50 protein-coding genes and 2 pseudogenes (2 of these 52 cut by a window edge) are annotated in these 56501 nt (G+C 70.6%); 25 read left to right on the plus strand and 27 right to left on the minus strand.

What is annotated here, in order from left to right:
* The 3 genes from M2271_RS19505 to M2271_RS19515 form a co-directional block, all read right to left on the minus strand.
* A protein-coding gene (locus tag M2271_RS19505) for an Orn/Lys/Arg decarboxylase N-terminal domain-containing protein (protein ID WP_280888532.1) crosses the window boundary here: on the minus strand, positions 1 to 2178 show its 5' portion. The gene continues 225 nt to the left of window position 1, outside the view; only the first 2178 of its 2403 coding nucleotides appear in the window; its start codon is at positions 2176 to 2178; its stop codon lies beyond the left edge, outside the window.
* 283 nt (positions 2179 to 2461) lie between these two features.
* Entirely contained in the window at positions 2462 to 3607 is a 1146-nt protein-coding gene (locus tag M2271_RS19510; RefSeq protein ID WP_280888533.1) for a DUF6596 domain-containing protein, read from the minus strand.
* Positions 3608 to 3614: 7 nt separating this feature from the next.
* Positions 3615 to 4022 carry a YciI family protein gene (locus M2271_RS19515; protein ID WP_280888534.1) on the minus strand — a complete coding sequence of 136 codons (408 nt, stop codon included), beginning with the start codon at positions 4020 to 4022 and terminating at the stop codon, positions 3615 to 3617.
* 411 nt (positions 4023 to 4433) lie between these two features.
* On the opposite strand from M2271_RS19515, the gene M2271_RS19520 reads away from it, so the two are divergent.
* Positions 4434 to 4910: a hypothetical protein gene (locus M2271_RS19520; protein ID WP_280888535.1), complete on the plus strand. Its 477-nt coding sequence runs from the start codon at positions 4434 to 4436 to the stop codon at positions 4908 to 4910.
* Positions 4911 to 5132: 222 nt separating this feature from the next.
* Here the strand turns inward: M2271_RS19520 and M2271_RS19525 are convergent, their stop codons facing one another.
* The 6 genes from M2271_RS19525 to M2271_RS19550 form a co-directional block, all read right to left on the minus strand.
* Positions 5133 to 5894: a polysaccharide lyase gene (locus M2271_RS19525; protein ID WP_280888536.1), complete on the minus strand. Its 762-nt coding sequence runs from the start codon at positions 5892 to 5894 to the stop codon at positions 5133 to 5135.
* Between the two features lie 6 nt (positions 5895 to 5900).
* Positions 5901 to 6590 (minus strand): polysaccharide lyase family 7 protein, encoded by a 690-nt coding sequence (locus M2271_RS19530; protein WP_280888537.1) that lies wholly within the window; start codon positions 6588 to 6590, stop codon positions 5901 to 5903.
* 496 nt (positions 6591 to 7086) lie between these two features.
* Positions 7087 to 9765 (minus strand): discoidin domain-containing protein, encoded by a 2679-nt coding sequence (locus M2271_RS19535; RefSeq protein ID WP_280888538.1) that lies wholly within the window; start codon positions 9763 to 9765, stop codon positions 7087 to 7089.
* Positions 9762 to 11588: a DUF2264 domain-containing protein gene (locus tag M2271_RS19540; RefSeq protein ID WP_280888539.1), complete on the minus strand. Its 1827-nt coding sequence runs from the start codon at positions 11586 to 11588 to the stop codon at positions 9762 to 9764. Before M2271_RS19540 ends, M2271_RS19535 begins: the two co-directional genes overlap by 4 nt.
* A gap of 88 nt (positions 11589 to 11676) precedes the next feature.
* Entirely contained in the window at positions 11677 to 11856 is a 180-nt protein-coding gene (locus tag M2271_RS19545; RefSeq protein WP_280888540.1) for a hypothetical protein, read from the minus strand.
* Entirely contained in the window at positions 11856 to 12848 is a 993-nt protein-coding gene (locus M2271_RS19550; RefSeq protein WP_280888541.1) for an extracellular solute-binding protein, read from the minus strand. Before M2271_RS19550 ends, M2271_RS19545 begins: the two co-directional genes overlap by 1 nt.
* A 98-nt stretch (positions 12849 to 12946) precedes the next feature.
* Here M2271_RS19550 and M2271_RS19555 point away from each other — a divergent pair, with 98 nt between their 5' ends.
* Positions 12947 to 13996 (plus strand): LacI family DNA-binding transcriptional regulator, encoded by a 1050-nt coding sequence (locus M2271_RS19555; RefSeq protein WP_280888542.1) that lies wholly within the window; start codon positions 12947 to 12949, stop codon positions 13994 to 13996.
* A gap of 96 nt (positions 13997 to 14092) precedes the next feature.
* Here the strand turns inward: M2271_RS19555 and M2271_RS19560 are convergent, their stop codons facing one another.
* Both M2271_RS19560 and M2271_RS19565 read right to left on the minus strand, forming a co-directional pair.
* Positions 14093 to 14539, minus strand: a complete 447-nt coding sequence (locus tag M2271_RS19560) for an SRPBCC family protein (protein ID WP_280888543.1) — start codon at positions 14537 to 14539, stop codon at positions 14093 to 14095.
* 237 nt (positions 14540 to 14776) lie between these two features.
* Positions 14777 to 14923 (minus strand): annotated as a pseudogene (locus tag M2271_RS19565) (ABC transporter); the annotation flags it as partial.
* 162 nt (positions 14924 to 15085) lie between these two features.
* Here M2271_RS19565 and M2271_RS19570 point away from each other — a divergent pair.
* The 3 genes from M2271_RS19570 (at position 15086) to nhaA (ending at position 18850) form a co-directional block, all read left to right on the plus strand.
* Entirely contained in the window at positions 15086 to 16087 is a 1002-nt protein-coding gene (locus M2271_RS19570; RefSeq protein WP_280888544.1) for an aldo/keto reductase family protein, read from the plus strand.
* A gap of 462 nt (positions 16088 to 16549) precedes the next feature.
* On the plus strand, positions 16550 to 16795 hold the full coding sequence (locus M2271_RS19575; protein ID WP_280888545.1) for a DUF2630 family protein: 246 nt from the start codon (positions 16550 to 16552) through the stop codon (positions 16793 to 16795).
* A 210-nt stretch (positions 16796 to 17005) separates the two neighbouring features.
* A complete protein-coding gene (gene nhaA / locus M2271_RS19580) occupies positions 17006 to 18850 on the plus strand; it encodes a Na+/H+ antiporter NhaA (RefSeq protein WP_280888546.1) in 1845 nt (614 codons plus the stop codon).
* 55 nt (positions 18851 to 18905) lie between these two features.
* On the opposite strand, the gene M2271_RS19585 is transcribed toward nhaA, so the two are convergent.
* Complete coding sequence (locus tag M2271_RS19585) at positions 18906 to 20279, minus strand: ROK family protein (RefSeq protein ID WP_280888547.1); 1374 nt, start codon at positions 20277 to 20279, stop codon at positions 18906 to 18908.
* Between the two features lie 335 nt (positions 20280 to 20614).
* On the opposite strand from M2271_RS19585, the gene M2271_RS19590 reads away from it, so the two are divergent.
* The 6 genes and pseudogenes from M2271_RS19590 to M2271_RS19615 form a co-directional block, all read left to right on the plus strand.
* Positions 20615 to 21955 carry an extracellular solute-binding protein gene (locus M2271_RS19590; protein ID WP_280888548.1) on the plus strand — a complete coding sequence of 447 codons (1341 nt, stop codon included), beginning with the start codon at positions 20615 to 20617 and terminating at the stop codon, positions 21953 to 21955.
* Entirely contained in the window at positions 21952 to 22938 is a 987-nt protein-coding gene (locus M2271_RS19595; RefSeq protein WP_280888549.1) for a sugar ABC transporter permease, read from the plus strand. The genes M2271_RS19590 and M2271_RS19595 overlap by 4 nt, the downstream gene beginning before the upstream one ends.
* Positions 22935 to 23795 carry a carbohydrate ABC transporter permease gene (locus M2271_RS19600; RefSeq protein WP_280888550.1) on the plus strand — a complete coding sequence of 287 codons (861 nt, stop codon included), beginning with the start codon at positions 22935 to 22937 and terminating at the stop codon, positions 23793 to 23795. The genes M2271_RS19595 and M2271_RS19600 overlap by 4 nt, the downstream gene beginning before the upstream one ends.
* Positions 23796 to 23865: 70 nt before the next feature.
* Positions 23866 to 24891, plus strand: a complete 1026-nt coding sequence (locus M2271_RS19605) for a Gfo/Idh/MocA family oxidoreductase (protein ID WP_280888551.1) — start codon at positions 23866 to 23868, stop codon at positions 24889 to 24891.
* Positions 24888 to 25952: a Gfo/Idh/MocA family oxidoreductase gene (locus tag M2271_RS19610; protein ID WP_280888552.1), complete on the plus strand. Its 1065-nt coding sequence runs from the start codon at positions 24888 to 24890 to the stop codon at positions 25950 to 25952. The genes M2271_RS19605 and M2271_RS19610 overlap by 4 nt, the downstream gene beginning before the upstream one ends.
* A 106-nt stretch (positions 25953 to 26058) precedes the next feature.
* Positions 26059 to 26568: pseudogene (locus M2271_RS19615) on the plus strand (ANTAR domain-containing protein); the annotation flags it as partial.
* On the opposite strand, the gene M2271_RS19620 reads toward M2271_RS19615, so the two are convergent.
* Positions 26532 to 27017, minus strand: a complete 486-nt coding sequence (locus tag M2271_RS19620) for a carboxymuconolactone decarboxylase family protein (protein WP_280888553.1) — start codon at positions 27015 to 27017, stop codon at positions 26532 to 26534. The pseudogene M2271_RS19615 and the gene M2271_RS19620 overlap by 37 nt on opposite strands.
* Positions 27018 to 27186: 169 nt before the next feature.
* Between M2271_RS19620 and M2271_RS19625 the strand changes: the two genes are divergently transcribed.
* Entirely contained in the window at positions 27187 to 28128 is a 942-nt protein-coding gene (locus M2271_RS19625) for an RNA polymerase sigma-70 factor (protein ID WP_280888554.1), read from the plus strand.
* Between the two features lie 225 nt (positions 28129 to 28353).
* On the opposite strand, the gene M2271_RS19630 is transcribed toward M2271_RS19625, so the two are convergent.
* From M2271_RS19630 to M2271_RS19650, 5 genes are all read right to left on the minus strand, one after another.
* Complete coding sequence (locus M2271_RS19630) at positions 28354 to 29121, minus strand: SDR family oxidoreductase (protein ID WP_280888555.1); 768 nt, start codon at positions 29119 to 29121, stop codon at positions 28354 to 28356.
* On the minus strand, positions 29102 to 30700 hold the full coding sequence (locus tag M2271_RS19635; RefSeq protein ID WP_280888655.1) for an SMP-30/gluconolactonase/LRE family protein: 1599 nt from the start codon (positions 30698 to 30700) through the stop codon (positions 29102 to 29104). Before M2271_RS19635 ends, M2271_RS19630 begins: the two co-directional genes overlap by 20 nt.
* Positions 30701 to 30747: 47 nt before the next feature.
* Positions 30748 to 32574, minus strand: coding sequence for an NAD(P)/FAD-dependent oxidoreductase (locus M2271_RS19640; RefSeq protein ID WP_280888556.1), 1827 nt, complete (start codon positions 32572 to 32574; stop codon positions 30748 to 30750).
* A gap of 567 nt (positions 32575 to 33141) precedes the next feature.
* Positions 33142 to 33753, minus strand: a complete 612-nt coding sequence (locus M2271_RS19645; RefSeq protein ID WP_280888557.1) for a TetR/AcrR family transcriptional regulator — start codon at positions 33751 to 33753, stop codon at positions 33142 to 33144.
* A 417-nt stretch (positions 33754 to 34170) separates the two neighbouring features.
* On the minus strand, positions 34171 to 34422 hold the full coding sequence (locus tag M2271_RS19650; protein ID WP_280888558.1) for a hypothetical protein: 252 nt from the start codon (positions 34420 to 34422) through the stop codon (positions 34171 to 34173).
* Between M2271_RS19650 and M2271_RS19655 the strand changes: the two genes are divergently transcribed.
* The 3 genes from M2271_RS19655 to M2271_RS19665 are packed head-to-tail and all read left to right on the plus strand — an operon-like array spanning position 34406 to position 35898.
* Positions 34406 to 34765: a hypothetical protein gene (locus tag M2271_RS19655; RefSeq protein ID WP_280888559.1), complete on the plus strand. Its 360-nt coding sequence runs from the start codon at positions 34406 to 34408 to the stop codon at positions 34763 to 34765. The two genes, M2271_RS19650 and M2271_RS19655, sit on opposite strands and share 17 nt — an antisense overlap.
* Positions 34766 to 34800: 35 nt before the next feature.
* On the plus strand, positions 34801 to 35373 hold the full coding sequence (locus tag M2271_RS19660) for a DUF6529 family protein (protein WP_280888560.1): 573 nt from the start codon (positions 34801 to 34803) through the stop codon (positions 35371 to 35373).
* A 39-nt stretch (positions 35374 to 35412) separates the two neighbouring features.
* Positions 35413 to 35898: a GNAT family N-acetyltransferase gene (locus tag M2271_RS19665; protein WP_280888561.1), complete on the plus strand. Its 486-nt coding sequence runs from the start codon at positions 35413 to 35415 to the stop codon at positions 35896 to 35898.
* A 150-nt stretch (positions 35899 to 36048) separates the two neighbouring features.
* Here the strand turns inward: M2271_RS19665 and M2271_RS19670 are convergent, their stop codons facing one another.
* From M2271_RS19670 to M2271_RS19685, 4 genes are all read right to left on the minus strand, one after another.
* Positions 36049 to 36465, minus strand: coding sequence for an ATP-binding protein (locus M2271_RS19670; RefSeq protein ID WP_280888656.1), 417 nt, complete (start codon positions 36463 to 36465; stop codon positions 36049 to 36051).
* Positions 36466 to 36774: 309 nt separating this feature from the next.
* Positions 36775 to 37644 carry a 3-hydroxybutyryl-CoA dehydrogenase gene (locus M2271_RS19675; RefSeq protein ID WP_280888562.1) on the minus strand — a complete coding sequence of 290 codons (870 nt, stop codon included), beginning with the start codon at positions 37642 to 37644 and terminating at the stop codon, positions 36775 to 36777.
* A 79-nt stretch (positions 37645 to 37723) separates the two neighbouring features.
* Positions 37724 to 37879, minus strand: coding sequence for a hypothetical protein (locus M2271_RS19680; RefSeq protein ID WP_280888563.1), 156 nt, complete (start codon positions 37877 to 37879; stop codon positions 37724 to 37726).
* A 93-nt stretch (positions 37880 to 37972) separates the two neighbouring features.
* On the minus strand, positions 37973 to 39193 hold the full coding sequence (locus M2271_RS19685; RefSeq protein WP_280888564.1) for an acyl-CoA dehydrogenase family protein: 1221 nt from the start codon (positions 39191 to 39193) through the stop codon (positions 37973 to 37975).
* Positions 39194 to 39424: 231 nt separating this feature from the next.
* On the opposite strand from M2271_RS19685, the gene M2271_RS19690 reads away from it, so the two are divergent.
* The 6 genes from M2271_RS19690 to M2271_RS19715 all read left to right on the plus strand — a co-directional run bounded on the left by M2271_RS19690 (position 39425) and on the right by M2271_RS19715 (position 46612).
* Positions 39425 to 40249, plus strand: a complete 825-nt coding sequence (locus tag M2271_RS19690) for an enoyl-CoA hydratase-related protein (RefSeq protein WP_280888565.1) — start codon at positions 39425 to 39427, stop codon at positions 40247 to 40249.
* Positions 40250 to 40449: 200 nt separating this feature from the next.
* Complete coding sequence (locus M2271_RS19695; protein WP_280888566.1) at positions 40450 to 41082, plus strand: hypothetical protein; 633 nt, start codon at positions 40450 to 40452, stop codon at positions 41080 to 41082.
* Positions 41079 to 43721 (plus strand): putative PEP-binding protein, encoded by a 2643-nt coding sequence (locus M2271_RS19700; RefSeq protein WP_280888567.1) that lies wholly within the window; start codon positions 41079 to 41081, stop codon positions 43719 to 43721. The genes M2271_RS19695 and M2271_RS19700 overlap by 4 nt, the downstream gene beginning before the upstream one ends.
* A complete protein-coding gene (locus M2271_RS19705; RefSeq protein WP_280888568.1) occupies positions 43709 to 44932 on the plus strand; it encodes an acyl-CoA dehydrogenase family protein in 1224 nt (407 codons plus the stop codon). The genes M2271_RS19700 and M2271_RS19705 overlap by 13 nt, the downstream gene beginning before the upstream one ends.
* Before the next feature lie 109 nt (positions 44933 to 45041).
* Positions 45042 to 45461: an OB-fold domain-containing protein gene (locus tag M2271_RS19710; protein ID WP_280888569.1), complete on the plus strand. Its 420-nt coding sequence runs from the start codon at positions 45042 to 45044 to the stop codon at positions 45459 to 45461.
* Complete coding sequence (locus M2271_RS19715) at positions 45458 to 46612, plus strand: thiolase family protein (RefSeq protein ID WP_280888570.1); 1155 nt, start codon at positions 45458 to 45460, stop codon at positions 46610 to 46612. Before M2271_RS19710 ends, M2271_RS19715 begins: the two co-directional genes overlap by 4 nt.
* A 127-nt stretch (positions 46613 to 46739) precedes the next feature.
* On the opposite strand, the gene M2271_RS19720 is transcribed toward M2271_RS19715, so the two are convergent.
* Positions 46740 to 47447 (minus strand): TetR/AcrR family transcriptional regulator, encoded by a 708-nt coding sequence (locus tag M2271_RS19720; RefSeq protein WP_280888571.1) that lies wholly within the window; start codon positions 47445 to 47447, stop codon positions 46740 to 46742.
* 139 nt (positions 47448 to 47586) lie between these two features.
* Between M2271_RS19720 and M2271_RS19725 the strand changes: the two genes are divergently transcribed.
* Complete coding sequence (locus tag M2271_RS19725; RefSeq protein WP_280888572.1) at positions 47587 to 48195, plus strand: helix-turn-helix domain-containing protein; 609 nt, start codon at positions 47587 to 47589, stop codon at positions 48193 to 48195.
* Between the two features lie 101 nt (positions 48196 to 48296).
* Here M2271_RS19725 and M2271_RS19730 read toward each other — a convergent pair whose 3' ends face one another.
* The 4 genes from M2271_RS19730 to M2271_RS19745 all read right to left on the minus strand — a co-directional run bounded on the left by M2271_RS19730 (position 48297) and on the right by M2271_RS19745 (position 52544).
* A complete protein-coding gene (locus M2271_RS19730) occupies positions 48297 to 49787 on the minus strand; it encodes a 2-oxo acid dehydrogenase subunit E2 (protein WP_280888573.1) in 1491 nt (496 codons plus the stop codon).
* Positions 49784 to 50809: an alpha-ketoacid dehydrogenase subunit beta gene (locus tag M2271_RS19735; RefSeq protein ID WP_280888574.1), complete on the minus strand. Its 1026-nt coding sequence runs from the start codon at positions 50807 to 50809 to the stop codon at positions 49784 to 49786. The genes M2271_RS19730 and M2271_RS19735 overlap by 4 nt, the downstream gene beginning before the upstream one ends.
* Before the next feature lie 5 nt (positions 50810 to 50814).
* Positions 50815 to 51825, minus strand: coding sequence for a thiamine pyrophosphate-dependent dehydrogenase E1 component subunit alpha (locus M2271_RS19740; RefSeq protein ID WP_280888575.1), 1011 nt, complete (start codon positions 51823 to 51825; stop codon positions 50815 to 50817).
* Positions 51826 to 51989: 164 nt separating this feature from the next.
* Positions 51990 to 52544: a VOC family protein gene (locus tag M2271_RS19745; RefSeq protein ID WP_280888576.1), complete on the minus strand. Its 555-nt coding sequence runs from the start codon at positions 52542 to 52544 to the stop codon at positions 51990 to 51992.
* A 249-nt stretch (positions 52545 to 52793) separates the two neighbouring features.
* On the opposite strand from M2271_RS19745, the gene M2271_RS19750 reads away from it, so the two are divergent.
* The 3 genes from M2271_RS19750 to M2271_RS19760 form a co-directional block, all read left to right on the plus strand.
* Positions 52794 to 54059 carry an aromatic ring-hydroxylating dioxygenase subunit alpha gene (locus M2271_RS19750; protein ID WP_280888577.1) on the plus strand — a complete coding sequence of 422 codons (1266 nt, stop codon included), beginning with the start codon at positions 52794 to 52796 and terminating at the stop codon, positions 54057 to 54059.
* Positions 54056 to 54880, plus strand: a complete 825-nt coding sequence (locus M2271_RS19755) for an SDR family NAD(P)-dependent oxidoreductase (protein WP_280888578.1) — start codon at positions 54056 to 54058, stop codon at positions 54878 to 54880. The genes M2271_RS19750 and M2271_RS19755 overlap by 4 nt, the downstream gene beginning before the upstream one ends.
* Positions 54881 to 54941: 61 nt before the next feature.
* On the plus strand, positions 54942 to 56501 hold the 5' portion of the coding sequence (locus M2271_RS19760; protein WP_280888579.1) for a PEP-utilizing enzyme. The gene runs 177 nt beyond the window's last position; only the first 1560 of its 1737 coding nucleotides appear in the window; its start codon is at positions 54942 to 54944; its stop codon lies beyond the right edge, outside the window.

The raw sequence follows: 56501 nt of genomic DNA on the forward strand, positions 1-56501 counted from the left end.
GTCGGGGGCGCCGACGCTCTCCCCGGGCATGAGGACGGGCATGCCGGGCGGAGTGATGGTGATCATGGCGGCGGCCACCTGGCCCGCCGCCTCGGTCAACCGTACGCGCTGGGTGCCGCCGCGGATCAGGCGCTGATAGCACAGCTGCGGTGGAGCGACCGGTTCCGGCAGCTGTCGGAAGGCAGCGTCCAACAGGCCGGCGAGGTCGGCAGAGCGCAGGTGGTCGTGCATGTCCTGGCACAGCTCGCGCAGAGTGTGGCCGGCGTATCGCCTGGGGTGCTCGGCGACCAGAGCGGGCAGGACCCGGTCGAGGGGGGCGTCCTCGTCGTAGAGGGCCTTGAAGTCCATCAGGGCGTCGAGGAGGGTGCCCCATTTGCCCTTGGTGATGCCCATGGAGAACAGGACGAGCGTCGTATAGCTGTCGGTCTTTTCCACGACGATGTGGCGGGTGACCAGGTACGCGGTGAGTACGCGTGCCGGGATGCCCCATTCACCGGTCTCGCCGGTCGCGTCGATGCCCGGGCAGGTCAGGGTGACTTTGATCGGGTCGAGCATGCAGTAGCCGTCGGTCAGCCCCGAGAAGCCGTGCCAGGCAGCGTCGGGTTCCAGGTGCCAGCAGCTCGGTTCGGTGCGCAGCAGCTCGGCCGGCGTCTCGTCGAACGGCAGTCGGGTTCCGGTGCTCGGGTCGGTAACCGTCTCGGGTTGCCACACGCCGAAGAACCACGACGGTCGGTCGCCGGCCTCCTCGATACGACGCCGGATGCGGACCATCTCCTGGCGGAAGCGGACCGCCTCGGTCACGGCCTCGTCGATCAGCCAGCGACCCTGCGGCCCGTCCATCATCGCTGTCGCCACGTCCAGCGAGGCGATCATCGGATAGAGCGGGGAGGTGGTGCCGTGCATCAGCAGCGCCTCGTTGAACCGGTCGTGTTCGACGGGCGCCCTCGGGGCGGGCTTGACGTGGACCATGGCGCTCTGCGAGAGCGCGGCCAGCAGTTTGTGGGTGGACTGGGTGGCGAAAACCGTCGGTCGGTCCGGGCCCGGGAAGGTGTCCTCGTCCACCGACATGCCGTACCGGCCCGCGTAGAGCGGGTGGAAGCGGGCGTAGGCGAACCATGCCTCGTCGAAGTGCAGCCGGGGCGCACTCGTGGCGAACGCTCGTGCCGCCGCCGGGGCGTCGTAACACAGGCCGTCGTACGTGGAGTTGGTGAAGACGGCGTACTGAGGGTGCGGCGACACGGCGTCCCTGGTCAGCGGGTTCGCGGCGATCCGGGCCGCGACGGAGTCCGCCGCGAGCTCCGCCGGGGGCAGCGGCCCCGCCAGGCCGTAACCGTTGCGGGTGGGGATCAGGTAGACCGGGCGGGCGCCGGAGACGACCAGTCCGTGCAGCACCGACTTGTGACAGTTGCGGTCCACCAGGGCGATCTCGTCCTGGGTGACGCTGAAGTGGCCGACCACGCGGTTGCAGGTGGAATCCCCGTGCAGCACGAAGTACGTGAGGTCGGCGCCGAAGACCCGGGCGGCGTTGCGCTCCGCGTCGCCGATCGGGCCGGTGTGCTCGAACAGCGAGCCGAGCTCCCCCACGGAGATCGACAGGTCGCTGCGCAACAGCCGTTCCCCGAAATAGTCGTGGAAGGCGCGACCCGCGGGCGACTTCAGCAAGGCGACGCCGCCGGAGTGGGCCGGGGTGTGCCAGGAGTACTCGTGCGCGTCGTCGAAGCGGCGCAGTGCCCGGAAGAAGGGCGGCAGGACGGCCTCTTGGTAGGTGCGCGCGGCGGTGGTGATCCGGCCCGCGATGAACCCGGGAGTGTCCTCCAACGGCCACACATAGCCCACGATCGACTCCGACACCCACAACGGCAGGTCCCGCACGCCGTCGTCGGACATGACCAGGAAGACCGGAAGGTTCTGGAACCGCCGGCCGATGAAGCGCAGCACCGCGGCGCCCCCGGGCTCGCCGGCCGCGTCCTCTTGGCCCGGTAGGTCCCAGGCGACCAGTGCCGCGGTCAGTCCCGCCTCCGTCCGCAGCACCGCCTCGGCGTCCGCGACGCCTGCCGCCCATCGGACGTCGAATCCCCGCTCCTCGATCGCCTCACCGATGCGGGCCAGCTGTTCGGCGCCGGCCCCCTCATCCTGTGGACGTTCCCGTACCGCGATCAAAATCCTGCTGTCCGCCATGAGACTCCTCCCAGCGGCCCACGCCGCGTCCGGCTCAGTTTCCGAGTGGAAAGGCTGAGCTCACGGCCTCACAGCGGTAAACCACCCGCAGGACGGAACAAGCAAGCTTGAGCTTTACCGTCCGGCCCTGGACCGTTCCGGCGCGCGCGTTGCCATGACAGTGCCGCTTCGAGGCGGCATGCCGAGGCGGGTGGCTCACAACGGGCCGTACAGCCCATTGCCGCGGACGTCGACGCGGGTGGGTGGTGTGCAGTGGGAGGACGAGGAGAGGTGGGTTTCCCCGTCAGCGGCACCGGCGGGCGTTGAGCCGGGCGGCCTGGCGTGTCAGGTGGTCACGTTCGGCGAGGTTGGGTGCTTTCTCGGCCGCCTCGGCGTACAGGCGTGCCGCGGTCGCCAGGTTACCGTCGCGCTCGTGGAGGTACGCCGTCACCGCGGCGTAGCGGGGCAGTGAGTCGTCCAGCTCAGCGAGCGCCGCCAGACCGGCGCGCGGTCCGTCGGCCTGGCCGACGGCCACCGCGCGGTTGAGCCGGACGACCGGGCTGTCGGTCAGGTGCGTGAGCTCGTCGTACCACTCGACGATCTGCACCCAGTCCGTCTCCTCGGCCGTGGGTGCGTCGGCGTGGAGTGCCGCGATGGCGGCTTGGGCCTGGAACTCGCCCAGTCGGTCGCGGGCGAGGGCCGCCTGCAGGATCTCGACGCCCTCGGCGATCGACTCGGTGTCCCACCGGCCGCGGTCCTGCTCGGCGAGGGGCACCAGGCTGCCGTCGGGTGCGGTCCGGGCGGCGCGCCGGGCGTGGTGGAGCACCATGAGGGCGAGCAGCCCGGCCACCTCGGGGTGGTCGATCGCAGCCGCGAGTTGCCGGGTGAGCCGGATGGCCTCGGCGGCGAGGTCGACGTCGCCGGAATAGCCCTCGTTGAAGACCAGGTAGAGAACGCGCAGCACGGTGGCGACGTCGCCGGGCTGGTCGAACCGCACGCCGGAGACGGTGCGCTTGGCCCGGCTGATGCGCTGCGCCATGGTCGCCTCGGGCACCAGGTAGGCCTGGGCGATCTGGCGGGTGGTCAGCCCGCCGACTGCGCGCAGCGTGAGCGCGACCGCGGACGACGGCGTCAGCGACGGCTGGGCGCACAGGAAGTAGAGCTGGAGCGTGTCGTCCACCGCGGGCGCGGGCCCGGGCGTCGGCTCCTCGTCGACGAGGTCCTCGCGTCGGCGGCGGGCGGCTTCTGACCGGGTCGCGTCGAGGAACCGACGCCAGGCCACGGTGACCAGCCAGCCCTTCGGGTCCCGCGGCGGGTCGGCCGGCCAGACGCGGATCGCTTCGACCAGCGCGTCCTGCACGGCGTCCTCGGCCGCCGCGAAGTCGGCTCCGCGGCGGACGAGGATCCCGAGCACGCTCGGTGTGAGGCTCCTCAGCAGGACCTCGTTCATCGATGAGTCACTCCGTGATGGTGGGCGGCGCGGCCAGGAACGGGCGCAGCTCCAGCCACTCGTGGATCGGCTTCCCGCCCGCCCCGGGGGCGGCCGACAGTTCCCCGGCCAGCTCGAGGGCACGCTCGTAGCTGTCGACGTCGATCACCATCCAGCCGGCGATGAGGTCCTTGGTCTCGGCGAACGGGCCGTCGGTGACCGGGGGGCGGCCCTCGCCGTCGTACCGGACGAACGTTCCCTCGGGGGCGAGCGCCTGACCGTCGACGAACTCGCCGGTTCCCTCGAGCCGGTCCGCGAAATCCTGCATGTACTGCATGTGGGCCGAGATCTCCTCCTGCGTCCACCGGTCCATGGGAATGTCGTTGACCGCAGCCGGGGCGCCGCGGTAGTGCTTGAGCAGCAGGTACTTGGCCATCGTGGTTCTCCTCGGTGCTGATGCGACCCATTGTGGTCGCGTTCACTGCGGGGACGGAGCCGGCCACGAGTTCTCGACATCGCCGTCAGAGTTATTTTTGGCTCTCGTGAACGACCCCGGGTGAACCGACTCGCGGTGTCCGGGTCCACGGTGTGGCGCGAGCGCGGCGGAGCGAGATTTTTCCGAGATCAGCAGCGGCCGCGCAACTGAGCGGGTGCCCGCGTGTCCGTGCCGAGGCGGCGGTTCGTGCGAGGGCCTCGCGGGCGAGGGCCGGGTGCTGGTCGAAGCGGTCCGCCGATGAAATCTGGGGGGATTTCGTGAAGCGCCGGTGGACGGCCCCGCGAGAGGCAGATCATACCGATACGGACCGTCATGTACGTCCTTGACGGCATCGCACCGCAGGAGTCGCGAATGAAGCTTTTACGGAGAACACAGCTGTGGGGCCTGGGCGTCTTGACGCTGTTGTTCGGTCTGGTCGCCGCCCCCACCGCGCAGGCGGCACCGGCCGAGGTCGCTGCCGCCGCCCCCAGGGCCGTCGAGTGCAGCGGCAGTTGGGACGGCATCACCTACTGGGCCAAGAGCCCCTCGGGACGGAACGGGGGCGGCTACGCGCGCACCTACTGGAACGGCTCGACCAAGCGGAACTGCGTGAAGTTCTGGTCCAGCCCCTACGACGGCCTGGCGTCGCACATCACCCTGTACCTCTTCGACGAGAGCGGCGACTACTCCGCCGACCCACCGCAGGAACATCCGGCCAACTACCACTACTACGCCGGTCCGCTCTACACCTGGTTCGACGCGACCGGCGAGTGCATCCATCTGAGCGGTTCACTGGTCCGGGGCGGGGTGACCTACCGCCTCGACACCGGAAACATCCGGTGCGGTTGATCCGTCGTCGCTGAACCCGGCCGGGCGGGACATCGGGCCGGCGCGCGACTGCGTACTCGGAGCGGGCGGCGGCGTGGTCGCGGATCCCTGGAACGAGGGCCGGCGGCCGTTTCGTCCTCGCCGGCAGGTTGGCGCCGTGGCCTTGGTCCGATGGGCGTTGGTCCGATCGGCCTTCATCGCGGCCGGGGCCCGGTGGGTTCCGGCCGCGATGAAGGGGTGTACTCAGGACCAGTTGGCCGGTTCGGCCAGCGCGTAGGACGACGCGATCCGGTGGTTTTCGTGATGGATCGTCAGCACCTTCGGGCCGCTGGGCGTGCCGTTCCGCCACGCCGTGCAGTAGATCCCGTTCGACCAGCGGATGGTCTGCGAGGTCGAGGGAAGGGCCGCGATGCCGGTCATGCTGACGGTCTTCTTGCCGTTGAGCCAGACTTCGAAGACGCCCGCGCCGGCGCCGGCCAGCTTGAGGCGGGCGACCACGCGTATCCACGTACCGCGCAGGGCCGCGATGGAGCCGACCGTGCCCTTGATGCCGCCGGAGCCGCCGAAGCGGATCTCGTCGCCGATGACGAACATCAGGAGCCAGGGGCCCTCAGGGTCCTCGGGGGACCACTGCTGGAAGGTGACGTTCTGGTCATGGAACTCCCAGTCGGGGGCGAGGCGGATGGCCTGGCCGTAGTACTTGTCCTCGCCGACGCTCTGCGCGCCGCGCTGGATGACCTCCGAGTGGTAGCCGCCGGTCTCGCCGATGTATGTCTGGGTGGCCTCCAGGGAGTGGTCGCCCTTGTACACCGGGGAGTCGACGGTCGCGATCACGCCGTCCTTCTGCGTGTAGGCGTAGTCCCAGCCCTCGACGCTGCCACGGTTCTGGAAATACACCACGTCGGCGGCCCCCGCCCGCCCGGTCGCGCCGACCGCGCCGGTCGTGCCGACCGTGCCCGCCAGGACGGTGCCGCCGAGCATGGCGAGAGCTTGTCGTCTGCGCACGGCAGGTCACCTCGTCCAGTAGCGGATGTTGCGGAAGCGGGCCTCGGCGCGGCCGGAACCGTGGTTGTACACACCGTTCTTGAAGTAGCGGGTGGCCGGGCCCCGGTCGTCGACCGTCAGGACGAGGGAGTCGTCGAAGTAGACCTTGATGGTCCCGGTCCCACTGGTCGCCTGGTGGGCGATCTTCACGTTGAACCAAGTGTCGAACGCGCCCGTCTTGAGCACCGTGCCGTCGTAGCGCCGCACGGTGCCGCCGCCCGTGTTGTAGACGTTGAGCATGATGTCGGTGGCGGGGGTGCCGGAGGGGTGGACCCCCCGCAGGATCTGGACGAAGGAGGCGCCGTCGGTGCCGGACGGCAGGTAGACGTCGGCGTCCCACATGCGGTTGCCCGTCTTGTAGTCGACCTTCCAGCGCATCTCGGTGCGCGGGTCGGTGGAGCTGCCCTCCTCGAACGGCTCGTCGGTGGCGTACACCCACATGCGGTGGACGCCGCCGCTTTCGCTGTGCCGGTCGGAGAGGTCGAGGTTCCAGGGCTTCTGCCAACTGTACGAGAACGAGGTCTGCGTCCAGCCGTCGGTCGGGGCGGCGGCCGGCGCGGCCGGCGCCGCACCGGCGAGCGGGGCCTGCGGCAGGGCGAGTGCGGCGCCGCCGGCCAGCAGGCCTGTACCGGCCCGTAAGAGGGTTCTCCTGTTCATCGGGTGTCCTTTCCTGTGCGGGAGTGGGGGGCCGAACGTGTCGGCCGTCGCCTGGATCCCGGAGTCGTCGATGTACAGACGGTCACCGGGGTCGAAGGCTGGCAGGAGCCGGGTGGGCGGCACCCACATCCGGCCGAGAAATCCGGGGTGAGGAACGCGAAGGCAGACAATCCCAATACATCGGAGGAGTCAATAAGTTCGACCGAGGTTGCCGATGTGGGCATGCCGTCTAGATCTGCCCCTCAGCAACCCTTATATGAACCGATGCAGGGGCTGCTGCGGCCATCGACAGAACCACGAAGTGCCCCAAGTCCGCCAATACACCCGATGTATAAACACCTGTCGGGACTGAAACACGATGACGACCTCACGTCCGGGCAAGCGCACGTCGGCGCCCGCGCGGAGCCGGCGACCCGGCCCGTGTCCTTCGCCACGACAGGCGGGGGCCGGGCAGCGGGGTTCCGTGTCCCGCCGCCCGGCCCGTCGTCGCGCGTCGTCAGGGCCTGATCGTCAGCCAGTCGAGCGCGGCGACCCCGCTCGCTCCCTTCGCCACGAGGTAGAGGTCGTGCACACCGGTGACCTCGCGCGTCAGGGTCACGGACTGCTCCTGCCAGTCGCCGGTACCCGCGACGGGCACCACGGCGGCCAGCGGACCGTCCGGCGCGTCCAGACGCAGCTGGAGCGAGCAACCCCGTGTACCCCGTGCGCAGGCGGAGTCCAGGCGTGCGGTGAGGTGCTTTCCGCTGATGTTCGCCTTACGGAAGGCCACCCAGTCGCCGGAGCCGAGGACTCCGGTGGCCGCCGTGCCGCGCTCCACGCCTCGTACGGTCGTGGCCTTTTCGGCCTGGAGCGTCGAGGCGGCATCGGGCCCGTCGCCGTACAGCCGGAGGTCGTTGACGACCCAGGGCGTGGGCCCGCTCGCGGTGAGCGTGATCCGTAGGTAGCGGGCGGTGGTCTGCCGGGAGAACACCGCGTCCTGGGTGAAGGAGCGGCCGGAGACCCGGGCCAGCGGCTCGCCCCACTGCGTACCGTCGCGGCTGACCGAGACGGAGAAGCCGTACGGCTGGCCGTTGGTGTCGCGGCCCGCGTCGAGGGAGAGCCGGCCGAAGGTCTTGCTCTCGCCGAGGTCGACGGTCAGGGACTGGCCGGCGGCCTGCGGGGCTGCGCCCGTCCAGCGGGTGTTGATGTCGCCGTCGACGGTGGCTGCGGCGTCGGTGCCGTCGCTCGCGGTGGCACTCCAGTTGCCGTGCCGCACCCGTTGCCGGCAGCCGGGCAGATCGCAGCCGGTCGACCAGATGGGTGCACCGTACTCGTAGGCGCCCTGGTCGGGAGCCGCGCCCAGGACGTCGGTGGTGACGCCGTCGACCACCTCACCGGCGTCGATGGCGGGCGAACCCGGCGTCAGCCACAGCTCACCGTTGACGGGGTCCGTGTAGCCGGGCTTGTCGCTGATGAGGTTGGAGCGGACGACCGGCAGCGGGTCACCGGTCTGCGTCGCGGTGACCGGCTTGGGTCCGACGATGTTGCTGAGGTACGAGCCGGACGCGTCCGTCGCGCCGCCGAGGGCGACCGAGGCGACGTTGATGCCCACGCCGTAGCTGGAGTTGTGGTCCTCGTTGGCGATACTGGGGCCGGTGTGGCCGTTGAAGAAGACGCCCCGTGCTCCGGTGTTCCAGGCGACGTTGTGATGCAGCCGGAAGTGGCCGGAGTAGTTGTCGACGTAGTAGCCGTTCTGGCCGTCGGCGTCGTGCGCGGTGTTGTGGTCGATGGAGGTGCCGGAACCGTTCAGGCTGCAGCAGACGTAGAAGGGTGAGCCGTCGCGGGAGGTGCGCATCGCCTCGGAGATGTCGTTGTAGGCGATGCGGTTGTCGTGGAACTCGGTGCCGTTGAGCTGCCAGGCGGTGTCGATGGCCGCCCGTCCGGTACGCCGGATCGTGTTGTGGGTGACGGTTTGACCGTTGCCGTTGATCTCGATGCCGGGGGTGTAGCTGCCCATCCAGCCGACGTCGTGGATGTAGTTGTTGGTGACGGTGTTGCCGGTGCCGCGGACCAGCACGCCGTCACCGGCCGACTGTGCGATCTCGCTGTTCTTCAGGGTGTTGCCGGTGCCGAGGATCTGCACACCGGAGTCGAGGATGCGGGAGGCGACGATGTTTCCCTCGAACGGGTCGACCGCGAGATCGCTGTCCGGTGGCATGGGCAGCGTGGAGAACTCGGAGATGTACGTGGCGTGCAGTCGGTCGACCACAACTCCCGTACTCGACTTACCCGTTCGCAGGGAGGTTCCCCACAGGTCCAGTCCGCGCAGGGTGACGTACGAGCTGTCGCTCAGGTCGACACCCCACAGCCGGTGCTTGGCGGTCACCGTGTGTCCGGCGATGCCGCCCTTCGGGGGGACCATGTAGAGCCGGTGGGCGCTCTTGTCGTAGTACCACTCCCCCGGCTGGTCGAGGGCGGCCTTCGACCCGACGAGGTAGTAGTTGCGGTAGGTCTGGTTGCCCATGCACAGCGGTGGGCAGCGGTAGTTGCCGCCCTTGAAGTCCAGCTTGCCGGGTGCCGTGGCGGTGACCGTGCCGGTCTGCTGGGCCCAGGGGTTGGAGCCCGCCCACAGGTGCACGGTGGCGCCGGTCCAGTCGGCGGCGGGCAGGTCGGTGTCGTCGATGTGCTGGTCGGTGGAGGTGGTGTCGGCCTCGGCCCAGGTGGTGTTCAGCGGATCGGCGCCGGAGTTCGGCCAACGTCCCTCCGCAGCACGGGTGTTGTCGAGGAACACCGCGTTGAACTCGGGGTCGGGCGGCAGGTCGGTGTCGGCGGCGATCAGTCCGCCGCCGACGTCCTTCCAGCCGGTCACCTTCTCGGTCCCGTCGACGGTCACCGGGCCGTCACCGTAGGCGGCGATCGTGATCGGGGCGCCCTCGGTGCCGGAGGGAGGGGTGAGCTGTTCGCGGTAGGTGCCCTGGTGGACCAGGCAGGTGTCGCCGGGGCGGACGCGGTCGAGGCAGGCGCCGATGGTGCGCAGGGGGCTTGCCTGCGTGCCATGTGCGCGGTCGCTGCCCCGGGGGGCGACGTGGTACGTGTGGCCGGACTGCGCCGCGTGCGCCTGGACCGGGGAGGTCAGCAGGGCGGTCACGGCTGCCAGTACGGACAGATGCTTGAGTCTGACGTCCCGTCGTCTCATGTCCCGTCTCCAGTCGTCGGATGTGCGGTGGTTGGGGGGTGTGCGGCGGTCGAGGGGTGTGCGGCGGTCGGGGGCTCTCGCCAGGCCGTCTCGGCTTCTTCGTTTCCGCCCGGGGAACCGAGCACGGCGCACCTCAACCAGTGCTCGCCGGGCGGGAGTCGGCCGACGAGTACGGGCAGCGCGGTGCGCCGTGCGAGGACGTTCGTGCCGGGCAGGCAGTCGACGACCTCGCCCTCGCGTCGGCCGTCGAGGTCCCGCAGTCCCGTGAGCCCCGCGGGGGCCGACACCCGTGCGTGTCCCGGCCCGGTCTCGCGGTCCGTGCCCGCGTCCCGGTCGACGGCGAAGCCGCCCTCGGCGGTGTGCAGGGCGCGAGCGGTGCGGATGCGGTGGGTACGCACATGCCAGGGTGCGGCGGCCGTCAGCCAGGTGGTGATCTCCACGTCGGGCCAGGGGCGCCAGGTGCAACGGACCGTGTCCGCGGTGACCTGGGGATCGGCCGGTTCCTCGCGCACCCGGTAGTGCGCCCCGCCGTCGTCGCTCAGTGCCAGCATCGAGTCGTACGCGCCCTGTTCGAGCCCGAGCGTGCCGTTCGGCAGACTGAAGCCGAAGCGGGTCGAGTAGGCGAACTTGGCGTATTTCTCGGCTCCGTGGCGCACCCACGGGTGGTGCTGGCGCCCGGCGAGCAGGGTGACGTCACCGGACTCCCGCATGAGTACCGCCCCGGCGTGCGGCTGGGCGCTGACGGCGGGCAGTGCGGGAGCCGGCTCCTCCTTCGCGGTCCAGAACGCGTGCTGGGCGGACAGCGCGAGCGGCAGATACGCCTTGAGTGACCAGTAGGGCGAGCCGAACGCGTTGTACTGCTCGGCCAGCGCCGGCTGCGGATAGCCGTACCCGATGGACAGCAGCCCGTCGGGCCCCGTCACCGGCCGCCCGCGCCACCAGCGCAGATGTCGCAGCAGATACCCCTTGACCTGGCCCCACGGAAGTACGTCCACGCCCGCGAACGGCAGCGCGCCCCAGAAAGCGGCCTGCGCCCAGCGGTAGGTGAGGCTGCGGCCGTACGGGACGGCGGCGCCGTCGTCGGCGAACCAGTGCCGGAAGTCGCCGGCGAACCGGGCCGCCCGTTCCTTGAAGCGGTCGCCGCCCGTGAGCGTGTCGTGCAGCAGTCCGTAGAAGTGCATGGCCCACGGGACGTAGTAGTCGCGCCGTTCGGTGGGTCCGTCCGCGTACCAGCCGTCGCCGAGCCAGAAGGTCTCCAGGCGGTCGAGGCGCGCGGTGACCAGCGAGCGGTCGTAGGGCACCCCCACCCGGTCGAGGCCGAGGCCGATCAGCACCGGGAAGAAGAGCCAGTTGTTGTCGGTGGTGTTTCGGGGCAGCGCACTGAGCAGCCAGCGTGCGAGCCGGTCGCGTTCGGGGCCGCTCAGCGGGTCCCACCACTGCTCGGGGGCGAGGGCGAGCGCGAAGCCGATGGCGGCCATCTCGACGATGCGCTGGTCGTGGTCGACCGGCTCGCCCCAGTACTCGGGGTGCGCGGGATCGCTGCCGTGGGCGAGCCCCTCGGTCCACAACTCGGCGTGCGGAACGGTCTGTCCACCCGCCGCGAGGGGCGCGAGCCCCCACAGCGGCCGGGCGAACGCCTCCAGTTCGGCGGCCGTGTCGTCGTGGATCGCGGTGTTCACGCCGAGCCGTACGCGCGCCCGGCCCGCACTGAAGCGGGACGCTACGGGCTCGACCCATGTCCTTACCTCGGATGCGAGCTCGGTACGTGCGTCGTCTAGCAGCCCCGCGTCGTCCATCAGCCCTGTTCCGTCTGTTCCGTCCATCAGCCCTGTTCCGTCCAAAACTTCGCTCCGTTCAACCGCTTCACTCCGCCCACCAGCCGTTCTCCGCCCGCCCGCCCTTCTCCGTCCATCAGCCCTTCTCCGCTCCGGCCAGCAGCCCGGTGCGCAGGAAGCGCTGGGCGAGGACGAAACCGATCAGCAGCGGTGCGCAGGCCACGAGCCCGGCCAGGGCCGCCTCCGGTTGGTGGATGTCGAGGTCGGCGAAGCCGCTGGAGTTGTTGACCGCTCCGGTGGACTGCAGCAGGGACATCAGGCCCGCACCAGGTCCGCGGCCTCCTTCGTACGCCCGTCGGCGTGCGAGGAGACGAGGAAGGCGCCGCCGCCGACCTGCCCGGCGTACGGCGTGCTCTCGCCGGGCCAGGTGGGCATGGGGGCGGCGGCGATCCGGCCCCCCGGCACCTTGAAGGCGGGGGCGAACATGAAGTCGCCGAACCAGGCGGGGGCCGGCAGCATCAGGATCTTGTCGTCCTTGCCGAACTTGGAGAAGCCCGGGTCGATGGGCACGACGGTGGTGACGGCCTTCTTGCGGGCGAGCGGCTGGAGCAGGTCGGCGACCCGGGTGCAGTCCGGCCGGCTCAGGTCTACGTGGACCTCGGTGAGGCTGAGGGTGTCGCGGGTGGGACAACCGCTGCTGCCGAAGTAGATGCCGGCGCCGTACTTGCCGTTGACGGCTCCGACGATGGTGCCGGGGTGCTCCTCGGCCGCCTTCAGACCGGTCTGCTGGTACTCGGCCCAGGTCTTGGGGACCTGGTAGCCGTAGCGCTTCATCAGCGTGGCGTCGTACCAGAGGACCGTGGGGGCGATGTCGTTGCGCAGGCAGTAGGTCTTGCCGTCGAAGGTGCAGGTGTCGAGGGAGCCGGGGGTGAAACCGTCGCGGACGGACTTCGGGACGAGGCCGTCGAGCGGGGCCGCGTAGCCGAACTTCTCGCTCGCGAGCGTCGCCGCCTCGGCCGGGTTGGCCAGGAAGACGACGTCGGGCCAGCCGCTCCTGGTGCGGTTGGCGAGCGAGATCTTGGTGGGCACGTAGCCCGCGTCGGGCGGGATGGTGACGATACGCATCTTCAGGTCGGGGTGGGCCTTCTTGTACTGCTGGGCCGCGGGCATACGGGTGTTGTCCACCCAGACCAGCAACTCGCCCTTCCCGTCGCCCGAACGGCCACCGCCACCGGTGCCTCCGCAGCCGGAGAGCACCAGAGCCGCGGCCGCGGACGCGGCCAGGGAAGCCGCGCGCCATCTCTTCATGGGGGACCACCTTTTCACCGAGGAGCCTTACTCCGGGAACGGGGATTGCGATAGTTTTCGCAAAACTCGACCGCCCGGCAACGTAGGAGATTCATCCGATGACGTCAACGGTTCGGACAGGATCCGGTGAGGCAAGGCGGCGCACCCTGGCCGAAATCGCCGATCAGGCAGGCGTATCGGTATCCACCGTCTCCAAGGTGCTCCACAACAGGTCCGATGTATCGGCGGAGACGCGGGCCAAGGTGCAGCGGCTGCTGGAACACCACGGCTACCTGGCGAAACACCGAGCGGCGTCCACCGCGGCCCCACCCGGCGGACTGATCGACTTCGTCATCAACGAACTGGACAGCCCCTGGGCGGTCGAGCTGATCCGGGGCGCGGAGGACGTTCTGCACGACGCGGGCATGGGGCTGGTGGTCTCCTCCACCCACGGCCGGACCAGACGTGCCCGCCAGTGGCTGGACTCGCTCGCCACCCGCTCCACGCGCGGAGCGATTCTCGTGGTGCCCGAACTGACGCCCCAGCAGCACGAGGAGCTGAGCCGGCTCGGCATTCCCTACGCGCTGGTGGCGCCGATCGACGAGCCCGCGCCGGGCACGCCGTGGGTGGGCGCGACCAACTGGCCCGGCGGACTGGCCGCGACCCGCCACCTCATCGAGCTGGGCCATCGGCGCATCGCGATCATCAGCGGCCCGGAACGCCGGCTCACCTCTCGGGCGCGGGTCGACGGCTACCGTTCGGCACTGGCGGAGGCCGATCTGCCCTTCGACCCCCAGCTGGTGCGCTACGGCGACTTCACCCACGGCCTCGCGCACCGACACGCCCTGGAACTCCTGGCGTTGCCGGACCGTCCGACGGCGGTGTTCGCCGGCAGCGACCATCAGGCGCTGGGCACCTACCGGGCCGCCGCCGAACTGGGCCTGCGCATCCCGGCCGACGTCAGCGTGGTCGGCTTCGACGACCTGCCTTTCGCGGACTGGGTCACCCCACGCCTGACAACGATCCGCACCCCCCTCGCCGACATGACCGCGCTCGCGGCCCGGATGGTGCTGCGGCTGCTGTCCGGGGAACAGCCGGAGACGACGCGGGTGGAGGTGGCGACGGAACTGGTGGTGAGGGAGAGCACCGGCCGCCGTCCCACACCGTGAACCCGGGCTTCGCGGCGTGCGGACCAGATGCGGCGCTCATGGGTGAAGCCGTCGTCGGGGACCAGCAGGCGGTCAGGGGCGGTCCCGGGCCAGTGCCTAGGCCCCCTCCACTGCCGCCTTGATCCGCTGCCCGAACGCGGGCGCGTCCTTGCGTGCCGCACCCAGGGCGAAGCCCACCAGCAGCTTGCCGATGCCGTGGCCTTCCAGGACATTGAAGATCCTCACCCTGGTCGTGGCCGGACCGGTGGACTCCAGGTCATAGCCGCCTTCGTCCGCCGTCACGACGTTCTTCGAGATCTCTGTCCAACGGATCCGGTGGGGCGCCTCGAATGCGGTGATCCGGAACTTCCGGCCCGTCTTCATGCCGGCGTCCTTGACCGTACTCGTGAAGACCGTGCCCACTGCCGTCGGTCCCTGCGGACTCTTCGTGATTTTCTGCACCCTGGGGCTGAACTCGGGGTCGTTCGTGCCTTCGGCGAGGAAGGCGAAGACTTCCTCGACAGGACGGTTGATCTCGGTCCTCGCCTCAAACTGACCAGCCACGGTTCCTCCTGTGCTGCGGTCGCTGGAGCTCCGGCTGAGTGCACGCTGGTCTGCCGGCCATCCTCAGCCTATCTGCCGGGCTCCCTCCGTGCTCCTCATGGGCGGCCACAGGCAGCCGCGACCTGCACGACGAGCAACAGCAGCACGCCGCGGGAGTTCCGGCGGCCGCCGCCTTGGCCAATGTTGCCGGGGCTCGGTCTCGACACCTCGGTCGAGCTGTTCACGCAGCGGGCCCGGGCCGCCGCCGGTCAGGGCGAAGAACACGTCGTCGAGGTCGGGGGTGTGCACGGTCGGTTCGTCCACCCCGACGCCGGCCGAGTGCAGCCAGTCGAGGATGGCGCGCAGTTCGCGCTGGCTGCCGTCGCTTGCGATCTGCGGCGACAGCGGGGAGGACCGTCCGGATCGGGGAACTCGATCCGGAACTTCTGAGATGCACACCACTCTCGCGTCCGGCTTGCGCTCGGTGGATGATCTCCCTGGGCCGGTCGCATCAGTGACCGGGCCCAGGGAGATCATGAGCACACCTACGCAATGAGGGGTTCAACGATGGAATACCGGCATCTCGGCAACAGCGGCATGATCATCAGTGAGATCGCCTACGGCAACTGGCTGACCCACGGCTCGCAGGTCGAGGAGGAGGCCGCCGTCGCCTGTGTACGAGCCGCTCTCGACGCAGGCATCACCACGTTCGACACCGCTGACGTCTACGCCGAGACACGCGCCGAGTCGGTGCTCGGGCGGGCGCTGAAGGGCGAGCGGCGTGAGGGGCTGGAGCTCTTCACCAAGGTGTACTGGCCCACCGGCCCCGGGAAGAACGACCGCGGGCTGTCACGCAAGCACATCATGGAGTCGATCGACAACTCCCTGCGCAGGCTTGAGACTTCCTACGTGGACCTCTACCAGGCGCACCGGTTCGACCGGTTCACGCCGCTGGAGGAGACCATGGAGGCGTTCGCCGACGTGGTCCACTCCGGCAAGGCTCTGTACATCGGTGTCTCCGAGTGGACGGCCGATCAGATACGGCGGGCGCACACGCTGGCGCGGGAGCTGCGGATCCCGCTGGTGTCGAGTCAGCCCCAGTACTCGATGCTGTGGCGGGTGATCGAGGGCGAGGTCGTGCCGGCCAGCGAGGAGTTGGGCATCGGGCAGATCGTGTGGTCGCCGATCGCCCAGGGTGTGCTGACCGGCAAGTACCTTCCCGGCCAGCAGCCGCCGGACGGGTCGCGGGCGACGGACGACAAGGGTTCGGCGATGATCAGCCGCTTCCTGCGCGACGAGGTGCTCGAAGCGGTGCAGCGGCTGAAGCCGCTGGCCGACGAGGCCGGCCTGACCCTGGCTCAGCTCGCGGTCGCCTGGGTACTGCAGAACAGCAACGTGTCCGCCGCGATCGTCGGCGCCTCCCGGCCGGAGCAGGTGGCGGAGAACGCGAAGGCCGCCGGTGTGACGCTGGAGGCGGATCTGCTGGCCCGCATCGATGAGATCGTGCTGCCGGTGGCGGTCACGGATCCGCACCTCGTGCATCAGAGCGTACCGGCTCAGCGTCCCTGAACCGGCTTTCGCACAGCGGGCTTCGGAAGCGCGGAATGCTGTGCTGAGTGCTGTGCGGATTGCTGTGCTGATTGCTGTGCAGCCCCGGTTCGCGGTTCTGGTCACGGGGCCGGTCGGAGGCTTCTGAGGCCCGTAAGGAGTATCAGCGCGCCCAGTGGGCGGGCCGCCCGTGGCTCGGCGCGGGTCTTGTCGAAGACTCGGCCCGCACCAGGCCTGGATCACGCCGAGGTCGCCCCGGCCGACGCCACGGATCCGTCGTACGGCGGCGGCCCGGGCTGGGGCGGCCGCAGCGCCGTCCGCCCCAGCCACAACCACAACCACAACCAGCGCCATCGCCGTCGCCGTCGCCGTCGCCGTCGGCAGCCGGACGCAGGTCCGCCGGGTGTACGGCCGTCGGGCGGCGTCCGCTGTCGCCGCGCCCCTGCACGTACAGTGGGCTCGACGCCGAGGAGGAATTCAGACATGGACCAAGAGCACATTCTGGCCAGGATCACGGCGATGGTCGACGACGAACGCAGGCTTCGCGACGCCGTCGCCTCCGGGCAGATCGACAGCACGACCGAACACGCACGGCTCGGGCAACTGGAACGCGACCTCGACCAGTGCTGGGACCTGCTGCGTCAGCGGCGCGCGAAGACGGAGTTCGGCGAGAACCCGGACGAGGCACGCGTCCGCCCGTCGTCACAGGTCGAGGACTACCAGAACTGACTGCGGTCCACGGCGACCGTAGGCCGTCCGCAACCCGCCACGCAGGCCGTCCACAGGTCAGCCTCGCAGCGCACCCGCTGATTCCTCCTCCTCCGGCGAAGCGGTGACCGTCGACCGCTCCGCCGAGTACCGGATCACGCGCGGGGCCAGAACCAGGGAGTGACCGTGCCACCCGAGACCTCACCCCTGTCGGGACAGACCCTGTGCGGCATGGAGACTCGTAGCCCCCTGCGTTCCTTCCTGCAGACCGAGACCGGCAGTGCCGCGGTACTGCTCGCCGCCGCGCTGGTGGCCCTCGCCTGGGCCAACATCGCCCCTGGCGCCTACGAGACGGTGTGGAAAACCGAGCTGTCGGTCCGCATCGGATCGGGCGAGGTGTCGCTGGACCTGCGCGAGTGGCTGAACAGCGGGCTGATGACGCTGTTCTTCTTCGTCGTCGGCCTGGAGGCGCGCCGCGAATTCGACATGGGCGAGCTGCGAGAACGCCGACGGGTCACCCTGCCGCTGCTCGCCGGGCTCAGCGGCATGCTCGTCCCTGTCGCGATCTACCTGGCCGTCAACGCGGGCGGGGACTCCGTCCACGGCTGGGGTGCCGCCATGTCGACGGACACGGCCTTCGCGCTGGGCATGCTCGCCGTCTTCGGAGGGCGGCTGCCGAGCAGCCTCCGGGTCTTCATCCTCACCGTCGCCGTCGTCGACGATTTCCTGGCCCTGGCCGTCATCGCCCTCGCCTACAGCGGAGCCATCACCCTGCCCGCCCTGCTGACAGCGCTCGGCCTCTTCGCGCTCGTGCTGCTGCTGCGGCGCATCATCGGAGCGCGGATCCCCTCCGTGTACGGGCTGCTGGGTGTGGCGATCTGGGTGGCGCTCCTGAAGTCGGGGGTGGATCCGGTGGTGACGGGCCTGGCGATGGGGCTGCTGACGTATGCCCGCCCGGCGGAGCGCCGCGACCTGGAACACGCCAGCAGGCTGTTCAGGAGCTTCCGCGAGCAGCCGACGCCGGAACTCGAACGCACCGTACGACGCGGGATCGCCTCGACGCTCTCGCTCAACGACCGGCTCCAGCGGATGCTCCATCCCTGGACGAGCTATGTGATCGTGCCGCTGTTCGCCCTCGCCAACGCCGGCATCACTCTCAGCGCCGACCCGTTGGCCCACGCCTTCGCCTCACCGGTCACCCTCGGCATTCTGTTGGGTTACGTGCTCGGCAAGCCTCTCGGCATCATCGGCGCGACCTGGCTCACGACGCGCGTCAGCGGAGGACGTCTGCGCCCGCCGGTCGGCTGGGGTGCCATCACCGCGGGCGGCACCCTGGCCGGAGTGGGCTTCACCGTGTCCCTGCTGATCGCCACCCTCGCTTTCGCCGGGGACCGGCTGGAGCAGGCGAAGATCGGTATTCTCGCCGCCGTCGTCTGCTCGTTCCTCCTCACCTGGCTGGTCACCTGGGTGATCGGCGTCCTCCCCCGGCTGTCCCGTGCCCGTGCCCTCCTCGGCACCGGCCAGTCCATCGTCGACCTCAGCGACCCCGTCGACATCGACCGCGACCATGTACGCGGCCCGCTCGACGCGCCGGTGACACTCCTGGAGTACGGGGACTTCGAGTGCCGCTACTGCGGGCTCGCCGAGCCCGTGGTGCGCGAGCTGCTCGCCGACTTCGGCGACGTGCGCTACGTATGGCGGCATCTGCCGCTCACCGACGTGCACCCGGGTGCCCAGCTCGCCGCCGAGGCCGCCGAGGCCGCCGCCCGCCAGAAGAACTACTGGGCCATGCATGAGCAGTTGCTGCAGCATCAAGGGGATCTGCGGCCGAAGGATCTGCTCCGTTACGCCGCGGAGATCGGTCTCGACACCGACCGCTTCCGCGCCGACCTCCGAGCCGGCGCCGGGGTCGCCAGGATCGCCGCGGACGTGGAGTCCGCCGACCTCAGCGGTGTGTCCGGCACGCCCACGTTCTTCGTCAACGGCCGCCGCCACCACGGCGCCTATGACATCGCCACCCTGTCCGCGGCCGTACGCGCCGCGCGGGAACGGGCAGCACTCACCGGGGCAGGTTGAAAGACCTGACGTCCGTCCAGAGGGACCGGCCGTCCGCACCAGGTGGTCCCGGGGGCTAACGCGTTCTGTGCACCGGCGGGCCGGTCTCCTGTCCCGTCTTCGCTCCCGTCTTCGCTCCCGTCTTCGCTCCCGTCGTCCGGCCGAGTGCGCCCTGGGTCGGGAGGCTGGTGGGCCGGGTACGGAGTATTTCCTCGACGGAGGAGAGCGCGAAGCGGACCGCGCCGGTGATCACGGCCTCGTCGCCGAGGGCGGACAACCGCCACTGCGGCAGGTCGACGAGGAGGCTGGCGGCCTCCTCCTCGGCTGCGCTCAGGAGGAGTTCCGCCGCCGGTGTCAGGCCGGGGACAGGGAAGAGGCTGGTGCCGAGCACGACCAGCGCCGGGTCGAGTGCGAGCAGCACGGGGGCGATCCCGGCGGCCAGCCGCCGCCCGTACGACGTGATGGCGGCGACTGCGTGCGCGTCTCCCGCGGCGGCGCAACGGATGATGTCGGCACCGGTGCGACGTGCCCCGTCCGAGGCGACAGCGTCCGGGACCAGGGGTTCGAGGCCGGGCTGCGACGAGGTGCTGCCGGGGAAGCGGATGAAGCCGATCTCACCGGCCGCACCACGGTGTCCGCGCAGCAGGCGCCCTCCGGTGATGACACCGGCACCGAGACGGTCACCGAGCAGGACGAAGACCATTTCGTCGGCCGCTCCGGTGACTCCGCGCCACTGCTCGCCGAGCGCTGCGAGGTTCGCGTCGTTCTCCACGGCGACGGGGCAGCCGAGGGTGTCGCGGAGGGTGGTGACGATGTCTGCCTCGGCCCAGCCCTTGAGGTTGTCGGCCTGCCGGATGCGGGTGTTGCTCCGGTCCACCAGTCCGGGGGTACCCAGGGTCGCGGCCCACACCCGCCGGGCGTCGGCTCCGGAGCGGTCGATCGCACGCCGCACCACGGCGGTCACGGCACGGACGCGGGCGGGGCCGCCCAGGTCGGCTCGCACCGTCCTGCGTTCGACGGCCACCGTCCGGCCGTCGAGGTCGGCCAGGCAGGCGCTCACCGAGCGGGCCCGTACATCCACACCGATGACGAAGCCCGCGTGCGGGCAGAAGCGGAACCGGCGGGCCGGGCGGCCGGGCGAGCGCTGGCCACGAGCGGAGACGGCCGGAGCGACCTCGATGAGGCCGCAGTCGGTGAGTTCCTCGATGATGGCCTCGACCGTGGGGCGGGAGAGTTTGGCCGCCTCGGCGAGGGTGGAGAGCCGGGGGTGCGGGTCGGCCGAGCGGACCGCGGCCAGGATGGCCGCGGCGTTCGTGGCGCGCAGGTCCGCGATGCCCACCACCGCGGGCAGTTCGCGGCCGGGAGGGTTCGGCTCCCGAAGACCACCGAGTGGCCACAGCACCGGCGCGGCCGGGGCAGTGGACGGGGAGCCGCCCCTGGACGTGGCCAATGATCAACCTCCTGAGGAGCGGCACAACAGCGGCACGGCAACGGCAACGGCACTACGGGGATCGGCGCAAGCCGCCCCGACGACAAACAATCAAGCCGTGGGTCCTTGACGCGCCCCGGGCTCCCTCTGATTATAAAACGCAACTGCTTTATCGAACCACCCCTCGACAGCGCCGTCCGCGGAACACACCGCGCTCTCGGTCCGTCCACGGCGCCCCTTCACCGCCGCGCGCCCTCTGCAACCGTCGCGCCGCACACCCTTGCGGCCTCATGCATCACGTCTCCCCCGCCGGCCCCGCCGTCGGCTCCCCTGTCCCGTCACGCCCAGGAGACCCCATGAGCCCCAGCCCGTCGTCCCTGTCCAGACGTACCTTCCTGGCGGCCACCGGCGCGGTCGGCGCCGCGGCACTCGCCGCGTGCAGTGATCTGACCCCGGGCGCCTCGTCGTCCGACAAGAGCAGTACCGGTCCCCTCTCCACAGCGGTACCGGCCGGCCGGAAGAGCACGCTGCTGTTCGCCGACGCCGACGACACCACCATGACCCCCGGCCTCATCGCGGCCTTCCGCGCGAAGCACCCCGACATCACCGTCAAGCGCCAGTACACCGGCTGGGACGACTACCTGAAGAGCATCAACACCACCATGTCGGCCGACAGTGCCCCCGACATCGCCCAGTTCACCCCCGGGATGCAGAACCTCATCCCCGGACGGCTGCTGCTCAAGGTCGGCGAGTACGGCAAGGCGTACGGCTGGGCGGAGAAGTTCCCCGGTCTGGACCAGATCACCCTCACCCCGGACGGCAAGACCGTGGGCACCGGTGACCTGTACGGAGTGGGTGCCGGCCTGTCATTCGAAGGGGTCTACTACAACAAGGCCAAGGCGCAGAAGCTGGGCCTGCCCCTCCCTCCGGCCACCCTGGAGGACTTGGAGACCTTGTTCGCCAAGGCCAAGGCGGCCGGTGAGACCGCGCTCGTCGCCGGCAACCTCGACGGCGGTCTCAACCACCCCTTCAACGTGCTGCTCTCCGCCTATCTGGCACCGAAGGACCGCGAAGCGTGGGCCTTCGGCCACCAGGGCGCCACCATCGTGCTGCCGGAGGCCGAGAAAGCCGCCGAGACGCTCAAGCGGTGGGTGGACAAGGGGTATGTCACCCCCAAGGTCAACGGTGTCAGCGACAACGACGCCACCGCCGCGTTCACCAAGGGCGAGGGGGTCTTCCGGATCAGCGGCAACTGGGCCGCCGCCGCGGTGGCCAAGGGCCTGGGCGAGGGGGCCGGCTACTTCAACATGCCGCCCGTCGCCTCGGGCGGGAAGGTCCGTACCACCGGCGCCGGCGTGTACTACTGCGTGTCCAGCAAGTCGAAGAACGCGGCCGCGGCCGCCGCGTTCCTCGACTTCGCCGCCGACGCACAGGCCGCCGCCATCACCGCCAAGGCGGGCTTCATGGCTCCCGACGCGGGCGCCATGCCGAGCCAGAACGGACTGCTGGGTGATGTCCGGACGGGCTGGCAGACGGTCGTCAAGGACGCGGGCCTGCAGCCGTTCATCCAGAACGCCTCCTCCCCCACGATGGGCGACACCCTCACCACCCAGCTGCAACTGCTCGCCGGAGGCAAGGTCACGGTCAAGAAGTTCCTGGCCGGTCTCCAGACAGACTTCGACAACTACCACACATGACCACTGCCGACCGACTGACCGGTGCCCCCGGCCGCGCTCCCGGTGCCCCGCCTCCGACGAAGCGCGGCGCAGGCAGCACCGTGCGTCGGCACCGCCGCACGCCGGCGTCCGGCCGACGCCGCCGGCGCCGGGCCGTGGCGCTGCTGTACCTGTTGCCGGCTCTGCTGCCCTACACGCTCTTCGCCGTACTGCCGATGCTGCACACCGCCTATCTCTCGCTGTTCGACTGGGACGGGGTGACCCTCCCGTCCTTCACCGGCGTCGACAACTACCGCCGTATCGTCACCGATCCGCAACTGCGCGCCGCCGCCTGGCATGCCGGCGCGCTGATCCTGTTCTTCTCCGTCCTGCCGATCTGCGTGGGACTGGTCTCGGCGGCGATCGTGTCCCGTCGCGCCGGGCGCCCGGGCACCGCCCTGGTCCGCACGGTGCTGTTCCTGCCGCAGGTCATCCCCCTGGTCGCGGTCGGCATCCTCTGGCGCTGGGTGTACGCCGAGGACGGCACCCTCAACCAGGCGCTGCGGGCGGTCGGCCTGGGCGGCCTCGCCGACGCCTGGCTGGGCAGCTTCACCTGGGCCCTGCCGGCCGTCGGGCTGATCGGCACCTGGGTGGTGTCGGGCCTGTGCATGGTGCTGTTCCTGTCCGGGACCCAGCGCATCGACCAGGAGATCTACGAGGCCGCACGGATGGACGGGGCAGGACCCGTGCGCGAGTTCACGTCGATCACCGTCCCGCTGCTGCGGCCGGAGTTCGCGGTGGCGCTGTCCATCACCGTGATCGCCGCCCTGTCCAGCTTCGACCTCATCTACATCACCACCGGCGGAGGCCCGGGCAACAGCACCGTCGTCCCCGGCATCCTCATCTACCGCCTGGCCTTCGGGGGCGGCGCGGTCGGGGTGGCCAGCGCGCTGGCGGTCGTCCTGACGGCGGTCATCTCCCTCGCCGTCCTGGTGATCAACCGGTTGTCCAGGGAGGCACCGTGACCTCACCGAGCACACCGACCTCACCGACCTCGACGGCCAGAGTGGTCACCGGGCGGCTCACGGCACCCGTTGTGCTCACGCTGTTCATGGCGGCCGTGCTCGTGCCGTTCGCCTCGCTGCTGCTGGCATCACTTCAGCCGGCGGGCGCTCCGCTCACCGGCTTCGCCCTCCCGGACGGGCTGCACTTCGAGAACTTCTCCCGCGCGTGGTCCGCCGCCGGCTTCGGCACGCTGCTGAGGTCCAGTGTGGTGATCGCGCTGTGCGTGGTGCCGGCCGCCGTGGTGTGCGCGACCCTGGCCGGGTACGCGCTGGCGACCCTCGAAGTCCCCGGCCGGGGAAAGCTCTACGCGTACCTGCTGCTCGGCCTGTCCATCCCCACCGAGGGCACCATCATCCCGCTCTACTACGACCTGCGCGCCGCGGGGCTGACGAACACGGTTCCGGGGCTGGCCCTCGCGGAGATCGGCGCGTTCATGCCGTTCGGGGTGTTCTGGATGCGCGCCCACTTCGCGACCATGCCGCGCAGCCTGATGGAAGCGGCACGCCTGGACGGCGCCTCGTCGTGGGCGACGCTCTGGCGGATCCTGCTGCCCAACTCCCGCCCGGCGGTGACCACGTTGGGCGTTCTGTACTTCGTCTGGAGCTGGAACCAGTTCCTGCTCCCCCTCATCCTGATCCAGGACCCGGCCCGCCGCACAGCCCCCGCCGGCCTGGGTTTCTTCACCGGGCAGTACGGCGTCGACGTGCCGCTGCTCGCCGCGGCCACCCTGATCGTGATCGCCCCGGTGGTGCTCGTCTACCTGTTCTTCCAGCGGCACTTCATCAGTGGCGTCCTCAGCGGCGCCCTCAAGGGCTGAAAACACAGGACACACCGAACATGTACGACATACAGGACACGCAGGACGCACCGGAGGCCGGAGAATTTTCATGGCAGAACTCGAAGTCGCGCTGATCGGTGCGGGCGGCATCGCCCGCACGCATCTGCCCGCATGGGCCGCCCTCGGCGCGCGGGTACGCCTCTACGCACCCGATGCCCGCGCCCCCGACCTGGCCCGCGAGTTCGGCGCGACGTCCGTGGGCGCCCTCCGTGAGGCGATCTCCGGGTGCCACGTGGTGGATGTGTGCACCCCGACCGACACCCACCGGGAGATCACTCTGGCCGCCGTCGCAGCCGGGGCCCATGTCCTGTGCGAGAAGCCGCTGGCGCTCAGCGCGGCGGATGCCGGGGACATGGCCGACGCGGCAGACGCGGCCGGGGTGAAGCTGTACCCGGGCCATGTCGTCCGCTTCTTCCCTGCCTACGCCCGCCTGCGCGCCCTCGTCGCCAACGGCGGCCTCGGCCGGGCGGCGGTCGCCCGGTTCACCCGCACCGGCCGCTATCCCACCTGGAGCGGCTGGTTCGCCGACCCGGCACGTTCCGGCGGGATCCTGACGGACCAGATGATCCACGACATGGACGTCGCCCGCTGGCTCTTCGGCGACGTCGTACGGGTCCACGCCCAGCACCGGGGACATCTCACCGCCCCCGCTCCGGAAGGGGCGGTCGCCACCGGCACCGCGGTGCTCACCCATGTGGGAGGCACCCTCACCCAGGTCGTGGGCGTGTGGGGACCACCGGCAACGCCCTTCCGTACCACGTTCCATGTCTCGGGCACCGGCGGCACGGTCCAGCACGACTCCCAGGCCCACCTGGACCTGCGCATCACCGGTGCCTCGGCCGCCGGCCCGGCGGCGGGCATACCGGCCGGAGACTTCGGGGAGTCGCCCTACCTCACCCAGATCCGGGAGTTCGCCGAGTCGTTCGCGGGCGGTCCGGAACCACGGGTCGGCGCCCGGGACGGCGTGGCGGCCGTCCGCATAGCCGAGGCCGCGGCGGAGTCCGCCCGTACCGGCCGGGCCGTCGAGCTCCCCGTGCCGACGCACACCGTACCCACGAGGGGAATCCACCAGTGAGAGTCGCCGTACTGTCCTTCGCCCATGTGCACGCCGCGACCTACATCGAGCTGCTGCGCGACCGCGACGGCGTCGAGCTGATCACCGCGGACCCTGACGCCCCACCGGGCGACCCCACCCGGGGCCGTCAACTCGCCGAACGGCTGGGCGCGGCCTGTGCAGACACCTGGGACGAGGTGTTCGCCCTCGGCCCCGACGCCGTCGTGGTCACCAGCGAGAACGCCCGGCACCGGCATCTGGTCGAGCGCGCCGCCGCGGTCGGGGCGCATGTGCTGTGCGAGAAGCCCCTCGCGACCACGGAGGCGGACGCACGGGCCATGATCGAAGCGTGTGAGCGGGCCGGGGTCGGCCTGATGACGGCTTATCCCGTACGGTTCAGCCCCGCGTTCACCGTCCTGCGCGGCGCTCTCGCCGACGGCTCGCTCGGCCGGCTGATCAGCGTCCACGGAGCCAACAACGGCTCGAATCCGGCCCGCTCACGCCCCTGGTTCACCGACCCCGAACTCGCCGGCGGCGGAGCGCTGGCCGACCACACCGTCCACATCGCCGACCTCATGGACGCGCTACTGGACGGCGAGCAGGCGGCGGAGGTGTACGCCCAGGCGAACAGCATCCTGGACGACGGCGGCCCCGCACCGGACGTCGACACCGCGGGACTCGTCACCATCCGGTACCCCAACGGGGTGATCGCCGCCGTGGACTGCAGCTGGAGCCACCCGCCCGGCCATCCGACCTGGGGCGGGCTCGCCATGACCTACGTCAGCGAAAAGGCGATCGTGGAGTTCGACGCCTTCCCCCCGCTGCTCGGCGGATTCGACTCCGCCACCGGTCGCGACCGCTGGGAGGCGGGCGGGGCGGACCTGGACGCCGCCATGCTCGACGAGTTCCTCGACTCCGTACGCTCGGGCCGACGGCCGGTTCCGGACGGCGAGGCCGGCCTGCGCACCCTCCGGATCGTGCTGGCCGCCTATGAGTCACTGCGGACCGGACAGCCGGTGGCGCTGCCGGACACCGTCGAGGCCGGCGAGGGCTGGTCACGTCCCGGGGGCCCGGTGGCGTAGCGTTCGAGGAGAGAGACGCACGCTGCGTCGGTGACGGCACTGGTGTCAGCCGGCGCCGCACTGGAGGTTTTCCTTCGGACGTTGGACTCCGTCGCCCCCGGCGGACGCGTTCGAACAGACAGATCTCAACGCCCTGCGCTCACTCGCCGCGCAAGCCACCGGGGCCATCGCACTGGCCCAGCGCATCACCGACACCCAGGAATTCGCCGAGCAACTGCAGACCGCCATGCAGTCCCGCAGCGTCATCGACCAAGCTCTCGGGGTGGTCATGGGACAGCGCCGCTGTACCGCCGACGAAGCCTTCGGCGTCCTGTGGTCCGCGTCCCAGCACCGCAACATCAAACTCCGCGACCTGTGCGCCGAGCTGATCACCAACCTCAGCGGCCGGCCCCCCACCGCTCCGGAACTGCGCCCCCCTCCTGACCGGCCGACGGGATCGCCGGTTGCGGCCAGGTCTCGGGGGCGTGCAGCCGCGCCCGGACATGCGCGGGCGCAGGTCTCGGGGTCGCGTAGCCGCCCGGACGTGCGCGGGCCCGGCCCGGATCGCATGATCTGGGCCGGGCCGGATGTGTCCGCCGATCAGCTGAGCGCGGCGGCGAACATGCCGAGCTCGTAGGAACCTCCCTGCTGGTGCACGATCACGGCGAGCCGGTTGGCCGCGTTGATCATGGCGACCAAGCAGACCAGCGCGGCGATCTGGTCGTCGTCGTAGTGCTTGCGTACCTGGGTCCAGGTCTCGTCGGACACGCCGTGGTGGGCGTCGGCGAGCCGGGTGCCCTCCTCCGCGAGCGCCAGCGCGGCCTGCTCGGCCTCGGTGAACACGGTGGACTCGCGCCAGGCGGCGACCAGGTGGAGGCGGACCGCGGTTTCCCCGGCGGCCGTGGCCTCCTTGGTGTGGTAGTCGATGCACCAACCGCAGCCGTTGATCTGGCTGGCGCGCAGCGACACCAACTCCTGCGTGGCCGTCGGCAGCGGCGACTGCTGGATGACCAGACTGGCGTTGGCGAACCGCTTGAAGAACTTGGCGGCGATCTCGTTCCCGAACATGTCGAACCGGGCGTCCATGACGTCTCCCTTGTGGTGTGGCACTGGATGCACAAGAGATGCCGGCGACCCGCTCCCTGTGACGGGGCGAAAGTGTGACGTGCGCCACCGCTCATGGGTGTCACAAAGCTTCGGGGACCGGCGTCTTGTGCGTGTGACACCGCCGAGAGTCAACAGACAGGAGCAGCCGGTGAAGAGCGAGCCGAGCGAGCGTGCAGAGGACAAGGCCGGGCAGCTCGCCGGCGGCGAACGCGCGGATTCCGCCACCGAGGCGTTCGTCGCCCATCGCAACCTGCTGTTCACCGTCGCCTACGAGATGCTCGGCTCTGCCGCCGACGCGGAGGACGTCCTGCAGGAAACCTGGCTGCGGTGGGTGGGTGTCGATCTCGGAACGGTGCGGGATCATCGTGCGTATCTGGTCCGCATCACGACGCGGCAGGCGCTGAGCCGACTGCGTACGCTCGGCCGCCGCAGAGAGTCCTATGTCGGCCCCTGGTTACCCGAGCCGCTGCTCACCGCGCCCGACGTGGCCGAGGACGTCGAGTTGGCCGACAGTGTCTCGATGGCGATGCTGCTGGTGATGGAGACGCTCGCGCCGACCGAGAGGGCGGTGTTCGTGCTGCGGGAGGTGTTCGCTTTCGGGTACGACGAGATCGCCGAAGCCGTCGACAAGAGTCCGGCCGCCGTACGCCAGATCGCGCACCGGGCCCGGACGCATGTCGCGGCGCGTCGGCCGCGCGGAATCGTTTCCCATACCGAGACCCGAGCGGCGCTCGACGCGTTCCGACGCGCGGCCGAAACAGGCGATCTGCAATGCCTGCTCGACCTCCTCGCGCCGGATGTCGTCTTCCTGGGTGACGGCGGCGGAGTCAAGCAGGCCGTCCTGCGGCCCGTCGTGGGGGCCGACAAGGTGGCCCGTCTGCTGGCCTCCGGGCTGGGCAGGATCGCCACCATGGGGTCGCTGCGGTCGGCGCAGGTCAATGGTTACCCGGCACTGGTCCTGCGGCTCGGCGAGGCGATCGACACCGTTGTGGCCGTGCGCATCGACGCCGGTCTCATCAGCGGGCTCTACGCCGTGCGCAATCCCGAGAAACTGTCGCACATGCAGCGGGAGACCACCCTCCGCCGCTGAACCCGGGGCCCCCGGATTCGAACCCGACGGGCCTCGCCGTCCGCTCCCCGCTTCCGGCGCCGGCGCAGCCATCGCCCCACCGCACGATGTCGTTCGTCCGGCGATCGGTTCCGCCTTGGCGCCTGCCCGTGCCTCCTTCGGTACGACGTTGTTTTCGGGCGACGCTCCGGCGACTCGGGGTGCTGAACGCGTCCGACTCGGGGTGCCGGACGCGTCCCCCTTCTGTCAGACGGCGGCCCAGCCGTCGTCGACAGGGAGGATGGCTCCGTTGACGAAGGACGCGGCGTCGGAGGCCAGGTAGACGATGGCGTCGGCCTGTTCCTCCGCCGAACCCATCCGGCCCATGGTGGCGGCGCTCAACTGGCCGGCGATGGTGGGGCCGTGGGCTTCCCGGTCGGCGTCCACGCGCATGCTGGTCGTGGTGGGACCGGGGGCGACGGCGTTGGCACGGATGCCCTGTCCCCGGTACATGACGGCCAGGTTCTTCACCAGGCCGACGATGCCGTGCTTGGAGGCGGTGTAGGCGGCGCCCGCCGTGCTGCCGCGCAGGGCGGCCTCGGACGCGGTGAAGACGATCGAGCCGCGTCCGGCGGCGAGCATGTGCGGCAGAACCGCGCGGGTCAGGAGGAACGGTGCCGTGAGATTGATCCGGATGACCCGCTCCCACTCGCTGTCGCCTGTCTCGCCGAGCGCGGACATACGGTCCATGATCCCGGCGTTGTTCACCAGGACGTCCACGCGGCCGAAGGCATCGACGGCCCGCTCGACGACCTCGTCCACCACCTGCTGGTCGCTCAGGTCACCGACGACCGCGACAGCGGTTCCCCCGGCGGCGCCGATCTCCTCGACGGTCTCCTCGATGCCCGCCCGGTCCAGGTCCGCGACCAGCACCTTCGCGCCTTCCTGGGCGAACTTCAGGGCCGCGGCCCTGCCGATTCCGGACGCGGCTCCGGTGACGACGACACCGCGGCCTTCAAGCCCCGTATTGATCATCTGATGCACCTGTCTCTGAGGAGGTCTTCAACTGCCACACGCTGCCTTCTCCGTTGGCCGACAGGAGGAGGGAACCGTCCGAATCGACGGCAAGACCCGCGAACGGGGGCGGCGAACCGGGCATGCCGTGGGTGAACAGCCCGGGTTCGGTGCGGGGTGTGGTGTCCGGAGGTGATCCGACGGGCAGGTCCTCGGCGTCGACCCGGCTCTCTCCCGTGGTCAGGGAGACGGCCCACAGCCGTCGGTGTCCGACGTCGACCGTGAACAACTCGTCGCCGCGGACCGCCAGCCCCTGCGGTGCGCCGAGCCCGTCCGCGACGACCTCCGTCGTCCCGTCCTCCCTGATCCGGAGCACCGCCCCGAGCCGGTCGTCGCTCACATAGCAGCGCCCCGCGGTGTCGAAGGCCACGTCCATGGGGTGGCCGAGCCCTTCGGTGAGCACGGTGACCGTGTCGCTGTCGTCGATGGCCACAACCCGGCCGGCGCCCGCCTCGGCGACAACCAGCGAACCGTTCGGACCGACGGTGATGCCGACGGGCTGGTCGAGCCCGGTCGCTCGTTCCCGTGTGGTCCCGAGGTCGGGGTCGTGGGTGTGGACATCGCCGTACTGTGACGTGCTGTGCACGAATCCCCCCGCGGTGGCGAGCCCGTGCATGAACGGCGGCAACAGGTTGCGGGTGGTGACGTCGCCCTCGTCGGAGGGTGTCGGGTTCACCAGCCGGTAGTGGTCGGCCACGTACACCGTGCCGCCGAGGTCGACCGTCACACCGTAGGGGCCGTCGAGGCCGCGGGGGACGATCTCGCGGGTCCGGCCGTCGGGGTGCAGTTCGGTGACGCCGCCGCTGGCGTAGCTGGAGACGAACATGCGGTTCTCCGCGTCGAACGCCGCGTTGTCCAGGCCCACCAGGCCGCTGGTGACGAGCGTGCGCGAGCCGCTGCCGTGCAGGTCGAACCGGGTCACGATGCCTTCCACGCCCCGGGACAGGACATGCAGCACACCGCCCTGGTCGAAGCGGACCGCGACCGGCTCGTGCACGTCCTCGGCGACCACCTCGGGCACTCCGCCGTCCGGCGGGATGCGCCACACCTGGCCGGTCATCATGTGCGGGTAGTACAGCCAGCCGTCCGGACCGAGTTGCATGGCGTTGCCGAGCGCGAGTCCTTCGGTGAGCACCACGGCTTCGCCACCGTCCGGGAACAGTTCCAGCAGACGGCCGCCCGGCCGCATCTCGTTGACGAAGAGCCGGTCCCCGACGCAGGTGATGCCGTTGGGCACCTTCACTTCGGTCGAGACCAGGGAGTACTCGCCCTGCGGGCTGCGCCGCCACACTCGGCCGGGGACCAGGTCGGCGATGTACATCGACCCGTCCGCGCCGAAGGCGAGGTCGTCCGGCGACTGTACCGGGCCGTCCATCGGTACGACGACGTCCACGTCCCCGGTGGCGGGGTCGACGGCGCTGATCTGCCCGGCGAGGAACTGAGCGACGTACAGGCGCCCGTCCGGACCGAAGGCGACGCCGTTGGAACCCCACAGCCGACTCGGCGGGTTGAGGCGCCGGGCCTGCCAAGGGGTGTTCATGGACGGTCGGCTGCCCGTTGCGTCGAACCGGTTGGGATACGCAGTCCTCACGCCTCCTCCACCCCTACCAGCACGTCGTCCATGCCGCCGTCCGCACGCCAGCGCCGGAGCAGGTCGTGGAAGACGACCGGCCCGTCGGCGTACGCCACCCGCTCACCGGGCTTGCCCTCGTTGTTGTAGTAGCCCGGGGTGCACTCCGCCAGGAACGCCTGCAGGTCGGGTGCGTTCTCCCGGAGAGCGGCCAGCCAGGCGTCCTGCGCCGCGGAGGTCGGTTCGACGTACCGGGCCCGGCGCCTGCGAGCCGCGGCGACGACCTCCGCGACATGCTGGGCCTGCTCGTCGAGGACGTGGACGAAGTTCACAGCGGACGCGTTCTGCAGCGGGCCGAGCTGGAAGAGGTTGGGGAAGCCGTGGGCGTAGAAGCCGTGGAGGGTCTTCGGGCCCTCGGCCCAGGCCTCGAAGAGATGGACGCCTCCCCTGCCGTACACCGGGAGCCGGCCGGAGAGAATCCCGGAGACCCCGGTCTCGAAACCGGTCGCGAAGATGACGCAGTCCACCTCGTACGCGGTGTCGCCGACCACGACGGCGTTCTCCGTCATCCGTTCCACGCCGTGGGTGTCGGCCGTGTCGACGAGGGTGACGTCGGGCCGGTTGAAGGTCTGCAGGTAGTGGTCGCTGAACGTGGGCCGCTTGCACATGTAGCGGTACCACGGCTTGAGCTTCTCGGCCGTGGCCGGATCCTCGACGATCGTCTCCACGCGGGCGCGGATCTCGTTCATCTTCTGGAAGTCGGCGAGTTCGTAGGCGCGTTCGCGCTCCTCTGCCGGGACGTGCGCGTAGGCGTTGGTCGGGATCATCTTCTCCTGGAGCCGGGCGCTGCTCGTCCAGCCGTCGTTCACCAGGTCCTCGTCCGTGCGGACTCCGGTCACGACCTTGAGGAAGTTGTCCATGCGGTGCCGCTGCCAGCCCGGTTTCAGGGAGTTGGCCCATTCCGGGTCAGTGGGCCGGTTGTCGCGGACGTCCACGGAGGAGGGCGTGCGCTGGAACACGTACAGGTGCTCGGCGTCGGCGCCGAGGTGCGGCACGACCTGGATGGCGGTGGCGCCGGTGCCGATCAGGGCGACACGTTTGTCGGCGAGACCGGTCAGAGCGCCGTTCGCGTCGCCGCCGGTGTACGCGTAGTCCCAGCGGCTGGTGTGGAAGGTGTGGCCCCTGAAGGTCTCGATCCCGGGGATACCGGGAAGTTTCGCCTGGCTGAGCGTTCCGGTGGAGGCGATCACATAGCGGGCCCGCATACGGTCACCGCGGTCGGTGCTGACGATCCACTCCGACTCGGCCTCGTCCCAGCGGAGTTCACTCACGCTGGTCTGGAAGCAGGCGTCGTCGTAGAGGTCGAAGTGACGCGCGATGGCCTGCGCGTGCTGCCGGATCTCCTCCCCTGGCGCGTAGCGCCACTTCGGGACGTAGCCGACCTCCTCCAGCAGGGGTAGGTAGACGTACGACTCGATGTCGCAGTGGATGCCCGGGTAGCGGTTCCAGTACCAGGTGCCGCCGAAGTCCCCGCCCTTGTCGATCACCCGGATCGACTCCACGCCGGCCTGGCGCAGCCGGGCCGCGGCCAGCAGACCGCCGAAGCCGCCGCCGACGACCACCACTTCCACCCGGTCGTGCAGGGGGGCACGGGTGAAACCGGGGTCGGCGTAGGGGTCTTCGGCGTAGTAGCCGAACTCGCCGCCGACGCCCTGGTACTGGGCGTTGCCGTCAGGACGGATACGGCGCTCGCGTTCGGCATGGTAGCGAGCGCGTAAGGCCTCGAGATCGAGCCCGGGACCATGCGGCTGGATCGGACTGGAGGAGGTGTGGGGGGCGGACATCGAGGTCCTTCCTCTCTGTTCTGTGTTCCATCCGGGGTGCCGCCCGGGCCGCCTCACAAGGCATCCCGGGCCATCGCTCATGACATCGTCCGAGCCATCGGCGCTCGCTCGGCCGTGCCCCTCGTACGCCCGTCAGGTGCGGAAGTCGGGGGCGTCGGCTCGCCACCCTCCGTGACGGGTCTCGACGATCGTGTCGCGAGTGATCTGCCGTCGCAGACGTCGAAAATCTATCATTCAAAAACATTGGTGACCAGGGTGATCATCGCACCGTCATCACGTTCTTCGTGGAGCCCGGTTCGGGCTCGTGACCTGCGAGAGCGCCCGCCCCGTCCCGGAAGCGCCGACACCGGCACCGATGGCCCGACGAAGGGCTGATGGAGATCTGACGGAGGCCTGACGAAAGGCTGACGGGGCCTGACAGCCGCCCGCTCAACGTCCGTCTTCTACGTCCTGTACGTCGGAGCCGACATGGTTCCGGCGCTGATGCCGCCGGTGAGATGACGGCCCGTGACGATGGCTGCCCGTGACGATGGCTGCCGGGTGTCGCTTGGATCCTTGGAGCCCCGGTCAGCCGGCCGGCTCGGCCTCACGCCCCGAGGCGGCCGAAGGTACCAGCAGCCGCATGAACGTCTCGACGATCGTGGCGATGTCCACCGCGGGGTCGTGCATCCACTGGACCTGCAGGCCGTCCAGCACCGCCAGCAGTGTCCTGGCCAGGTGGTCGGCCGGTTCGTCGACCCGGACCACGCCGTTGTGCTGCTGCTCCTGGACGTACTGTGTCATCTCGGCCGCGAGGCTCCGGTAGCGCTCGGCGAAGTAGCTGTGCGCCGGGCTCTCCGGATCCGTGGCCGCCGCCGAGAGCGTGACGTACAGCTTGGCCAGGCCGGGATGGTCGGCGGCATGGCGTGTACTCGCCACGATGCCGTCGATCATGGAGTGGCCTTCGGCGAAGGCCTTGCCCATCACGTCCCTACGGTCCAGAACCGCGAGAAGCAGGTCGTCGCGTGTGGGGAAGTAGTAGGTCAGCGCCGGCTGCGTCACGCCGACCCGGTCGGCGATGTCCTGCAGTGAGGCGCGTTCTCCGTGCTCGTCGATGGCCTCGTAAGCGGCCTGGAGGATCTGCTCCCGGCGCTCCGCGCTCTTGCGGTACGGGCCTCGCGGCTTTCGCTGATGTGTCACTCGACAGACCGTACTTCACCGTGTTCATGGCGAGTGGGCCTATGGCCTGCACTGTTGTGCCTTGACGTTCACCCGCCACCGGCTACGAGCGGTACGCCGATGTTCTGCGGGTTCATGTGCGGCGGGTCATGCGGGTTCGTGCACGGTAGGTCATACGGGTTCCTGCACGGCCGGTCATACGGCTTCCTGCACGGCCGGGTTCCGTCGCGATCCTCCTCCGCCACCTCGCCGCCGGCCATCGAGGCGATGTGGAACGTGTCCGGTCCGGGTACGGCACCGGCCCACGTGGCGTCCGATACGTCGGCATCGCTGCGTCCGTCCGGGCGAAATCTCCCGTGCCGCGGCGCCGTGGACACGCAGGGCCGGGAGCCGTGTGGAGCATGGCTCCATGAGAGGCCGGTCAGAGCCGTCCGGCCACTACCGATGCTGTGGAGATGTGATGAGACGCACCTGCCTGGCTGCTGTTACATGGACGGTTGCTGTGGTGACGTTCACCGTCGGCACGAGTGGCTGCTCCAGTGGCAGCGGTTCCTCGTCGTCCTCGGCGTCCTCGAAGTCAGCGACGCCGTCGGGCGGGGCCGCGAGCAGTGCTCCCGGGTACGACACGAGCCCGTCCGCACCGGCGAGCAACGCCTCGGCCGGTGCGAAGGCCATGGTCAAGACCGCCACGGCCGGCAAGTTGGGCACCATCCTGGTCGACGCGAAAAGCCGCACCCTGTACCTGTTCGAGGCGGACAAGTCGACGACGTCGACCTGTAACGGTTCGTGCGCCGCGGCCTGGCCGCCGCTGCTCACGTCCGGCAACCCGACGGCGGGCGGCTCGGCCAAGGCGGGACTGCTGGGCACGACGAAGCGGTCCGACGGGAAGATGCAGGTCACTTATCACGGGCATCCGCTCTACGGGTACGCCGGAGACGCCGGCCCGGGCGACACGAACGGCCAGGGCCTCAACCAGTTCGGCGCCGCCTGGTACGTGCTCGACGACAGCGGCAAGAAGGTTGATCAGAGCTGACCACCACCGACTCCGCAGCCTGACAGGACACGAAGATGACCGCAGACCACCGCAGTCCGAGGCGGCGGTCTGCCGGGGGCGCCGCCTCGCTGGTACTGGGCGCCGCCGTGGCCGTGGCCGTGGCGATCTGGGTGACCGGGCGTCACCACAGCCCCCAGTACGCGATGGGACTGTTCGGCGCGCACGGCACCGACGCGGTCGACCTCAAGGCTCGTCTGGGAAGCGCCCTGTTCGGCCTTGCGCTCGTCCAGCTCCTGCTGGCTCTGTGGATGTACCACCGTCTTCCCGGCCTCGCGGCCGCGCCCCGCAGGGTCCGCACCGGACACCGGGTAGTGGGGTGGGTCGCCTTCCTGCTGTCGCTGCCCATCGCGTTCCACTGCGTCAGCACCTACGGCGTGGAGACGACCAGCACACGAGTTCTCCTGCACTCGGTGGCCGGCTGCGCACTGTACGGCGCGTTCGTCGCCAAGGTGCTTCTGGTACGCGGCCGCCGCCTGCCGGGCTGGATGCTCGCGGTCGCCGGCAGCGTCCTCTTCTGCGCCATCGGACTGCTGTGGTACTCCGGCGCGCTGTGGGTTCTCAACGGATTCGATGCCCCCGGGCTGTAAGAAGCACGAAGGCGCTCCCTCGTACGTAATACTCTCCGTATGAATGCAGGCGTTACCCCCAGGAGTGGGGCGACCACGATACGGAGGGCCGTCGCGCGGGACGCCAAACGACTCACGCGGCTCGTGCGTGGCTCACGCGCCTACGAAGGGCAGTACGCGGCCATGGTCGCGGACTACCGGGTCGGTCCCGACTACATCGAGACCCACCGCGTTTTCGTGGCCGTCGCCGCCGACGAGGACGACGGCCGTGTTCTCGGGTTCTACTCGCTCGTCCTGGCCCCGCCGGAGCTTGACCTGCTGTTCGTCACCGACCGAGCGCAGGGACGTGGTATCGGACGGCTGCTCGTCGCGCACATGAAGTCGGAGGCCCGCGCCGCGGGCCTCGACCGCGTCCGGGTGGTGTCGCATCCTCCCGCCGAGGGCTTCTACCGCAGCGTGGACGCGGTGCACACGGGAACAGTGTCCGCGAACCCACCCGCCGTGGTGTGGGACCGCCCCGAGCTGGAGTTCCTCATTTCGACCTGACCCGGCGTCAGCCCCTGCCGAGCTCCTTCAGAGCGGTCCGAAGGTGCCGACCGGCCTGGGGCTGGGCGAGACGGCGTAGTCCGTTGCCCAGTCCCGCAGGCGAACCGATCCGGCGAAGAACGTGAAGGCTCGGGGCGGCCTGCAGTCGGCTCAGCTGCCGTCGGGACGGGCGGCGCCGGCCGGGCGGAAGCACGCCGTCACCGTCTTGCCGTGCCGCTGACACTGCATCTGCCACTCGTCAGCGAGCATCCGCACAATCCCCACTCCGCGACCGGACACCTCACCCGGTTGCGGGTCACGCTGCCGCGGCAGTGTCGGGTCCTCGTCGTGGACGCTCACATGGAGGCAGTCGCCGTCCCAGGTAAGGACCACATGCGCGTCGCTGTGCGCGTGGACATGAGCATTGGTGACCAGCTCGGACACGGTCAGGACGACAGAATCCACCGTCTCCGGCTCAGCAGCGGTCCACGGCAGGAATTCCAACTGCTTTCGCGTCCACTGTCGCCCGGCGCGCACACCACCGGACACGGGAAACGAATGCGCCCAACCCATCGCCTTGACCGTCATCCGCTTCGCTCCCTGCCCTGCCATCCACAGCCGTCCGTACACTCACCGTGTACCCACCACCCGCGCCCGCAGGCACACCGGGCGACCAACTCCCCACTCGCGAACACGAACAGCCGCTGGGCTGCCCGCAGCCGCGTGCGATGTGGGTGCATCGACGCCTGGGGAGGCGGCGGTCCTCAGCTGGGGAGTGATGCCCAGAAGCGGCGCAGCACGTCTGCTCCCCGTTCGGGCCTGGCGCGGCCCGGCCCGGACCCGCCGGCGGGCGGTCGCACGTGGCCCAAGTCCCGTACGGGCGCCCGGCGAAGCCCGTCAGGCCGTGTGGTCGTAGAACCCGTGGCCGCTCTTGCGACCCAGGCGGCCGGCGGCGACCATACGGCGCAGCAGCGCGGGGGGCGCGTACAGAGGTTCCTTGAACTCTTCGTACATCGACTCCGCGACCGCCTGTGCGGTGTCGAGGCCGATGAGGTCGAGCAGGCGCAGCGGGCCCATGGGATGGGTGCAGCCCAGTTCCATACCACGGTCGATGTCCTCGGCAGTCGCGGATCCGGCCTCCACCATGCGTACCGCCGCCAGCAGGTAGGGAACGAGGAGTGCGTTGACCACGAAGCCGGAGCGGTCGGTCGCCTCCACGACCTCCTTGCCCAGGGCCTCGGAGGCGAAGGCCCTGGCCCGTACGAGAGTGTCGGGAGTCGTGGTGAGTGCCGGGATGATCTCGACCAGGGCCTGTACGGGTACGGGGTTGAAGAAGTGGATGCCCAGGACATGGGTGGGCCTGCGGGTCGCCACCGCCAGATCGACGATGGGGATCGACGAGGTGTTGGTGGCCAGAATCGCCTCGGTGTCGGTGACGACCTGGTCGAGGGTTTTCAGGACGCCGGTCTTCAGGTCACGGTTCTCGGCGACGGCCTCGATCACGAACTGGCGGTCGGCCAGGTCCCTGAGGTCGTCGGTGTAGCTCAGCCGGGCGCGTGCGCCGTCCCGTGCCTCCTCGGTGATCTTGCCGCGGCGCAGTCCGCGGTCGAGGGAGGCCTCGACGCGTCGGCGACCGGCCTCGGCTGCGCCGGCGGACGACTCGGCGACCAGTACGTCGATGCCGCTTCCGCCGAGGGCGGCGACTTCGGCGATGCCGGAGCCCATGAGACCGCAGCCGACGACACCGAGACGCGAGACAGTTTCCATGCGGGTGGCCCTTTGCGTGGGACGGAAAGCGGGGCGAAAGGTGGGGCGAAGAGTGGACAGGCCTGTGTGCAGGCCGTGTTCAGACGGTGCGGCGGTACTCGCCGCCGGCTTCGAAGAACGCCTCGGTGATCTCCTGGAATGAGCAGACCCGGGCGGCTTCCATCAGTACGGCGACGGCGTTCTCGCCATCGGGTGGGAGTCTCAGCGACGCACGGCTTTCAGCAGCTTCCCTCATCGATTGACTGTAGTCAATGAAAAGAAACCAGGGCGGTGCGGACGACCGACGCTCCGTCAGAACCAGCCGATCTGTCAGGAACCGGCGACTCCGTCAGGAACCGGCGACTCCGTCCGCGCGAGGCCGGCGGTACGGCTTCACCGCCCGGCGGGCGATGGCGAACCGATGGGTCTCGGACGGGCCGTCGTAGATCCGGAACGGCCGTACCTCTCTGATGAGGCGCGCCAGTGGGGCGTCCTCGGCCGAGATACCCAGGGCGCCGCAGATCTGCACCGCCCGGTCGACGACCCGGCCCACCGCCTCCGCCACGAAGACCTTGGAGACCGAGGAGAACTGCGACGCGCTCGCGGAACCGTTGTCCAACTCCCAGGCGGTGCGCCAGATCAACGCACGGCTCGCCTCGATGTCGATCTCGGAGTCGGCCAGCATCTGCTGCACCATGCCGAGATCCCCCAGCAGCGAGCCGAAGGCCTCCCGGGTCCCGGCCCGCTCCAGGGCGACGTCCTGGGCGCGCCGCGCGGACCCGAGCCAGCGCATGCAGTGGGTCAGCCGGGCGGGACCGAGGCGGACCTGGGCGTTCTCGAAGCCCCGGTGCACCTGACCGAGCACCTGGGCCTCGCCCACCACGCAGCCGTCGAACACGACCTCGCTGTGTCCGGCGAAAAGGCTCTCGTCGAGCGTGTCGATGTTCCTGACGATGCGCATGCCCGGGTTTCCGGCGTCGACGAGGAACATGGTGGCGCCGCCCGGACCACCGGGCCCGCCGTCGGTGCGGGCCATCACGATGGTGAAGTCGGCGCCGTCGGCACCGGTGATGAACCACTTGCGCCCGTCGATGCGCCAGCCGCCGTCGACCCGTACCGCCGTGGTCATCAGCGCGCGGGGGTCGGCGCCTGCGCCCGGCGCCGGTTCGGTCATCGCGAAGCACGAGCGGTACTCGCCGGCGGCCAGCGGGCGCAGATAACGCTCCTGCTGTTCCTCGGTGGCCACCTTCTCCAGCAGGTGCATGTTGCCCTCGTCCGGGGCGGCGCAGTTCAGTGCGAGCGGGCCGAGCACGGAGTAGCCGGCGGCTTCGAAGACCACCGCCTGCCCGCGCAGGTCGAGCCCGTGCCCTCCCCATCGCCCGGGGACCTGCGGTGCGAACACGCCCGCCGCACGCGCTGCCTTCTGCAGGGTTTCCCGCAGCGCCTGCGGGGCGTCGTGGACGGACCCGCCGCACGCACGCTCCGCCGGGATCACCACCTCGCGGACGAACGCGGCAGTGGCCTCGGCGAGCCGGGCGACTGGCGGATCGACATCGAACTGGATCGGCACGGTTCCTCCCGCCGACGGGCGAGCGGGCGCCGGTGCCCGCCGCATCGACGAAACTGTACAACGAATTAAGTTTCTCTCCAGAGGCGCAGACCAGGAAAGCGGAGCATCCAGCAGCGCTCCGCGCATATGCGATTGCCGAAACTGTATGGCGGGTCCAGTATGTGAGCTCTGTTTTCGACGGGCCGTTCCCGACGACGAGTGACGGCCGTTCGCCACGATGGGAGATCTCCGATGAGCGGTCAGCCGGTCCGGATCATCCGCCACCCCGACGGAATCGTCGAGCTGCTGCTGGACGACCCCACGCGCGCGAACGCCCTGGATCTCCCGACAGCCGAGGCCCTGCGCGACGCGGCCGCCCAGGTCGCCGCGGATCCGGGCGGCGCCGTCCTGCTGCGAGCCGCGGGCGGGAACTTCTGCGTGGGCGGCGACCTGCGCGCCTTCGCCGGCCGGGGCGCGGACACCTCCTCCTATGTGCACGCGGTCGCCACCGCCGCACACGAGGCCGTGCGGGTCCTGCACGAGGTGCCCGTGCCGGTGGTGACCGCCGTGCGCGGCGCGGCGGCGGGCGGCGGCATCGGGCTGGCCCTGACGGGCGACCTCGTGGTGGCGGCTCGGTCGGCGCGGTTCCGGCTGGCCTACACGGCGATCGGCCTCACGCCGGACTGCGGCGCCTCATGGGTACTGCAGCGCCTGCTGGGCCCCCGGCGGGCGGCGGACCTGATCCTCACGAACCGGGTCCTGACCGGCGACGACGCCGAGCGGTGGGGTCTGGTGTCGTGGGTCGTGGAGGACGCGGAACTGGACGACACCGCCTACCGCACGGCCGCCGGGCTGGCCGCCGGATCCACCCCGGCCCTACGGGCCGCGAAGGGTTTGCTGCGGGCCGGCAGCGGAGCGCGGCTGGAGGAACACCTCGCCGCGGAGGCGCGCTCGATCGCCGCCCTCGCAGGCGGCGCGGAGGCCCAGGCAGCGATGGACTCGTTCCTCGCCGCCCGGTCGCGCAGCAGGGCGCCCTCCGCCCGGCCGGTGCGGGAGGAGACGCGAAGTGTTTCTTGAGTACCTCTTCACTAACAGGGTTGCTCGGGCGTAACCTCCGGGCAACGCAGCTCGCAGTCGCCTGCGAGCACGACCGATCGCAGTCCGTGCGACCCACCACAGAGCGCAGTTCCTGCGACGCACCACTCATCGCAGCCCCTGCGACCCGGCAACCGTCGCCGCGCGGCATCAGCCCGCGCCCCACAGAGAAAGGTGTGGAGATGCATTCTGCTGCCGCGGAGCGGACAGACGCTCTCGACAAGTCGCTCACCGACGCCGTCATCGACCTCGTCCTGCGCGGCATGTGGCGCGGTGCGCCGGAATCCGAGTACCACCCGCTGGTCGACGCCGGGCTCGCCATGGTGAAGGGCCCGCTGGTGCTGCCCACCGAGTACGCGAAGAACGCCGCGGCGAAGATGCTGCGGATACCGGCGGGCTCGGAGCTTCAGGACCAGATCAACACCGTCTACGAGGCGTTCCTGCCGGTCAACCGGAAGGTGCGCGAGGTCTGCACGGCCTGGCAGTGCCGACCGGACGGCAGCGTCAACGACCACAACGACAGCGTCTACGACGCCGACGTGCGCGAGATGCTGGAGGACGTGCACGAGGCCATCCAGCCGGTGCTGCGCAGGCTGGAGCGGCTGCTCGCGGGCAGCGGGCGGTATCTCACCGGTCTTGAGGACGCGCTCGAGCGGTTCGACGACGGCGGCATGCAGTGGCTGGCCTCCCCCCTGTGCGACTCGTACCACACGGTGTGGATGCGGCTGCATCAGGAACTGCTGCTGGTCCTGGGCATCAGCCGGGCCCAGGACGAGGCTCTCGAAGAGGAGCTGGTCCGAAGGAGCCGAGGTTGAGCGTCACCGACCGACCGGCGGGACCCGTCGCGCAGCCCCAGCACGAGTCCCAGCTCCAGCCGCAGTCCCGGCCCCATCCTCAGCCCCAGTCCCCCGGCCTCGCCCTCGTGCCGTACGGCCAGGGACGGATCCGCGGGCTGGACGCCGAGGAGCTGGGTGCGCACGGAACCGCGATGGACCGGCTGGTGGCCCTCGGGCTGCCGGTCGTCCCGGGCCTGACGGTACCCGCGGGCTCGGCGCGGTCGCTGGGCGAAACCAGCACCGCCCGGGCGGCCGTCCGGCTCGTCGAGCAACTGTCGGGACGCCGGATCGGCGACCCGGGCCGGCCCCTGCTGCTGCGCCTGTCGGCGAGCGCGCCGAGCGAGGTCGCCGGACTGCCGCCGGACCTCGCCTGTCTCGGTGTCACTCCCGACAACGCCGGGGACCTGTGCGGCGTCATCGGCAGCGCGGAGGCACTGTACGAGGTGTGGGCGGCCACGGTCCGGATGATCGCGGAGTACGCCCTCGACGTACCGGCGGGGGTGCTGGACGACGCCCTTCTCGACGCCCCGGAGCCCCGCGCCCGGGTCGAGGCCCTGCTGTCCCTGGTCGCACGGCACGCCGAGCGTCCCTTCCCCCACGACCCGGCCGAACAGCTCGCCCTGGCCGCCCGGGCGGTCCTCGCGCGCTGGGACTCACCGCGCGCCCGAAGGTCACGCAAGGCCCAGAAGCTCCCCGCCGACCTGGGCATCGCCCTGCACGTACAGGCGCTGCGCGTCGGCCCCTCGGACCGCTCAGGCTACGGGACGGCAGTCAGCCGCCACCCCGCGACCGGCCGATTCGCCGCTCAGGGCTCGTACGTCCGAGGCGTACGCCGCAGCGCGCCGGCCCCGCACACCGGCGAACCGCTTCAACAGCCGGCCGCGGGCGCCACGCTCCTCGAGCATGCGCTGCTCACGCTCGAGCGCCATCTGCACGCACCGGTCTCCGTCGACTTCGAGGTCCGCGACGGTGAGGTCTCCCTGCTCGCCGCCTCGGTGCAGAGCCGTCCGCCGCTGCGCGCCTCGGTGTGCCTGGCGGCGGACCTGGCCCGGGACGGGGCGATCGACCAGGAAGAAGCCGTAAGGCGGATCACGCCGGCGCAGGTGCAGGAGCTGCTGCACCCGCAGCTGAGGCTGACCGGCGACGAGGAGCTCCTGGTACACGGGCTGCCCGCGTCCCCCGGCGCGGCGACCGGCGTCATCGTGTTGTCCGGCGAACGCGCCCTGGAGCTGGCCGCGGAGGGCACGCACGCCGTCCTGGTGATGCACGAGACCACCCCGGCCGACGTCCCCGGGATGCTGGCCGCCGCCGCGGTGCTCACCGCCAACGGGGGAATCTCCTCGCACGCGGCGGTGGTGGCGCGCGGAGCCGGCAAGCCCGCGGTGTGCGGCGCGGACGGACTGAGGGTCGACCGGGCGGCCGGCGCCGTACGGATCGGGGACCGGACGCTGCACGAGGGCGACCCCGTGTCACTCGACGGCCGTACCGGCGCCGTCTACGCCGGAACGCTGAGCATCAGTGTCGCCGGACCGCCGCCGGAACTGTCCACCCTGCTGGAGTGGGCGGACGACGCGCGGCGGCTCGGGGTGCGGGTCAACGCCGACACCGCGGCGGAGGTGCACACGGCCGTCGCCCTCGGCGCGGAGGGAGTGGGCCTGTGCCGTACGGAGCACCAGTTCCTCGGCGAGCGGCTGCCGCTGATCCGCAGCGTCATCCTGGCCGCCGATCCGGAGGCCCGCGACGAGGCGCTGCTCGCCCTGGAGCACGCCCAGCACGAGGACTTCAAAGCACTGCTGGCCGCGGTCGGCGACCGCCCCGTCACCGTGCGCCTGCTGGATGCGCCGCTGCACGAGTTCCTGCCCGCTCCGGGAGAGGCGGAGGCCGCCGGTGACACGGCGGCGGAGCAGCGGGCCGGGTCGCTGCGAGAGGCCAACCCGATGCTCGGGCTGCGCGGCGTGCGTCTGGCGCTGCTGCACGAACGGCTGTACCCGGCGCAGGCCGAGGCGCTCTTCTCCGCCTGGGCCGATGTCGCCGCCACGGGGGTCACGCCCCAGTTGGAGGTGATGATCCCGCTGGTCAGCCTTCCGGAGGAGCTTCGAGCCGCGGCCGGTTTCGTGCGCGACGCGGCCGCCACGGTCACGGCGCGTACCGGTGTGCAGGTGCCGTACCGGCTGGGCACGATGATCGAGACTCCGCGGGCCGCTCTGCTGGCCGGCGAACTCGCCGAGCACGCCGAGTTCTTCTCCTTCGGCACCAACGACCTCACACAGCTCACCTACGGGTTCTCCCGGGACGACGTGGAACGCCAGGTGCTCACCGCGTACCAGGAGCGCGGGTTCCTCACCGCCAACCCCTTCGCCCGGCTCGACCCGCACGGCGTCGGCGCGCTGATCGCCCTGGCCGTGGAGAAGGCCAGGACCGTCCGGCCCGACATCAAACTCGGCGTGTGCGGTGAGCACGGCGGGGACCCCGAGTCGATCGCGTTCTGCGACGACCTGGGACTGGACTACGTCTCCTGCTCCGCGCACCGCGTGCCGGTCGCCCGCATGGCGGCTGCACACAGTGCGCTGCGCGAGCGTGGGAGCGATGAGAACGGGACAGCGCCATGCCGACGGTGACCGGCCACTCCGATGCGTCGGCCGCGGCGCCCGCTGCCTCCGCTGTCTCCGCTGTCTCCGCGGCCTGGCCTGCCTCCGCTGCCTCCGCTGCCGAGTTGGACGATCTGCGCGAGACCGTACGGTCGGTGTGCGTGGACGCGGGCGGCATCGCGGCCGTACGCGCGCTCGACGCGTACGCCCCAGGTATCGACGCCGACCTGTGGGACGCCCTCGGCCGGCAGGTGGGCCTCGCGGCCCTCGGTCTGCCGGAAACCGCCGGGGGCCTCGGCGGCCTTGCCGAGATCGCCGTGGTCTGCGAGGAGCTGGGCAGGACGCTGGCGCCGGTGCCGTTGTTGTCCTCCACCGTGCTGGCCGGGCAGGTGCTGGCCGGCTGCGGCACCGTCATGGAGTCGGCGGCGGAGCCGACCGAGGGTCGGGTGAGCGCGCCGGCCGCACTGGCCGCACTGGCCGAAGGGCGGGTGCACGCGCTGGCGGTGGCCGCGCCCGACGGTGTGTGGCGAGCGGACGCCGTGCCGGTGGGGGTCACCCGGCGAGGCGGCGTCACCGTCCTGGACGGCACCGCTCCCTTCGTGCTGGACGGGGCCGACGCCGCGACGCTGGTGGTGGCGGCCGCCGGTCCCGACGGCGTGGACCTCTTCCTCGCCGACCCGCGTGAGCCGGGCGTGAGCGTCCGCCGGGTGCCCACCCTGGACCTGAGCCGGGGCCAGGCGGTGGTCACGTTCTCCGGTGCCCGGGCTCATGCGCTGACCACCGGCGGCGAGGGCGCGCGGGTCGTCACCCGCGCCCTGGACACGGCCCTGGTGGCGCTGGCCGCCGAGCAGCTCGGCGGTGCGCAGGCGGCCCTGGACATAACGGTGGCGCATGTGCGGGACCGTACGCAGTTCGGCAGGGCCATCGGCAGTTTCCAGGCGGTCAAGCACGCCTGCGCAGACATGCTGCTCCAGGTCGAGTCCGCACGCTCCGCCGTGGTGCGCGCGGTCGGTGCGGCCGCGCGCCCACAGGCGCTCGCGGAGGCCGCTGCGGTGGCTCAGTCCTGGTGCGGCGAGGCGTTCACATCCGTCGCGGCGGAGTGCGTCCAGTTGCACGGCGGCATGGGCTTCACCTGGGAACACGACGCGCACCTGTACTTCCGGCGCGCGCAGTCCGACGCCGTGCTGCTGGGCGGTGCGGCGCACCACCGGGAGCGGCTCGCCGGGTTGCTGGGCTGGTAGCCCATAGCCGGAAGAAACGACATGCGGACATGCGGACAGGATGACAGGACGACAGGACGACAGGACGACAGGACGACAGGACGACAGGACGACAGGACGACAGGACAGCATGACCACCAGACTCGTCGACGACGACCTGTTCGACAGCGCGGATCCACCGCGCCTCGTGGGCGCCCGCTGCACAGGGTGCGGCACCGTCGTCTTTCCCCGGCAGGACTCCTGCCCCAAGTGCTCGGACGGGACCATGACCGCGCACCCGCTGCCGGTGCGGGGGCGGGTGTGGTCGTGGACGGCGCAGGCGTTTCCGCCCAAGCCGCCGTACCGGCCGCCGGCCGACGGACATCGGCCGTACCAGGTGGGCTACGTGGACCTCGGTGAGGTGCTGGTCGAGGCGCGGCTGGAGGTGCCCCGCCCGGAGGTACGGATCGGGCTTCCGGTCCGGCTGACGACAGTGCCCGCGTACCGGGACGAGGACGGGACCGATGTGCTGACCTTTGCTTTCCACCCCGATCCGGAAGGGCAGCGATGAGCGGGGCCGACGAGATCTACGTGGTCGGATGCGGGATGCACCCCTTCGGCCGCGACGAGAACGTGACCGGGATGGACATGGCGGCACGGGCGGTACGGGCGGCGCTGGCCGACGCCGGTGTCGCCTGGCAGGACATCGGTTACGCGGCCGGCGGCTCCGATGTGTCCGGCAAGCCCGACACGCTGGTGGGCCGGTTGGGGCTGACCGGTGTGCCGTTCGTCAATGTGCAGAACGGCTGCGCGACCGGCGCGTCCACGGTGCTCGCGGTGGCCAACGCGCTGCGGGCGGGCGAGGCGTCGCTGGGCCTGGCCGTGGGCTTCGACAAGCACGAGCGGGGCGCGTTCCACGTCTCCGCGGCCCGTTACGGTCTCGGTGACTGGTACGCGGAGACCGGGATGATGCTGACGACCCAGTTCTTCGCCCTGAAGACGCAGCGCTATCTGTACGAGCACGGAATTCCGGAGCGGGCGCTGGCGAGGGTGGCCGCGCGCGCCTTCCGCAACGGCTCCCGCCATCCCCTGGCCTGGCGGCGCAAGGAGCTGACGGAGGAGGAGATCCTGCACTCCGCCGAAGTGAGCCCGCCGCTCACCCAGTACATGTTCTGCTCGCCGGGTCAGGGCGCGGCCGCGCTGGTGCTGGCGCGCGGCGACCGCGCGTTCGACCTGTGCGAACGGCCGGTCAGGCTGGCGTCGTTGGCCTTCCGGACCAGACGGTTCGGCTCGTTCGAGGTCTTCTCGCCCTGGCTGCCGCCGGGACCGCACCGCAGTCCGAGCGTCGACGCGGCGGAGGCGGTCTTCCGTGGGGCGGATCTGCGGCCCGCCGATGTGCGGGTGGCTCAGTTGCAGGACACCGACAGCGGCTCGGAGCTGATCCATCTGGCGGAGACCGGGCTGTGCGGCCACGGCGAGCAGGAGGAACTGCTGGCCTCGGGCGACACCGACCCCGCCGGCCGGATCCCGGTCAACACCGACGGCGGGTGCCTGGCGGGCGGCGAGCCGGTCGGCGCTTCGGGGCTACGCCAGTTCCACGAGGTCGTACGGCAGTTGCAGGGCCGCGCTCCGGGAGTGCAGGTGCCTGGCGCACCCCGGGTGGGCTTCACCCATGTGTACGGGGCGCCGGGGATCAGCGCGTGCGCGGTGCTGACGGTCTGAGCGGCCCAGCACCTCGCGTCGCCGACAGGCGGACAACCCGGGCTCTGTCGTGGTGGGCGGACGCTCTGGCCTGGTGGGCGCGGACCGTCTCCCCGGTCGCGTCGGCGTCCCGGGCGGCGCGCTCGGCTCAGGCCGGTGTGGCCTCGGACTCGGTCTTCCGTTCGACCTTCTGATCGACCTTCTGATCGGCCTTCTGATCGGCCTTCTGATCGGCGGCGACGATGCGCAGTGCCAGCGCCCTGACCGCCTCCTGTACGGACCGGGACGGCAGCTGGGACAGCGGCCCACCCTCCGTCCGCAGCGCGGTCACGAGGATGGTCGTACTGATCAGGGTGCGGACCGCGAGCGCCTGCGAGGCGTGCCGTGCCTTGGCCGCCCGAGGGCTGCGCGTGGGGCTCTCGGGCAGATAGTCGTACGCCCGCTGGATGTGCCGCTGCTCGAACTCGTCGCGCAGCAGCTTGATGTTGCCGTTGGCGGAGGCGATCTGGACCTGGTAGAGCCGGGCCTCGTCCGGGTTCTTCTCCACCCACTCCCATACGGCGTCGATGACACGCAGCAACCCCTCGGCGTCACCCGGCTCGGTGTCCGGCCGAGCCGTCTCCACGACCGTGTTCAGCTGGTCGAAGACCCGCCGCATCGCCAGTTCGAGCAGTTCCTCCTTGCCCGCGAAGTGGTAATAGACGGCCGTGGGCACCACCTGGGCCTCGTCCGCGATGTCCTGCACGCTGGTCTCCGCGAAGCCGTTGCGGCCGAACACCCGGACAGCGGCGCTGATGATGTGCTGTCGTCGCGACGGGCGGTGGGCGGGCTGCTTGCCGTTCGTGGTGGCCATCATGCTCCCTGGCGGTTGCCGTGACCGGTGCCTGTCGCCCCGGCGCACTGACCATGTTATCCAGTTACTGTCCCTGGCCGGGTCCGTAAATCGTGGTACCCCAGTGGTTCTGGAGCGTGAAGATCACGGCATACTTGACACCATGACTACATCCGGGACGCGTGCCGCTCACCGCCCTTCGCGCAGGCAGACGGTGATCGAGGCAGCCACGGAACTCTTCGCCACCCAGTCTCCGGACGAGGTGACGGTGGCCGACATCGCGGCCCGGGCGGAGATGACGTCGGCCGCCGTGTACTACCACTTCTCCTCCAAGGACCAGGTCCTGGTGGAGGGGATGCGGGTGTTCGCCGCCGCACTGCGTGCGCAGGTGGAGACGCTGACCGAGGCGCACGAGCCCGGCTCGGACATCGGTCCGGCCGTGACGGCGCTGGTGGTCTGGCTGGGCGAACACCGGTCCGCCTCCACCGTGTTCTTCGTGTCCTCGGCCGGCATGAGCCAGGAGGCGGAGGCGCTGCGTCACGAGATCCGTACGCAGTTGCTGGAGGAGTTGGCCGGGCTGGTCCGCAAGGGTCGCGAGCCGGTCTCGGACGCCGAGGCTGCGGTGATCGGCCTGGGTGTGCTGGCGCTGCTCGAAGCGGCGGCGGTCTCGCAGGTCCGAGGGGACGACGTGTACCGCTCCCTCGGGCACCGTTCGTTCCTGAGCGAGGTGGGCCGGCTCGCCGAGCGGATCGCCGATCCGGCGGCCGAGTAGCGGGACCGAGCGGCACGATCCGAGCGGGCAGGCCCGGGTGATGGGCCGCGCCCGCCGACCGGATGCAGTGGGATCGGTCGACGGGCGCGGGGCCGGTGACATCAGACGAGAAGCCGTAGCGGTGTGCGCAACAGCTCCGCGACCGTGCGCAGATACTCGGCCGCGGGCGCCCCGTCCACGGCACGGTGGTCGAAGGTGAGGCTCAGGGTGAGCACCTGGGTGCGCCTCGGTTGCTCATCCGCCCACTCGACGCCGTCCCGGAGTCTGCCCACTCCGAGGATGGCGACGTTGCCGGGGTTGATCACGGGGGTGAAGAAGTCGACGCCGTACCCGCCCAGCGAGGTGACGGTGAATGTGGCCCCTTCCAGCAGCGCCGGGGAGATTCGGCCCGATCGGGCCTTGTCCGCCAACTCCCGTGTCTGGCGGGCCATTTCGGGCAGCGGCAGCTTCGCGGCGTCCTCGATCACCGGGACGAGCAGGCCGCCTGGCACCGCGACGGCGAACCCGAGGTGGATGGCCTCGTAGAGGTGAACGCCGTCCTCGCTCACCGCGGCGTTGAGCAGGGGGTGTTTTCGGAGGGCCAGTGCGGAGGCCTTCAGCAGGAAGTCGTTGAGGCTGGGCACCGGCAGGTCGCTGTCGGCCCACTCACGCTTCAACTGGGCCCGCAGCGCCACGACGCCGTCCATCCGCACCTCGTAGCCGTGCGTCAGCTGTGCCATCTCCTGGAGGCTGGCGTGCATCCGGCGGGCGATGGTGCCGCGCATCCCGGTGAGGGGGATGACGTCTCCGGGCTGTGGCGAGGCGGCGGCCGGGCGGGCCGTCGTCGGGGACGGTGCCGATGCCGTTGCCGGGGTGACTGGCTCCGAGGCGGCGGCGTCGAGATCGGCCCGCCGGATCCGGCCACCGGGTCCGGTGCCGCGTACGTCCGCGAGGTCGATGCCCCGCTCCTTCGCCACGCGGCGGACCAGGGGAGAGACGGGGGTCACCGTGTCTGCCGGCAGGGTGGTGGGCGGTTGCGGCGGCGCCGGGGCGAGCAGGTACTCCTCCACGTCCTCGGAGACGATCCGGCCGCCGGGCCCGGTGCCGCGTACGGCGCTGAGGTCGACGCCCGCTTCGGCCGCCACCCGCCGGGCGTTCGGCGAGGCCAGGAGCCGGCTCGCCGAGCCGTTGTCCCCCACGCCGCCGAGCCCGACCGCACTGTTGAGACCACCGGGGTCATGGAGACCACCGGTGCCGTCGTGCGACGGCACCACGGGGGGAACGCCCTCCGCAGTCGGTACCCCATCCGGGCCGGGTGCCCCGGAGTCGGCGAGTACGGGCGCACGCCCCGGGGCCGGCGGCTGCTCTCCTTCGGCCAGCAGCCAGCCGATGAGCGCCCCGGCCGGGACGGTCCTCCCGGCCGGAACCACGGGGTGGAACAGTCCCCCGGCCTCCGCCTCGACGTCCACGTCGACCTTGTCGGTGGCCAGCCGCACCAGTGGGTCCCCCTCCGAGACGGCGGCGCCGGGCCGCACGAGCCACTCGTCGATCGTCCCTTCCTGCATGGTCAGGCCGATCTTCGGCAGCAGAACCTCGACCGCCACTTCGGTCACGACCTTTCGAGGAGACGACGGCAGCCGCGCACGATGCGGGCCTGGTCGGGCACATAGGCCTGCTCCAGCACCGGGGAGAAAGGAACCGGGGAGAAGGGAGCGCCCACGCGCAGGACCGGCGCGTCGAGGTGGTCGAAGGCCGCGTCCTGGATCTGGGCGGCGATCTCCGCGCCGAGCCCGCCGAAGGTGACGGCCTCATGCACGACGAGGACCCGGTTGGTGCGGCGCGCGGAGGCGATCATCGTCTCGGTGTCCAGGGGCTGCACGGTGCGGGGATCGATGACCTCGACGTCGATGCCGTCGACGGCCAGTTCCCCGGCCGCCGCGAGAGCTTCGCCCACCATGCGGCCCAGGGCGATGACGGTGACGTCGGAGCCCTGCCGCACGGTGTGGGCCTGGCCGAGCGGGATCCCGTAGATCTGCTCGGGCACCTCGCTCCTGCTGCCCAGCAGGACCTTGTTGAGCATCACGACGACCGGGTTGTCGTCGCGGATCGCGGAGACGGTCAGGCCCTTGGCGGTGTAGGCGTCGCACGGCATCACGACCTTGAGGCCGGGGACGTGTGCGAGCCAGGCCTCCAGGCTCTGGCTGTGCTGGGCTGCCGCGCCGAGGCCCGCGCCGGAGGCGGTGGTGATGGTGAGCGGCACGGAGACGGAGCCGCCGAACATGTACTTCATCTTGGCGGCCTGGTTGACGATCTGGTCCAGGCAGACGCCGATGAAGTCCATGAACATCAGGTCGACGACGGGGCGCAGTCCCCGGGCTGCGGCTCCCACACCCAGGCCGACGAGCGCGGCCTCGGAGATCGGGGTGTCGATCATGCGTCGGGGGCCGAACTCGTCGAGCAGGTTGTCGAACATACGGAAGACACCGCCGTAGCCGGCCACGTCCTCGCCGGCGACGAAGACGTTCTCGTCCTCGCGCATGGCCTGCGCCAGCCCCTCGTTGAAGGCCTTGACGTAGGTGAGCTTGCGGGCCGTGCCGCCCGGGGCGAGAGCGGGCGCTTCGGAGACGGTGGTCATGGCGGTCACCCCGAGTAGACGTTGAGGAGCAGGTCGGCGGTGTCGGGCAGCGGGCTGGCCTCGGCGTACGCGATGGCCTCGGCGATCTCGTCGCGGGTGCGCTGCCAGGTGTCGTCCAGCTCGGCGCGGGTGGCGGTGCCGTCGGCGAGGGCACGGGCCTCCAGCAGGTCGATCGCGTCGCGGGCCTTCCACTCCTCGACCTCCTGCTGCGAGCGGTAGGGGTGACGCAGTCCCTTGACGCCCTGGTGGTCGTAGTAGCGGTAGGTCTTGGCCTCGATGAACATGGGGCCCTCGCCGGCCCGGGCGCGTGCCACGGCCTCGACGGTGGCTCGGTGGACGGCGAGCGCGTCCATGCCGTCGACGATCACGCTGGGCATGCCGTAGGCGGCGGCCCGGTCGGCGACGTCGGTGATCAGCATGTGCTTCGACTGCGGGGTGAACTCGGCGTAGCCGTTGTTCTCGCAGACGAAGAGGACCGGCAGCCGCAGTATCGCGGCCATGTTGGCGCCCTCGTGGAAGCTGCCGATGTTGGTGGCTCCGTCGCCGAAGAAGGTGACGGCGATGTTGTCCTCGCCCCGGTACCGGGCGGCGAAGGCGGCGCCGACGGCGATCGGGACGCCGGCGCCGACGATGCCGTTGGCGCCGAGCATGCCGAGGGTGACGTCGTTGATGTGCATGCTGCCGCCGCGGCCGAGACAGGCGCCGGTCACGCGGCCGTACAGCTCGGCGTACATGTGCTTGAAGCTGACGCCCTTCGCCACGGCGTGTCCGTGTCCCCGGTGTGTGGAGGTGATCTGGTCGTCGTCACGGAGGGCCGCCATCACACCCGCGGCAACGGCCTCCTGACCGACGTAGAGGTGCAGGAAGCCGGGCAGCTTGCCGGCTTCCATGAGTTTTCCCGCCTCGGTCTCGAACAGGCGGATGCGCACCATGCGCTCGTGCAGATCCCTGACGACCTGCGCGGATGCCTGGTTCGCGGCCACATCGGCCGACTTCTTCGATGCCCTTTGAGCCATCGTCCGCCCCTTCGCCCCGAGCGAGGTGTGTCATGCGATCGGACTGTGTTGTGCCGGACTTTGCCGTGCCGGACTTTGTTGTGCCGGACTTTGCCGTGCCGGACTTTGTTGTGTCTGTCTACAGTAACCAGCAAGGGCACCTTACTGAAGAGGTTCTCTAATTACTATGCCTCGGACCGACCTGCCCCCCGAACCCCTCCGCGCTCGTCGGCCAACTCCAGCGCGTTACCCTCCGGATCCGCCCAGAAACTGATGCGGCGACCGCGCGCCCACACGACGACCGGGTCCGAGAGCGGCCGGGCTCCGCCTGCCGCCAGAGCCGCCACGACCGGGTCCATGTCGTCCAGATGGAAGGTGAGATACGACAGCCCCCGGCGCGCGGTCAGCGGCAGGACCGGCGGGGCGGGGCTCGGGGAGGACCGGGGTTGTATCAGCTTGACGCACCCCCCGGAGGGCACCTGAAGCCAGACGACGAGCAGCTCGTCGCCCAGCCCGGCCGGGACGCCGACGGACGCCGGGATGCGGGAGCGGTGCACCGGGCGGCAACCGAGCACCTCACCGTAGAAGCGCTCCATCAGCTCCAGGTCGCGCACGACGACGCCCGCCTCGAACGGCTCGGTCATGCGCGCCCGCGCCCTTCCCGACACCCGGTCGACCTTGCCCTCGGTCATGCGCGCCCGCACCCTCTCGGACGCCTGGTCGACCTTGTCCTCGGCCATCACACCACTCCTCCGTCGAGTGTGCGGCCATCACACTCCCGCAACTGGATCCGGTCCATAGAAAGATCGCCTCGCATCTGAACCCATTTGCCCCGGGCGAAGACGATGTGACCTGCGGGTCACCGAGCAGCCACTTCCCCACTTTCTATTGACAGACAACACTTACCCCTGTTGTCGTGTCGGTCACAGCCCAGCCGCCGCATCAGAACCCCTTCATCAGCTCGCGGCCGGGAGGATTGAGAGGACATCGTGGTCCAGACCAGTACACCGGAGGCCCGGGGGGCCGACGCCGGACGTCAGACGCCGCCGGCACCGGAATACTCCTCGTGGATCAGCCAGGACCGGTCGACCGACCCCGCGTCCGTGGCGATGCGGCGGGAGGCCGCCGAGCTCGTCGAGCGCGTGATGGAGCACTACCGCACCAACACGACGCACGAGGTGGACGGCCAGTGGACCGAACCCGTCGCCCACTATCTCGACGCCGACCGCTGGCAGCGGGAGACGGACGCCGTGCACCGCACCGTCCCCCTGCCGCTCGCCATGTCCGCCGAGCTTCCCGGGCCGAACACCTACAAGGCCCTGGACGTGCTCGGCGTGCCGGTCCTGATCACCCGGGACCGGCAGGGCGCCGTCCACGCGATGATCAACGCCTGCCGGCACCGCGGCGCCAAGATCATCGAGCCCGGCTGCGGTGTGTCGAAGCGGCTCACCTGCCCGTACCACTCCTGGTCGTACGACCTGACCGGGGAGTTGCGGGGCGTGTACGCCGAGAAGACCTTCGGGGATGTGTCCCGCGCGGGGCGCAGCCTGGTGCGGCTCCCGGCCGGGGAACGCGCCGGCATCGTCTTCGTCTCGCTGGACCCCGCGGCCGAGCCCGACCTGGATGCCTGGCTGGGTGATCTGCAGCCGCTGCTGGAGGGGCTGCGCCTCGCGGAGTGTCACCACTACTCCACCAAGGAGCTGACCAGTCCCAACTGGAAGGTCACGCTCGACGGCTACCTGGAGACGTACCACTTCGCCTCGCTGCACCCGAAGACGGTGTTCGAGACGAACCTCTCCAACCTGATGGCCCATGACACCTGGGGCCCTCACCAGCGCCTTTCACCTGCCCTGCGCCCTATCGCGCGGGCGGTCGAGCTGCCCCCGGAGCAGCGGGACCCCGGAGAGTGCGTGGGAGCCATCTACTGGCTCTACCCCGGACTGGCGATAGCCGGGGGCTGGCGCAGCAAGATCGCCGTCTCCCTGGTACTCCCCCGGACGGCCACCGAGTCGGTCACGCAGCAGATCATCCTGCTGCGTGAGCCGGCCGCCACCGACGAGGAGCGCCACGCCGCCGACCAGTTCGGCGAGTGGTTCCACGAGGTGGTCCGCGACGAGGACTACGCGACCACCTACGGAGTCCAGCAGGGGTTGAAAGCCCTGGACGGGACCGACTTCGTCTTCGGACGCAACGAACCCGGACTCCAGCACTTCCACCGCACCGTTCACGAGCACCTGGGAAGAGCCGCCAGGTGACCAACCCACAAGACGCGCAGGAGAACAACATGGTGGCTACGGGCAGCCTCGACGGACGTGTCGCGGTGATCACGGGCAGCACACGCAGCATCGGCCGCGCGATCGCCGAGGCCTTCCTCGCCCAGGGCGCCACGGTCGTCATCAGCGGCCGTTCCGAGCTCAAGGGCAAGCAGGCCGTGGAGGAGATCGACGCCGGGGACCGGGTGATCTTCCACCCCTGCGACGCCAACCGCCAGGAGGACATCGAGGCCCTCGCGGACTTCGCCGCGGAGCGCTTCGGCCGGCTCGACATCTGGGTCAACAACGTCGGCGGCACCTCGGGCTTCGCCCCCGTCCACCAGCTCAGCGACGAGGCCTGGCACGACGCCCTCAACCTGAACCTCAACGCCTACTTCTACGGCACCCGCCGCGCGTTGCCGAAGATGCTGGAGGGCGGCTGGGGCCGCATCATCAACATCTCCTCCGTCGAGGGCAAGCAGGCCAACAAACCGGCGATCAGCCACTACATCACCAACAAGCACGCCATCCATGGCCTGACCAAGGCGACCGCCTTCGAGTACGGCACCCAGGGCATCACCTGCAACGCCATCTGCCCGGGCGCCGTCGACACCGACCTGATGCGGGCCGCGGGCCCCGCCGCGGCCGAGGCCGAGGGCATCTCGTACGAGGTGTGGCTGGGCCGCTTCGCCGAGCACGCCGCCACCAAGCAGATCACCACCGTGGAGCAGGTCGCGGCGGTCGCCTCGCTGCTCGCGAGCGAGAACGGCGCCGGCATCACGGGCACGCTGATCAGCGTGGACGGCGGTACGGCGCAGTGGTAGGCGCAGGAGCAGAAACCGGCACAGTCGTACGGACCGGCACGGACAGCGGGAGACGGTCGGCATGAACAGCTGGATCACGGACTGGCAGCGCAGCGAGCGTCTGCCTCACTACACCCGCGCCAACGCGGGCGAGACGCTCCCCGAGCCGTGCAGCCCGCTGGGCTGGTCCCTGGTGTGGGGGCGCGGCCTGCACGGCTGGCGCAACGGTTTCGTCGGCTTCGGCGTCTACCGCGAGGAGGAAGTGGCCGGCCCCCGTCCCCCGTTCGTCGGGATGTTCGGCGGCTACTTCTACCTCAACCTCTCCCACATGCGGCTGTTCGGGATCCGCATGGGGCAGACCGCCGACCAGATCGACACGGCGTTCGTCGGCCGGCGCTCCGACACCCCGGTGTACGTGGCGCACCCGGAGGACGAGGACGCGGAACTCACGGCCAAGGCCGGGGCGACGGTCCAGCGGATGCTGGGACAGACCGACTTCCCCGAAGCCGACGCCGACCAGGAGCGGCTGCGCCGCATCCGCCGCGCGCGGCCCGACCTGGCGCGGCTGTCCGACGCGGAGCTGGTGGCGCACGCACGCTCGCTCCTCGACGACGTGGAGATCACCTTCCAGCGCCATGTCGAGTCGTCACTGCCCGCCTCCGTGGGACCGGCGATCCTCGGTCCGCTGTGCGCGGGCCTGGACCGCCCCGGCGCCCTGCTGGACCTCATCGGCGGACTCGGTGACGTCGACTCCGCCTCCCCCTCGACCGGGCTGTGGACGCTGTCCCGGCAGGTGGTGGCCTCGGCCGAACTGACCGCGCTGTTCGACCAGGGGCCGGCCGCGGTGGAGCGGGCCCTCGACGGGGCGGGTGGGGACGTGAAGGCGTTCCGTGACTCCTTCGAGGAGTTCCTGGCCGCCTCCGGCGACCGCGGCCCCAACGAGTGGGACATCCACGCGCTGTCCTGGGAGGCCTCGCCCGTCCAGGCGCTGGCCCTGGTCGACCGGATCCGGCACAGCGCCGACGACGACTCCCCCGCCGAGCGCCACCGCCGGCTCGCCGAGCGCCGCACGACGGCCGCTGCGGAGATCCGGGCGGCGCTCCCGGAGGACGTGCGGCCGGTGTTCGATGCCGGGATGCACGCCGCCCAGGTGTGGATCCCGGCCCGCGAGCGGACCAAGGCCAACTGCGTGTCCGTCATCAACGAGATCCGGATGGCGGTACGGGAGCTGGGCCGCCGTGGGGTCGAGGCGGGGCTCTTCGCGGAGCCCGAGGACGTGATGATGCTGCTGGACACCGAGCTCGACGACTATGTCGCCGACCCGGGCGGCTTCGGGCCCGTCATCGCCCAGCGGCTCGTGGAGTACGCCGGTCTGCGCGAGCTGGAACCGCCGTTCTTCGTCGCGGCGGACGCACAGACCGAGATCGACGCCTGGCCGCGACGCAGCGAGGACGGAATCGCTGCCGCCGCGCAGAGCGATGTGCTGACGGGCGTCGGCGGCAGCCAGGGCATCTACACCGGCAGGGTACGGGTGGTCTCCGACCCGGCCTCGTGCGAGGCGCTGGAGCCGGGCGAGGTGTTGGTGGCGCCGATCACGGACGCCGCCTGGACCCCTCTGTTCCTGGTCGCCGGAGCGGCCGTC

The sequence above is a fragment of the Streptomyces sp. LBL genome, from assembly GCF_029893585.1.
Lineage (GTDB): Bacteria > Actinomycetota > Actinomycetes > Streptomycetales > Streptomycetaceae > Streptomyces.

What these genes read in the sequence shown, in the direction of transcription:
- M2271_RS19590 (WP_280888548.1), top strand. Translation starts at nt 20,615, where the DNA reads ATGAGCCCCAGCCCGTCGTCCCTGTCCAGACGTACCTTCCTGGCGGCC.
- M2271_RS19550 (WP_280888541.1), bottom strand. Translation starts at nt 12,848, where the DNA reads ATGAAGAGATGGCGCGCGGCTTCCCTGGCCGCGTCCGCGGCCGCGGCT.
- M2271_RS19695 (WP_280888566.1), top strand. Translation starts at nt 40,450, where the DNA reads ATGCATTCTGCTGCCGCGGAGCGGACAGACGCTCTCGACAAGTCGCTC.
- M2271_RS19740 (WP_280888575.1), bottom strand. Translation starts at nt 51,825, where the DNA reads ATGGCTCAAAGGGCATCGAAGAAGTCGGCCGATGTGGCCGCGAACCAG.
- M2271_RS19605 (WP_280888551.1), top strand. Translation starts at nt 23,866, where the DNA reads ATGGCAGAACTCGAAGTCGCGCTGATCGGTGCGGGCGGCATCGCCCGC.
- M2271_RS19655 (WP_280888559.1), top strand. Translation starts at nt 34,406, where the DNA reads ATGGTCAAGACCGCCACGGCCGGCAAGTTGGGCACCATCCTGGTCGAC.
- nhaA (WP_280888546.1), top strand. Translation starts at nt 17,006, where the DNA reads ATGGAGACTCGTAGCCCCCTGCGTTCCTTCCTGCAGACCGAGACCGGC.
- M2271_RS19535 (WP_280888538.1), bottom strand. Translation starts at nt 9,765, where the DNA reads ATGAGACGACGGGACGTCAGACTCAAGCATCTGTCCGTACTGGCAGCC.
- M2271_RS19545 (WP_280888540.1), bottom strand. Translation starts at nt 11,856, where the DNA reads ATGTCCCTGCTGCAGTCCACCGGAGCGGTCAACAACTCCAGCGGCTTC.
- M2271_RS19720 (WP_280888571.1), bottom strand. Translation starts at nt 47,447, where the DNA reads ATGATGGCCACCACGAACGGCAAGCAGCCCGCCCACCGCCCGTCGCGA.
- M2271_RS19555 (WP_280888542.1), top strand. Translation starts at nt 12,947, where the DNA reads ATGACGTCAACGGTTCGGACAGGATCCGGTGAGGCAAGGCGGCGCACC.
- M2271_RS19665 (WP_280888561.1), top strand. Translation starts at nt 35,413, where the DNA reads ATGAATGCAGGCGTTACCCCCAGGAGTGGGGCGACCACGATACGGAGG.
- M2271_RS19680 (WP_280888563.1), bottom strand. Translation starts at nt 37,879, where the DNA reads ATGAGGGAAGCTGCTGAAAGCCGTGCGTCGCTGAGACTCCCACCCGAT.
- M2271_RS19670 (WP_280888656.1), bottom strand. Translation starts at nt 36,465, where the DNA reads ATGACGGTCAAGGCGATGGGTTGGGCGCATTCGTTTCCCGTGTCCGGT.
- M2271_RS19595 (WP_280888549.1), top strand. Translation starts at nt 21,952, where the DNA reads ATGACCACTGCCGACCGACTGACCGGTGCCCCCGGCCGCGCTCCCGGT.
- M2271_RS19735 (WP_280888574.1), bottom strand. Translation starts at nt 50,809, where the DNA reads ATGACCACCGTCTCCGAAGCGCCCGCTCTCGCCCCGGGCGGCACGGCC.
- M2271_RS19690 (WP_280888565.1), top strand. Translation starts at nt 39,425, where the DNA reads ATGAGCGGTCAGCCGGTCCGGATCATCCGCCACCCCGACGGAATCGTC.
- M2271_RS19570 (WP_280888544.1), top strand. Translation starts at nt 15,086, where the DNA reads ATGGAATACCGGCATCTCGGCAACAGCGGCATGATCATCAGTGAGATC.
- M2271_RS19705 (WP_280888568.1), top strand. Translation starts at nt 43,709, where the DNA reads ATGCCGACGGTGACCGGCCACTCCGATGCGTCGGCCGCGGCGCCCGCT.
- M2271_RS19725 (WP_280888572.1), top strand. Translation starts at nt 47,587, where the DNA reads ATGACTACATCCGGGACGCGTGCCGCTCACCGCCCTTCGCGCAGGCAG.
- M2271_RS19710 (WP_280888569.1), top strand. Translation starts at nt 45,042, where the DNA reads ATGACCACCAGACTCGTCGACGACGACCTGTTCGACAGCGCGGATCCA.
- M2271_RS19745 (WP_280888576.1), bottom strand. Translation starts at nt 52,544, where the DNA reads ATGGCCGAGGACAAGGTCGACCAGGCGTCCGAGAGGGTGCGGGCGCGC.
- M2271_RS19540 (WP_280888539.1), bottom strand. Translation starts at nt 11,588, where the DNA reads ATGGACGGAACAGACGGAACAGGGCTGATGGACGACGCGGGGCTGCTA.
- M2271_RS19640 (WP_280888556.1), bottom strand. Translation starts at nt 32,574, where the DNA reads ATGTCCGCCCCCCACACCTCCTCCAGTCCGATCCAGCCGCATGGTCCC.
- M2271_RS19630 (WP_280888555.1), bottom strand. Translation starts at nt 29,121, where the DNA reads ATGATCAATACGGGGCTTGAAGGCCGCGGTGTCGTCGTCACCGGAGCC.
- M2271_RS19715 (WP_280888570.1), top strand. Translation starts at nt 45,458, where the DNA reads ATGAGCGGGGCCGACGAGATCTACGTGGTCGGATGCGGGATGCACCCC.
- M2271_RS19510 (WP_280888533.1), bottom strand. Translation starts at nt 3,607, where the DNA reads ATGAACGAGGTCCTGCTGAGGAGCCTCACACCGAGCGTGCTCGGGATC.
- M2271_RS19515 (WP_280888534.1), bottom strand. Translation starts at nt 4,022, where the DNA reads ATGGCCAAGTACCTGCTGCTCAAGCACTACCGCGGCGCCCCGGCTGCG.
- M2271_RS19575 (WP_280888545.1), top strand. Translation starts at nt 16,550, where the DNA reads ATGGACCAAGAGCACATTCTGGCCAGGATCACGGCGATGGTCGACGAC.
- M2271_RS19660 (WP_280888560.1), top strand. Translation starts at nt 34,801, where the DNA reads ATGACCGCAGACCACCGCAGTCCGAGGCGGCGGTCTGCCGGGGGCGCC.
- M2271_RS19530 (WP_280888537.1), bottom strand. Translation starts at nt 6,590, where the DNA reads ATGAACAGGAGAACCCTCTTACGGGCCGGTACAGGCCTGCTGGCCGGC.
- M2271_RS19520 (WP_280888535.1), top strand. Translation starts at nt 4,434, where the DNA reads ATGAAGCTTTTACGGAGAACACAGCTGTGGGGCCTGGGCGTCTTGACG.
- M2271_RS19675 (WP_280888562.1), bottom strand. Translation starts at nt 37,644, where the DNA reads ATGGAAACTGTCTCGCGTCTCGGTGTCGTCGGCTGCGGTCTCATGGGC.
- M2271_RS19635 (WP_280888655.1), bottom strand. Translation starts at nt 30,700, where the DNA reads ATGAACACCCCTTGGCAGGCCCGGCGCCTCAACCCGCCGAGTCGGCTG.
- M2271_RS19620 (WP_280888553.1), bottom strand. Translation starts at nt 27,017, where the DNA reads ATGGACGCCCGGTTCGACATGTTCGGGAACGAGATCGCCGCCAAGTTC.